We start from the raw sequence: 54,960 nt of genomic DNA on the forward strand, positions 1-54,960 counted from the left end.
GAGACGAGGCGGGGGTGGCCGCGCCTGTCCCCCCGGGGCAGGTCGATCGGCAGATCGCGGCCGACCGAGCCGTCGGCCAGTACCAGTACGCGGTCGGAGAGCACCAGCGCCTCCTCCACGTCATGGGTGACCAGCAGGACGGTGCGCGGCTGGTCCAGCCACATGCGCTCCAGGAGCCGCTGCATCGCGATCCGGGTGATCGCGTCCAGGGCGCCGAACGGCTCGTCCAGGAGGAGCAGTTCGGGGTGGTGCAGCAGGGCGCGGGCCAGGGCGACGCGCTGCCGCTGCCCGCCGGAGAGCGCGGAGGGCCAGGCATCACCCCGGTCGGCCAGTCCCACGGCGTTCAGCAGGGCACGCGCCTCCTCCCTGCGGCCCCGGACACCCAGCAGGACGTTGTCCTCGGCGCTGCGCCAGGGCAGCAGCCGGTCCTCCTGGAACATCATCCGTGCCATGGGCGGCCGCGGTCCGGATCCGTGCAGCCGGGCGGTTCCCGAGCTCGGCCGCTCCAGTCCGGCGACGATCCGCAGCAGGGTGCTCTTGCCCGCGCCGCTGGGCCCGAGGAAGGAGACGAACGAACCGGGTTCCACCTCCAGGTCGAGGTCCTTCAGCACCCAGCGGTCGCCGTACCGCCTCCCCACCCCCTCCAGCGACAGCCGGGCCCCTGCCCGGTCGGGGGTCACCGGGACCCCGGACGGCGGTAGTTGGGGTGCCATCGCAGCACCTTCCTTTCGATGAGCCTGGTGAGGAGATCGGCGAACAGGCCGGCCAGCGCGTACAGCAGGATGGCGAGCACGATCTGGTCGGTGCGCAGAAGCTGGCGGGCGTCCTGGGCGAGGTAGCCGATCCCGTCGTCGGCCGAGATGGTCTCGGCGACGACGAGGGTCATCCAGGCGACCCCCAGGGAGTAGCGGATACCGGCCAGAACGGTGGGCATGGCCCCGGGGATGGCGATGTCGCGCACCAGGCGCCACCGGCCCAGCCCGTAGGAACGCCCGAGTTGCAGCAGCTTGGGGTCCACACCGCGGATGCCGGTGACGGTGTTGAGGTAGACGGGGAAGAACGTGCCCAGCGCCACCAGCAGGACCTTCGGCTCCTCCCCGATGCCGAACCAGGCGATCATCAGCGGCACCAGAGCCAGGTGCGGGATGGTGCGCACCATCTGCAGGGAGCGGTCGAGGAGGATCTCGGCCGCCTTCGACATCCCGACCCCGAACCCCAGCAGCAGGCCGGTGGCCGCGCCCAGGGCGAATCCCTGGGCGATGCGCCGCAGGCTGGTGAGGATGTGGTGCTGGAGTTCGCCGGTGGCGGCCAGGTCGGTGCCCGCCCGCAGGACCGCCTCGGGAGCGGGCAGGATCCGCGGCGGGAGGGCACCGGTTCGTGCGGTGGTCTGCCACACCGCCAAGACCAGCAGTGGCACGACCCAGGGGCCGATCGCGCGGCCGGTGCGCGGCAGTGCCCGGCCGATCCACCCGGCGGCGAATCGTCCGGTGGCACGTCGTCCGGTGGCACGTCGTCCGGTGGCGCGGGTTTTTGTGGGACCGGCCTCGGCCGTGGGATCCGAGCGCGGTTCCCGGTCCTTGGTGAGCAGCGGCTGCTCGGGCATGGGGCTCCCTTTCAGGAGTGGTTGATCGGGCCGCGCGGCGGGCCGTGGCGGGCCGGTGCGCGGCGGAGCGGGAACTCCTCCGTCCGCGCCGGCGAGAGGCGGTCCTGGCGAAGGGCGCCGGGTCAGCGGTGGCGGAACGCCGGGGCGGGCGAGGGAAGGACGTCAGGCGCGGGTCGTACGGCCGCGGCGTGACGGCCGGGAAGCGTGCGGGGTCAGCGACAGCCCGCGCTGAAGACGCGCATCAGATCGACGTGCCGACGGTACGTCAGGCCGGTGTCCGGAAGGGGAGCGGACGCGAGCGCCGGGCGGGCGGAACGCCGCCTCGTCTGCGCATCGCGGTACATACCGGAACTCCCGTGGACGTGTGAAGAGTCGTGCGGCCTGGGCCCGAGCCCGGCCACGTCTGGAAGGAGACCATAACCGGAGATGGATTCAGCTGCAAGCAGGTGTATACAGCTGTACTCAATGGCAGACTTCGGGTATCGAGTCAATGGCGTGCCGGGGAAGCGCGGCAGGAAGCGCGGCAGCAAGCGCGGCGGAAAGGGGAGAACGGACGTGACCACTTCACGGGGAGGTGGGGATGCGGGTGGCCACTACACCCGGATCCGGCAGAGCATCGTCGGCGGGCAGGCACCGCCCGGAACCGTCCTGATCCCCGCGGCCCTCAGCGCGCAGTACAACGTCTCCCGCACCCCGGTGCGGGAGGCCCTGATCAGGCTCGAGCAGGAGGGCCTGGTGCGGCAGGCGACCCGGGGCTATGTGGTCCGCGCCCGCACCCCGGAGGAAATCCTGGAGATCTGCGAGGCGCGCATCGCGCTGGAGTCCTCGGCCGCGCAGGCCGCCGCCACCCGCCGGACCGAACTCGACCTCGCCCGCCTCGTCCACGTCCACGAGAGCACCGCGGCGTCCTCGGACCCCGGCGAACTGCGGGCGCTGAACCACGAGTGGCATCTGGCGCTGCGCGAGGCGGGCCACAACGCCACCATCGCCGAACTGATGGACCGTCTGGACGCCCAGTTGAAGGTCTACGACGCCGACACCTCCGCGGCCACCGACCACCCGGACAACCTCAAGCTGATCCTCGAGGAACACACCGGGATCCTGGACGCGGTGCGCCGCCGCGACGCGGAGGCGGCCCGCGACCGCATGATCGAGCATCAGAGCCGCACCCGTGACCTGCGCATCGGAGCCCTGGCCCGGTCGGGCAGCGGTCTGCGGGGCGCTACTCCTCCGTCCTGAACGGCGGATGCCGGTCCTGAACAGCGCGCGCCCGTCCTGAAGAGCGAGTGCCCGTCCTGAAGCGCAGGGCGCCGCGACCTGCCCCGCCGCCGGAGCGTTCGTTCGTCACATGTCCTGGTACGCCTCGCCGCCCAGCTCCAGGACGGCGGTCCCGGCGGTGGTATCCGCCAGCCAGTCGCGGAAGGCGGCCACATCCGCCTCCGGCAGCCCCAGTTCGATCGTCACGGCCTCGGCGTAGCGCACCTCCCGGACCGCCCGTCCCGTCGCCCGCAGATCGTTCTCCAGCTTTCCGGCCCGCTGGTGGTCGACGGTGACGGTCACCAGCCGGAACCGCTGCCGGGTGACGGTGCCCAGGGCGTCCAGCGCCTCGCCGACCGCGCCGCCGTAGGCCCGGATCAGACCGCCCGCGCCGAGCTTCACGCCCCCGTAGTAGCGGGTGACCACGGCCACCACGTACCGGACCTCGCGGCGCAGCAGCATCTGAAGCATCGGCACGCCGGCCGTACCGCCCGGCTCCCCGTCGTCGCTCGCCTTCTGCACACCGCCGTCCGCACCGATGACATAGGCGAAGCAGTTGTGGGTGGCGGTGGGGTGTTCCTTCCTGATGCGCTGGATGACCTCCTGCGCCTCCCGCTCACTCGCGGCGGGCGCGAGCGTGCAGAGGAAGCGCGATCGGTTGATCTCGATCTCGTGCACGCCTTCGCGCGCGACCGTCCGGTACCGCTCCTGCATCAGGCCACCCTATGTCCCGGCCGCGGTGGCGGTGGTCACGCGTGTGCCGCCGCCGATCGGGTGGACGGCGGCCGTGCGCGGCGAGCGGGCCGACGGCCACGGGTACGGATCCGGTTCCCGCCCCAAGGAGCTCGCATGACGTTCAACCCGCTGGAGCAGCGTGGCATCCCGCTCGACCGCCAGATGCGAACCTGGCGTGAGCTGGACGTGTCACCGATCGACCCGGATCGCTGCGACCCCTATACACGCTGCCGGATCATCACGATGAACGGCATCGAGATCGAGGCGATCCTGTTCAGCCACCAGATGGCCCGCCACTGCCCGGACCAGGACGTGCGGCGGCAGCTGGCGCAGACGCGTGCCGTCGAGGCGCAGCAGCAGAAGGCGGTGAACTGGCTGCTGCCGGGGGTGGCCTCGGTGCTGGAGACCACGATCGCCTATGAGCAGGTGGCGGTGGACCTGACCGCGTGGGTGGCGCGGATGGAGCCCGATCCGTACCTCACCCAGGCGTATCAGTTCGGGGTGCTGGAGGACTTCGACCATCTGTACCGGTACGCCAATCTCTACGAGATGATCGAGCACCGCAAGGCGGAGGAGATCGTCCAGGGGCTGACGGAGATCATGCCGGGCCGGCCGACGAAGTACCACCACCGCAACCCGGTGGACAACGTCCGCGACCCCTACGACCGGAGCCGGGCCGATCCGCTCTCCAAGCTGCACGCGCTGACGATCATGTCGGCGGAGCAGCAGACCATGAACCTGTACCTGAACGTCGGCCCGCAGTACATGGAGCCGATCGCCCGGCAGCTCTACCAGGAGATCGGGCTGGTCGAGGAGGAGCACGTCACCCACTACGAGTCCCTGGTCGACCCGGGCGAGACGTGGTGGGAGCAGCTGGTCAACCACGAGTACAACGAGTGCTACCTCTACTACTCCTTCATGGAGCAGGAGCCGGACCCCAAGGTGAAGTCCATCTGGGAGCTGCACCTGAACATGGAACTGGAGCATCTGCGCATCGCCTGCGATCTGATGCGCCGCAACGACGGCCGGGAACCGGAGGAGGTCGTCGCCCCGGAGCTGCCGAACGTGCTCACCTTCGAGCCCAACAAGAGTTACATCCGCGAACTGCTGGCCACGCAGATGGACCTCACCACGCTCGGTACCGGCTATGTACGCGAGGCCCACGAGCGCTTCCAGGCGATGCAGACCATGCTCAACGACGGCGACCGGCCGCCGAGCGAGCGGGTGATGGAGCAGCACCGGGACATGTTCGGCCGGGAGTACCGGCTGGAGACCGAGGGTGAGCACCCCGAGCCGTCCCTGCGCTCACACTGACCGAATTCCCGGCGCTCACTCTGACCGAATTCCAGGCCCTCATTCCCGGCCCTCATTCCCGGCCCTACGGAGGACAGACATCGTGGCAGACCGATCCGGATCCGGCGCCATCGGCGGCGAGGACGATGTGGTGGCGCTGCTGATGCGCCAGCACGGCGATATCCGCAACCTCTTCGACGAGGTGGAGCGGGCCACCGGCGACCAGCGGCAGGACGCCTTCCGCAGGCTCGTCCGGCTGCTGGCCGTCCATGAGACCGCGGAGGAGGAGGTCGTCCACCCGGTGGCGCGCCGCTCCTTCGACGGTGGTGAGGGGGTGGTGGAAGACCGTCTGCGGGAGGAGCGGCAGGCCAAGGAGAAGCTCAGCCGGCTCGACGAGATGGACACCGGCTCCCCCGAGTTCCTGCCGCTGCTCAGGGAGCTGCGCACCGAGGTCATGGAACACGCGCGGGCCGAGGAGCGCTACGAGTTCATCCAGCTGCGGCGGCGTACCGACCCCGGTCAGCTCGCCACCATGGCCAAGGCGGTCAGGGCGGCCGAGGCGATGGCCCCGACCCGGCCGCACCCGGGCGCGGAGACGGCGGCGAAGAACATCGCCCTGGGGCCGATGGCCGCCACGATCGACCGCGCCCGGGACACGGTCCGCAAGGCCATGGGGAAGGAGGGCTGACCGGACGCCGGGCAGGGGCCCCGAGGTCCGGCGCGGGAACGGCTCAGGTCCGGAGCCGGGAACGGCGGAGCGCGGAGGCGGGAGCGGCGGACCGCCGGGCCCGCCACACCCGTCACCCGTCGTCTTCGCCGTGTGTGTACCGGGTCGGTCGGTGCAATGGCCCCCACGCGCCGCGCTGGCGGGCCACCACCTCCTCGGCTTCGGCGATCACGCTGTCGGCGATCCAGGCGACCGGCCGTACATCGCGTACCAGGGGTTCGTTGTCCGGGCCCCGGCCGATCTCCTCCCCCTTGAGCACCCAGGGGTGGACATCGTCGGGGCCCTGGTCCTGCTCCCGGAGGTGGATGTAGTCGCACAGCCGCCGGGCCACCCACAGCGCGGTGGGCAGGTCCTTCGCCCATTCCTCGAAGACCAGGGGGTTGGCCGACAGGCCCGGCATCTTCGTACCAGTGAGCCCGTCCCGGCTGACCGGGCTCCCTTCCCCCAGGTCCGTCTGGGGCCCTCGGGACCAGCGGACGAAGACCGGGGGACCCTCCTCGATCAGCTCCACGAGCTGGTGCAGAGCGGTGTAGGTGGGAAGCGTCTGGCCTGGCATGATCGCCCTTGAGTACCCGGAACCGGCCTGGTCAATCACCCGGCCCGGCCCGACGCGCGGACGCCGCCCGGCCCCGCTCTCCGGCGAGGTGGGCGGCGCCTTGTGCGTCAGCGGCCAAGTGCCTTGGCCAGCTGGTCCTTGGTCATGTTCGAGCGGCCCTCGATGCCCCGCTGCTTCGCCTCGTTGTACAGCTGATCGCGGGTCGGGCCCTTGGGGCCGGTCCGGTTGCCGGAGCGCTGGCCGCCACGCTGCGGCGCCGACTTCCGGTCCTGCGTCGAGGTCTTGCTGGCGGTCTTGGACTCTCCCGAGCGGGCGCGCTCCTTGTTGACCGTGCGGGCGGCCATCTCCTTCGCCCGGCCGCTGGAGGCTCCGCGCTGCTCGGCGCCTTCCTTGATGTGCTCGTACTGCCGTTCACGCTTACGGCTGGATCCTGCGGGCATGGTTCCTTCTCTCCTTCCGCCCCCTCGGTCGGACACGGTCCGCGGTTCCTGTCCACCGACCGCAGCGGTCGGGTTCCCCCCACTTCCGCCCCTATAACCAGCATGCGTCTCCTGGGCGTCGTCCGGGATGTGTGGCGCGCATCCGGCGGTATGGGACCCTCCGGCCGAGTCCGCCGATCCACCGTTTCCGTGAGGTCATCCCGGCGCGTCGGCTGATCACTCGGGTCGGGACATGAGGACGCATACGGCCGGTTCCGCCGGGTGGACCCGGGCCACGGCAGAAGAGCCGATCGGGGTGGGCGCAGGCGGTGTGCGCGGCACCGGACGGCGACGCGGCGGTGAGTCTCCGCCGGGCACCAGCTGAGAGACTCGGGAGACCGTCTCGCCGCGCCACGGCTCTCGCCTGCGCGATCCGCGCCGGACAGGAGGGTCATCCGGGCGTGGTCGGGTCCGTCCCGACAACCGCGTCACGGAGGGGCACAGCCGAGTCCGCCAGGGCTGAGGCGGATACGGGCACGTCCTCGCTGATGAGCTTGCGCCCCAGCGCGAATTCCCGGGGAGCGTTGACGGCTTCGACCGCGCGGAGTCGGTCGCCCCTCACATGGAAGACCGCGAATCCCGGTCGCCGCGGGTCTCCGCGAACGACCGCGGTGTCCGCTTCTGTCCTGATTCCTGCGATCTGTATCTTCAGATCGAACTGGTCTGACCAGAACCAGGGGGTTTCGGGCTCGCGCGGAGTCGCGCCGCAGATGGCCGCGGCGGCGCGGCGGGCCTGTTCGTTGGCGCTGTGAACGCTCTCCAACCTCGTACGGAGGCCGTATTGGGGGACGGGGCGCACGGTGACATCTCCGATGGCGTAGACGTCGGCGATGGCGGTGGCTCCGGACACATCGACGGGGATGCCGCCGTCGCATACCAGGCCGGCTCGGCCGGCCAGTGCGTCACGCGGGGACGCTCCTACGGCCAGGAGGACGGCGTCGCACTCCAGCTGTGTTCCGTCCGACAGCTGAACCGCTGCCGTCTGCCCTTGTCGCATGCCGCTGATTGCCTGAACCTGAGCGTCGGTCCGCACGACAACACCCCGCGATCGGTGGTACCGCTCCAGGAAGGAGGCGACTTCGGCGCCGGCCACCCGAGCCAAGACCTGGCTCCGAGCCTCGACAACGGTCACCTCGGTCCCGAATCCGCGGGCAGTGGCGGCCACCTCAAGGCCCAGATAGCCTCCCCCGACGACAACGAGACGCCGGCGTGGCCCGAAGGCCGCAGCCAGTCCGGCCGCGTCCTGGACGTCCCGCAACACGTGGACCTGCGGCAGTTCCACTCCCGGCAGGGGAGGGACCAAGGGTGCGGCACCGGTGGCGAGCACCAGGCGACGCCAGCCGACCCGTGTGCCGTCCGCCAGGTCGACGAAACGTGCGTGGACATCAGCCGCTTCGACCCTGCTGCCAAGCAGTAGCTCGATGCGCCCGTCGGCGTAGACGGAGGCGGGATACAGCTCGAGAGGCTTGGGGTCGGCATGCGGCGTGAGCCGTGCTTTCGAAAGCGGCGGACGCTGGTAGGGCAGGACGGGCTCTTCTCCGATCAACAGGATCGTCCCGTCGAACCCGTACCCGCGTAGGTGCGTCGCCACGGCACACCCGGCGTGGCCGGCGCCGACGATGATCACATCATAAAGCTTCACGAATCGAGACGCTACCGTACACGTCTTCCAGATAGCGCTGCTGACTTGTTGCCTATTTGGACTCCATAGCGATACGGTCCCGTACACATTGATCTTCGGAGGACTCCATGACATCCACCCAACCCACCGCGGACGACGCGACGCGGGCCATTGCCGCCTTGCTGCGCGAGGAGGAGATCGGAGCAGTCGCGGTCCTGGACGAGGACGGCTTTCCCTCGGCCGCGATGATGCACTTCGTCGGGGACGGGCTGACGGCCTACCTGCACACCTTCACCTACACGCGCAAGTACGCGAACATCCTGCGCGACGGAAGGGTGAGCTACACCTTGGCCCACATGCCCGCCGACGGCTTCGCCGGCCGTACCGAGGCGCGACACGTACAGGTCACAGGGCGGGCGCGTTTCCTCGAGGACCCCCAGGAGATCGAGCGCGTCCTGCGGCTCAGCTACGAGCAGTTCGCCTGGCTCAAGGACTCCGACATGTACGAGAACTTCCGGAGGACTGGGGTGCGGCTGCGCCAGGTCTTCTTCCGCGTGGACCCCGTCCACGGCGTATGGCAGGACAACCGGGTCCGGATGATGTTCCGCACCAAGGTCCGCTTCAGTGACGACGGTAAGCGGGTGAGCGAACTGACCGCCTATCCCATGACCGGCCCCTCCGTACCTTCCATGCGTGGGGAGTCCTGACGATGGTCGCGGTGACCTTCGTGGGAGCGGACGGCTCCGCCCGTCAGTGCTCCGGAACAGCCGGAGAGAGCCTGATGCGGGCGGCCGTACGTACGGGCATCCGGGAAATCCTGGCCGAGTGCGGCGGCATCGCCGCATGTGCGACCTGCCACTGTTACGTCGAACCACCATGGGATCAGCGGTTGGACCCCCGGTCGGACGTGGAGGAGGCCATGCTGGAAGCAGCACTGGATCCGACCGAGTTCAGTCGGCTGAGCTGTCAGATCACCCTCTCCCCCGCTCTGGACGGACTGGTCGTACGGCTACCCGCCGACCAGATCCGATGACCGAGGGTGCGCGGGGCGGCAGGCAGCCTGCCCTCATCTGGTCTCGGTACCGCTGCGCGGGGCCGGGGATCGGCACCGGCACCGGCACCCGTAGGCGATCCCGACATCCCATGCGCCACAGGGAATGCGCGAGCATGCCCGATTGGGCGCCTGACCTCCCAGCACTCGATACGTGCCCGTACACATCAGGCCCCTGGGAGTTGCTCACCCGCTGTGCACCATGCGTCCAGTGCTTGCCGCAGGTCAAGCCGAAGGATACGGTTACGTGCACTATGCCCGAGGAAACAGCACGTCCCGGCCGCGCCACGGCACGGACGGCGGCGATCATCAAGGCCACGCACGAGCTGCTGCACGAAGTGGGCTATGAGCGATTGTCGATCGACGCGGTGGCGGCTCGGGCCGGCGCCAGCAAGACCACCATTTATCGACGCTGGGACGACAAATGCGCCTTGGTCTGCGCGGCGCTGCTCGACCGCTCCGCATCCGTCACAGAGCTGTCTTCCGCGGCCCGGGACCTGCGCGAGGACCTCATCGCGCTGACGGCTCTGGTGGCCAAGCTGGCTGCCCGGGAGGACGTTCCCGGTTTCGTGAGCCTCCTGGCGGCGGCGCAGAAGGAGCCTGCCATCGCCGACGTTCTGGGAAGGGGAGCCCTCGCCCCGATGCGCCGCAACTGTCGAGATGTCGTGCAGCGCGCCATCGGCCGGGGCGAACTCGACGACGCCGAGCTGTCCGATGTGCTGTTCGACTTGGTCCTGGGGCACGCGCTCGCGCGTGGGGTGGTCCAACGGAAGACACTCTCCGCTGACGACCAGCAGTTCTTCGTGGACAGGGTGCTGCTGCCCGTACTGATGTCGCACGGAAAGCCGGCGCCCCCGATCACAGGGTGAGGGCCGAAGCCGATCCGATCGGCCCACGGTCCGGTCCGGTGGGCTTCGGGGACCGGCCCCGGTTCCGGCTGCCCGCTTTCGGGCCCGTGGACGGGTCTTTGCGCCAGAGGGCTGTCCAACTGGGGGGCCGCCGCCTCCGCCCTCGTTCATCGAACCCGACGATCTCGCCGGGCTCATGACCAACTCGCACGACATCCGACCATCCACCATCAAGGAGTTCGCATGATCCAGCTCAACGATCTCGACCGCTCGACCCCCTTCCTGGCACAGCTGCAGGGGCCGGACGACGGCCGGCCCGTCACCCTCATCAACACCTTCCTCGCTCCCGAAGGGCAGGTCGACGAGGTCATCGACGTCTGGCGCCAGGACTCCCTGATCATGAAGGCGCAGCCCGGGTTCGTCTCAGCGCAGCTGTACCGCGGCACCGCGGACAGCCGCGTCCTGACGAACGTGGCGGTCTGGGAGACGCTGACCTCCCTCAAGGACGCCTTCGCGCGCGAGGAGTTCCAGGACACGCTCACGCTCTACCCGGACGGCTCGTTGTCGCAGCCGGTCGTCACGCGTGCCGTGGCGGTCCCGGGAGTGTGTGTCGCATGACGCGCGGCCTGGCCGGCCCGGAGCGACACCGCTACGTCCGGAGACGGGACGCGGGCTCCGTTCGCCGGCCGGGCCCTTTATCGGCGGTCCGGGGGGGCCGCCCCGACCACCGCGCGTCGCGGGTGCCCCGCCGTGGGGTGCTGACGACCGCCGGCGCGGACGGCGATGGGCGGGTGGGGGCGGCCCGGTCACGCCCCACGGGCCTTGCCGGTGAGCCGGCGGCGGGGCGCTCGCCAGGTTGTCGTCAGTCGCCGACAACGGCCAACTGGCCGCTGATGTCCTCGGCGGCGCGACGGACCGCCGCGACCACCTCGCCGAGCCGACGGTCGGGAACGCGGTGTTCGAGCGCGGCGACGCTCACGGCGGCGATCACGCCTGTGGAAGGTCCGTGCACCGGGGCCGCGATGCCGAGAATGTCCACGTCGAGTTCGCCCCGGCTGACACTGTGCCCGTCCTCGCGGATCTGGGCGAGCCGTTCCATCAGCACGTCGATGTCCGTGATCGTGCGTGCGGTGAACCGCTGCAGGCGCTGGGCGGCCAACAGCTCACGGCACTGCTGTTCGGGCAGCCACGCCAGCAGTGCCAGGGCGGAGGCGCCGGCATTGGCCGGGAGCACACTTCCGCGTTCGTAGGAGATCCGCACCGGGTGGTGCGCCTCGCAGCGTTCCACGCATATCGCGGCTCCTCCAGCGCGGCGGGTCAGCAGCACCGTCTCACCGACCGTGTCACGCAGCCGCTCCATCACCGGCAGGGCGACCTCCGAGAGACCGTACCCGCGCCGCGCCAGGCGAGCCAGCTCCAGGACGCGCATGCCCAGCCGGAAACCACCCCCGGGGTCCTCCTCGAGGAAGTCGGTCCTGACCAGGCTCTGCAGGTAGCGGTACGCGGTCGAGCGAGCAGTGCCCAGGGCGGTGGCCACTTCCTGGCCGGAAACGGAGAGCTTGCTCTCCGAGAACAGCCCGAGGATGTCCAGCGCCCGGTCCGCGGTGGAGTTGCGCTCCCGGTACTGCCCAGTCGGAGCAGCCGTGTCTGACGTGCGTCCTGTCATGCAGGACATCTTAGCCGGACAAGGGAACCGGAGGCATGGCTGTCGGCTCACGAAGGGGCAGGCAGGGGGTCGTGGGCGGTCGCCCGCAGAGCTACTGCACGGGCTGGTAGGCGTTACCGCCGTCACCGAGCAGTCTCTCGGCTTCGGCATGGATCTCCTCGGGCGAGAGGCCGAAGTCGATGGACTTGCGGAAGGGCTGGCGGACGTCGCGCTCGATGCGCAGGTAGACCTCGTTGCGGTTGCCCTCGGGGTCGAAGAAGTAGATGCCGAAGGCGTTGCCGTGGGTCACTTCCTGCTGCACCTTGACGCCCTCCTCCTGGAAGCGCCGGTGGAAGGCCCGCAGGTCTTCCAGGGATTCGACACGCCAGGAGATCTGATGCTGCTGCTTGTCGCCGATGGGCGACGTGCGGCCGGTCTGGAGGACGAACTCGTGGTGTTCCTCATCGGGCCGGGCGCTGAAGAACACGATCTGCAGTTCCTCGTCCTCGTCGGTCACGGTCAGACCCATGACGCGCTCGTAGAAGTCCCGCATCCTCGGCAGGTCGTACACCCACAGTCCGGTGTGTCCGAGTCCGGTGATAGCCATGGTCGCCATCCTCTCCAGTTGTCTCACTTAACAGGACTCCTATCCTGTATTTCGCAACTAGCGTACGATCGGCGATGACAATGGTCAATGAAGAAAGAGGTGTGCAGGCATGCGACTTGCTACTTTGCGAATGGCCGAGGGAACCCGGGCGGCCAGACGCGACGGGGAGTCCTATGTACTGCTCCCCCACTCCGATGTGGGCGGCCTGCTCACCTCAGGGGAGAACTGGCTCGAGGCGGCCGCCGCGGCCGATGGTGAGCGGCTGACCGGTACCGAGGTCGAGTTCGCTCCGGTGGTACCCCACCCGAACAAAATCATCTGCCTCGGGCTGAACTACGCCACGCACATCAAGGAGATGGGGCGGGACACGCCCCGGTATCCCACGCTGTTCGCGAAGTACGACGGTTCCCTCATCGGCGCACACGACCCCATCACCCTGCCGAAGGTCAGCGGCACGGTCGACTGGGAGGCGGAGCTGGCGTTCGTGATCGGCCGGGCCGCCCGCCACGTGCCCAGGAGCGACGCTCTGGGCTTCGTCGCCGGCTACAGCGTCGCCAACGACGTGACGGTGCGCGAATACCAGCGACGCACCCGCGAGTTCCTGGCCGGCAAGACATTCGAGGGGACCACCCCGATCGGTCCCGAGCTGGTGACCGCCGACGAGTTCGGCGGCAAGGAGCCGGACCTGGAGATCCGCTGCGAGGTGGACGGCGAGGTGATGCAGCACTCCCGCACGTCCGACCTGCTGTTCGGCATCGCTGACATCGTCGCGTACGTCAGCGGCATCATCACGTTGCTGCCGGGCGATGTCATCTGCACCGGCACACCGGGTGGGGTCGGCGACGGCCGTGACCCCAAGGTCTACCTCAAGGAAGGCCAGACCCTGCGCACCGTCGTCGAGGGCCTGGGCGAGACGGTGAACGTGTGCGTCAGGGAGGCCCGGGTCTGATGGCGCGTGCGGCCTGAGCCACAGGCCCCAGCACCGTCAGGGCCACGGCTCCGACGGTGCCCGCCCCCTGGTGGCCGAGGACGGCGGCCAAGGGGGTGGGCAGCCGGCCCGGCGCGTGGCCAGGACCGGCGCCGGCCACGCGCGGTTCTCAGGTGCCGGGCTTGAGCAGGATGCGCCCGACGACGTCCGTGCCGTTCTCCATGAGGTCGTGTGCCTGGGCGGCCCTGGACAGCGGGAAGCGCGCCGCGATCGGCGAGCGCAGCCGGCCGTCGGCGAGGAGGGACATCACGCGCAGGGCGTCGTCGTGCCGTGCCCCGCGCACGCCGACGATGTCGGCTTCCAGACGGGTGAGATCGAAGACGGTGAACGGCATCGGACCGGGCGGATTCTGCTCGCCGGCGGCCGGGCAGAGGCGACCTCCGAGCCGGAGCACCTCCAGAGCCAGGCGCAGCAGGTCGCGGTGGCTGGAGTAATCAACGGCGTGGTCGACGCCCGCGCCGCGGGTGAGGTCGCGTATGGCGTGGCGGGCCGCGTCGAGGTCCTCGGTGACGACGATCTCCGCCCCGGTGGCAGCGCGCAGGGCTTCGGCGCGTGCGGCGTACCGGGTGGTGGCGATGGAGCGCAGGCCGAAGATCTGGGCGAGCTGGAGGGTGGCCAGGCCCATCGGGCCGGCCGCTCCGGTGACGAGCAGGGTGTCCCCCGGGGTGACCCGCAGCCGGTCGCGCAGTACGCGGTGGCTGGTGCCGTACGGCCACAGGGTGACCGCGGCCTGCTCGAGGTCGACGTGGGCGGGTACCGGCAGGAAGAGCCGTTCGTCGCGGACCAGGTAGTCGGCGTAGGCGCCGGGGGCTTGATGGCCGGGGACGGCGATGCCGGTGGACAGGTTGCCCAGGCCCCGATGGGTCTCGGGGGCGTGCGGGTTCTCGGGGTGGACGACGGCCACTACCCGGTCTCCGGGCTGCAGCAGTCGGGTATCGGGCCCGGTCGCGATGACGGTTCCGGCGGCCTCACGCCCCAGCTGCTGGGGCATGGGGAAGGGATGGCGACCGGGGAGATCCGTGCCGGGTTGCAGTCCGCGGCGGTATTTCAGGTCCCAGCCGGAGACAGCGGCGGTGTCGACGGCGACGAGCACGTCCGTGGGGCCGAGGGCCGGCAGGGGCTTTCGCTCGTGGACAAGCCGGTCCGGGCCGCCGTGCTCGTAGACCCACACGGCGGCGGTGGTCGTGGGCAGCGTGGTCACCGGGTCTCCTTGCGCAGGACCGCCGCGACGGCGGGGATGTCGTCGGGGCCCATGACGGCTGCGATGTACCGGTCGGGTTTGACCAGGACGAACCGATGACGGGCAGGGGCGAGGGCCCGTTCGAGGCGGCCGTCGGCGTCCGCGACGGCCTCCCGGGGGCCGGCAGCCGGCGGCAGCCGGTCGCCCAGAAGGATGTCGATCCGTTTGATGTCCAGGACGTCGTCCGGCCAGTTCGGGCTGTCGAAGTGCTGCCAGGCGGCGTCGGGGACGTCGACGCCCAGCAGGGCGAACGACTGGCCGAGGACCTCGTCGAGGAGCCGCGGTCGCAGACTCGGTGGTACCAACACCCGCGGCTGGGGCAGTTGGGTGCCCGTCAGGCGGTGGGCGCCAATGACCAGGCCGGACTCGTGCCGGGCGCGGGGCCGGAACCGCATCTCGGTGAGGTAGCGCCGTCCGGGCGGGGTGCGCAGGAGCGTACGGGCGGCCACGTCGCGCAGCAGCGCGCGGCGCCGGTCGGTGGTCATGACGATGTCGCCGAGTCGTTGGGAGTGACGGACCATCGCGGTGGCGTGCTCGCGCCGCTCCGCCTCGTAGGTGTCGAGCAGGCTCTCCCGCGCGCGCCCGTGCCACACGAGGTCGATCTTCCAAGCCAGGTTCGCGGCGTCGCGTATGCCGGAGTTGAGCCCCTGGCCGGCGAAGGGCGGCATCATGTGGGCGGCGTCGCCCAGGAGCAGGACGTGCCCGTCCCGCCAGCGGTCGGCGACGACGGCGTTGAAGGTGTAGGTGGTGCAGCGCTCTACTTGGTCCTCGGCGAGGGGCCGGTAGGGCGCGACGAGCCGTCGGAGGGTTTCGAAGTCGGGGCGGACGCCCTTTTCGCCTTCGCCGGAGTGGAGGAGGAACTCGTAACGGCAGCGGCCGCCGCGGCCGGGGACGATGACGGTGGGCCGGTCGGGAGTGCCGTGGTGCATGCCGTAGCGCTCGTCATGATGGTCGCCGGTGGTGTCGGCGACCATCCAGACCTGTTGGTGGCTGGTGCCGGTCATGCCGATGCCGCGCAGATCCCGCACGGCGGAGCGGCCGCCATCGCACGCCAGGACCCAGCTGGCCCGGATGCTCTGGGTGCGGGTGGTGCCCGGCGTACGGACGGTGGCGGTGGCGCCGGCCGCGCCGGGGTCCTCGTCCACGGTGAGCAGTTCGGTGGAAAAGCGGATGTCCGCCTCGGGACGGGATGTCACCTCGTCCAGCAGGAGCTTTTCCAGTTCGGGCTGGACGAACTGGTTCTTGAAGGGGAAGCCGAGCCGGTAGGGGTGCGGGCCGCGGGCGTGGAACAGGGGGCGGCCCTTGCGGTCGTAGTAGCGGGTACCGGTGCCGGGAACAACGATCTCCAGGACCTTGTCCGCCAGTCCCGCTGCCTGCAGGGTGCGCAGGGATTCGTCGTCCAGGCTGATGGCCTTGGCCTCGTCGCTGGTGGAAGGGTTGCGTTCCACCAGGATGAGCGGCACGCCGCGGGCGGCCAGGAGGTTGGCGACGGTGAGGCCGACGGGGCCTCCGCCGACGACGAGTACGGGGTGTCGCGGGTTCACGGGTTGACCACCACCATCCATAGGGGTTCCGTCCTGCTCCGCAGGGCGGCGACGGCCTCGGCCGCTTCGGTGAGCGGGTATCGGTGGGTGATGAGTTCGTCGGCCCGCAGCGTGTTCCGGGCGAGGAGGGCGAGGACCTGCTGGGCGTCCGTGCGCGTGCAGGCGCGGGTCCCGATGACACGCCAGCAATTGACCATGATGGCGGCCGTGGGCAGCGTCAGCGGGCTGGGGTTGGCGCCCATGTGGACGAGGGCGCCGCCGGTGGTGAGCGCGGCGAGTGCCTGGGAGGTGGCCGGGCCTTCCGGGACGAAGTCGAGAACCGCGTCGGCTCCCCGCGGGGCGAGGCGGCGCAGGGCACGGGTGAGTCCACCGTCCTCGGCCCAGGTGGCGGGCAGTTCCTCGAGCGCCACCAGGTCGGTGGCCACGCCCCCGGCGAGCCTGCCGACGGCTCGCAGCCGTTCGGCGCTGCGCCCGACGAGGATGAGATGGGCGACACCGAAGTGGCGGGCGAGTTTGATGGTGGCCGTGCCCATCGTGCCGGTGGCGGCGGTCACCACGAGGGTGGATCCCAGTGGCAGATCGGCGAGTTTGAGGGCTCGCACGGCATTGGCCAGGTCGTGGACCTTGGCGCCCACGTCGAAGGACACGTTGTCGGGCAGGGGGTCCACCAGCCAGTGCGGTACCCGGATGTACTCGGCGAGGCCGCCGTCGTGGTAGCGCTCGTAGAGCGGCAAGGGGCCGTCGCTGAAGGCGGCGTGTCCGATGAGTGCCTGCTGCGGGCACATCATGTCCCGGTCGGATCGGCAATACGCGCATGCGCGGCAGTTGAGGTTGGGATGCACGCGCACACGCGTGCCGACGGCGAGGGTGTCGGCCTCGTTGCCGGTGGCGACAATGGTGCCGGCCGCCTCATGGCCGAGGGTGGTGGGGAGGTTCTTGAAGGCTCCCTGGGCAAGCAGGGTCATCATGCCGGGAGCGAGTCCGGCGGATGCCACCTTGACCAGGACGTCCTGCGGTCCGGGCTCAGGTATGTCGATCTTGTGCAGGTGCAGAGCGTCAGAGCCCTGTTGGGCGCGGACTGCGAGCATGGTGGTCGTCATGGGATGCGGCTCCTGTGTGTCAGGGCTGGAGGGCGGCCAGGCGTTCGGGGGTGTACGGCTCCGCGGTCCTGGTCGTCTCGGCGATCTGCGGGAGGTCTCGGTCGGAGAAGACAGTGAGGTACTCATTCGGCTCACGGCATACGCTGGTGCAGGCGATGCCGAGCGGGATGCGGACGAAGTCTCCCGGCCCCAGTTCGACGATTCCGCGCTGGCTGACGAGGGTTCGGTGCCCGCTGATCTGGTACTGGACCTCGTCCGCGTCGAGAGTGCGGCGGTAGGTGCGCTCCGCGGCGGGTGCATGGCGCACCATGCCCAGGCGAAAGCCCGGGGAGCGGTACATCCAGCAAACGCCGGGGGCTCCCGTGCCGGTCAGGACCCGGAGGCGTTCCTCCTCGGCGTGCGCCTGTGCCAGCAACCGCGACTCGTCGACGGGCGCCACGACGATGTCGTGTCCGGGGGTCCCCAGGCACTGGGTGACCGCCTCGTTGACCGGGCCCGGTTCCCAGCCGGGGAACGGCGGAGAGACGATATCGGATTGCCTGGCGGGGGAGCGTTCCTCCGTCACCGGCGCGGGTGCGTAGAAGAGCAGGTGACTCTCGCGTCGTCCGTAGTTGTCATGAGCGACACCACGAGGGATCCGGGAGAACTCGCCGGGCCGGTGTTCGACGACGCCCAGCTCCGTCATCAGGGTGCGCTCGCCGTCGATCTGGTAGGAGATTTCGTCGACGTCGCAGTTGCGGTGGTAGAAGGGCTGACGGTTGTCCATCGTCTGCCACTCGACGCGCAGTTGTGCGCTTTCGTAGACCCCGCGCGGTGGCGCGAACGGTACGGCTTTGTACTGCTGCGATATGTGCACCACGCTCAGCGGCTCGTGGTCCCGCCACAGCGTGACCGGGACGGGATTGCTGTGTGGCGGCGACAGCAGGAGGTGCTCGTCGCGTTCGATGAGTCGGGATGGCGCGGGGGAACAGGCGAGGGAGACGACTTCGTTGACGATGCCCATGAAACTTCCTTGGTCCGTCGGGTGGATGCGTCAGGCGCTGCGGGAGATGTGCTTGTCCAGAAAGCGGTGAGTGCGCTCCCAGGCGGTCTCCGCGCTGTCCTGGACGTACATGTGCGGGCGGGCGTCGCAGGCGAAGGCGTGTCCGGCACCCGCGTACACGTGGCTTTCGAAGGTGACTCCGGCGGAGGTCAGGGCCTTGTCAATGGCCGCGACCTGTTCGCTGGGGATGGTGGGGTCGTCCGAGCCGACGTGCAGCAGCATGGGGGCGTCGATGCTCACGGCGCGGTCCACGACCGCATGCGGGCCGGCCGCGATGCCGGGACCGTAGAAGACCACCACGGCTCCCAGGCCGCTGATGCGGGTGGCGGCGGTGAAGGCGGCCCGGCCGCCGAAACAGAAGCCGTTGATCGCGGTGCGGAACGCGGGGACGTGTTCGCGCTGCTGGAGGTGGTCAAGCACTGCCTCGACGTCTGTGGTGATCGCATCCGGACCGATGGCACCGATCAGGGGCATCGCTTCGGCGTGCTGCTCGTACCCCAGAGTGCCCACTCCGGTGCGGTGGAAGAGGTCGGGAGCCAGAGCGAGGAAGCCGCGAGCGGCATAGCGACGTGCGATGTCCTGGATGTGGTCGTTGACGCCGAATGCCTCCTGCAAGACGATCACAGCCCGGTCGGCGGGCCGGTCGGGGCGGGCGAGGTAGACCCGCATCGGACCGTCAGCTGTGGGGACGGTCGTCCAGTCGGTCGTCGCGGCGGCAGTGGTGCGATGGTCGTTCACGGCGGAGAGCCCTTCAGCTGTTACGGGGTGGTCTTGGGCGTGCGCACGCTGCCTCAGCAACCTGGGAGCGCATGGGCGGATCGGCGCACGAGGTAGCGGTAGCCGGCCTCCAGCTGGCTGTCCGGCCAGCATTCGGCGCGTTTGTCCATGGCTTCGGTGCGGCTGGACTGAACGCGGATCTCACCGGCCGCCATGGCCTTGAGCTGGACCGCACAGGCGCGTTCGAGAAGCACGGCGTGCATCACGGCGGCCGGTACGGACTTTCCGGCAGCGACCAGGCCGTGTCCGGGCATGAGTGCGGCCGGCGCGTTGCCCAGTTCCGCGGCGAGCGCCTTGCCCAGTGCGGGTGTGCTCACCAGTCCGCCTGTGCTCCGGAAGCGGGGCACATCCTCCCCGGCGAAGAGCGCGCCTTCATGGGAGATGGGCCGAAGTCGGCGTCCGAGGGACGCGAAGGCGATCGCCGATACCGCGTGGGTGTGCACGGTGCAGATCAGATCCGGGGTGGCTTTCAGCAGTTCGAGGTGGATGTGGCACTCCTTGTGCGGAGCGCCGGTTCCCTGGAGGACCTCGGCTTCATAGGAGACGAGTTGAAGCCGCTGCTCATAGGCCTCTTCCAGCTCTTCCCATCCCCAGCCGGGTGCCTTGATCCAGATGCCGCGGCCCTCGGGGTCGCGTACGGCGACGTGGCCCCAGACCATGTCACCCTGCCCCGCGGCACTGAGCGCGTGGGAAGCCTCGATGACGAGGCGGCGGGCCTCGCCGGCGTTCACGAGGTACGCAGGGCGTTGTAGTAGCGGGCTGCCCCGGGATGAAGGGGGACGGGCGTCTCGCCCATCGTCACCGGGTCGAGCGGGTAGGTGATCGGGCTGCGCTCCGGGGCCAGGTGGCGGTACTGCCCTTCGATGACATGGCGTGTCTCACCCAGCACCCAGGCAATCGCGTAGGCCAGATCATCGGCGAGATCGGCGCGGGTCAGGACGAGGAAGTCGGAGAAGTCAAGGGTCCGGAAAGCCCCGCACCCCGGGAAGTAGCCGTCGTCGACGACAGCGGCCGGCCATGCGAAGTCTTCGTACAGGGCGTCGAGAACGTCCTGCTCGACCTCCAGGAAGTTCATGAAGCGTCCGAGCTCCTGCCATGGCGGCAGCATGACCGCTTCGTGGACGATGGCATTGGCTCGGCCTTCCCTCACGTGATCGAGGGACTCGAAAGGCCGCTCGTCCTCGAGCAGTTCGCCGCCCCAGCCGGTGATGTCGACTCCCGATCGCGTCAGGACCTCATGCGCGGCGAGTCCCACGTGGTTGACACCGTCATGAACGGAGGTGGCGAGACGCAGAGCGGGCTTGCTCTCCCGCAGCTCGGCAAAGGTGTGGATGCCGAGATCCTTGTGGACCGCAACCACCAGGCGGTCACGTTGGGGCACCACTCCCAGAGCGCGAAGATCAGGAAAGGGCTCGTCCGCGTACCCGCCACGGCCTTCGAGCGCCGCGACAGCGAAGGCCGTCGGGGTGGTCATCGCGACGTGGACTTCGCCGCGGCCGACAGCGCGCACGGCGTCGCTGAAGCCCCTGCTGTTCCAGGTCGCGATACGGGTGTGGGGACCGCACCGGTCGGTCAGCTCCTGAGCGATCCAACCGCACACTCGGTGAAGGTTGGCACCGCCCCAGTCACCTCGAAGGTGCAACGTCACAGAGCGATCGATCTTCGGCTCGACGGGCCTGCCGGGCTGGATACGGCACTTTGCGGGCTCCACAGTGGCTCCTGTCCTAAAATAGAGGACGCATGTCCTGCTCTTCGACAGAGCATAGAAGGTACGACGGCGAGACGCGAGAGGAGAGCGAAACTAAGTCTAGAGCTATACCTTTAGACCTAGAGTCAATTGAGCCACCGAGGGCAAGCCCGGCCGAACGCGGTTGCACCGGGACGCGTCACGCCACCTCTAGCAGTAGAGGTATGCTCGTCGGCGTGAGTGCTGGTGAGCCCAACCAACTGCCCGACGAGTTGATCCGCCTTACCTGGACGCTGCATCGCACGCTGCGCCAGCGGCAGACGCCACCAGCGGGCGAAACACGGCGCCCCCTGTCACAGGTGGAAGTGCTGCGTCTCGTCAGCAGCCAACCCGGCATCAGCGTCCGCGAGATCAGCACAGCACTGGGCATGCAACCCAACAACGTGAGCACGCTCGTCACCCGGCTGACCCGCGCAGGCTTCATCGAGCGCCGCCCCAGCACTCACGACCGGCGTTTCATCGAACTGCATCCCACGGGAAAGATGATCACAGCGGGCGCCGAGGTCGACGACAGTCTCACCAAGGTCATTACGGAGGCCCTGAGCCGGCTTCCACCACAATCAGCGGAACGCATCGCCGCCGCCCTTCCCGACCTGTGGGACCTGGCACGCGCCCTCGCCCCCGCCCCATGAGCAGCGCGAACAGGCTTCGGCGGCCTCCTATCTCCGGACCGCCAGAGCGGTTGTCCTATCTATCGAAGCACCCGTCCTGTTATTTTGAACCTGCCGCAGACCGGGAAAGTGCTCGCACGTTGTCCTGGATCCGCTCCTGGGCAGCTCCGCGGCGGCTCGGCAGCAGCTTCGACTTCTCCCACTGAAGGGCAGGGCCATGTGGTACCTGACACTGCATCGTTGGACCGGTGACCGCCAACGCGCCATCGCCGAGGTCCTGCCATCCCATCTGGCATGGATGCGAGAACGGCAACGCGCCGGCCAGGTCTTGATGGCAGGTCCAAGTCCCGACCGGGAGCTGGGAATCATCGTCGTGGGCCACATGTCCCGGGACGCGGTTGACGACCTCTTCCGCGATGAGCCCCTGGTCGCCGGTGGCTTCCGCGGCTACGACGTCATCCCCTGGGAAGTGCATCATGTGCTCGGTGTGGGAGGCTTCGACGTGCCCGCAGTCACCGCCATGCTGGCCGGTGAGCACAGCTGACACTCGGGGCGCCGGGCACAAGCCTCCGACGCCACCCCGGGAATCCCCGGACCGCGGTGCCCGTTGCAGCGAACAGGTTGTGTGTCGTACCCACAGGAGGCATGTATGTACGGCGACCCGGCGACAGTCCGCAAGATTCTCACGGAGCTGGGGGACACCTGGGCGGTGGTCGGGCTCTCCTCCAACCAGGGGCGGGCGGCCTACGGCGTGGCCGGTGTCCTCCAGCGGTTCGGGAAGCGGATCGTGCCGGTGCACCCCAAGGCCGAGACGGTGCACGGCGAGCGGGGGTACGCCTCGCTCGCCGAGATCCCCTTCCCGGTCGACGTGGTCGATGTGTTCGTCAACAGCGATCTGGCGGGTCCCGTCGCCGACGAGGCCGTCGCCATCGGCGCCAAGGCCGTCTGGTTCCAGCTGGGCGTCATCGACCCGGCGGCGTACGAACGCACCCGCGCCGCCGGGCTCGCCATGGTGATGGATCGCTGCCCGGCCATTGAGATCCCCAGGCTGGGCTGAAGCACACAAGGGTCAGGGGCTCGGGGGCGTCGGGTCAGACGCCGAGGCCCTCCAGGACGACCGCGCCCGGCAGCCCGGCGAGCACCTTGCCGGGCACGATGAGCTTGCCGCGCCGGCTGCCGCTGCCGATGAGCGCGTACGGGATGTCGGCCACGGCGGCGTCCACCAGGATCGGCCAGCTCTCGGGCAGTCCGATCGGGGTGATGCCGCCGAACTCCATGCCGCTCTCCCCCGTGGCCGTGTCCATCGGGGCGAACGACGCCTTGCGCGCGCCCAGGTGGCGGCGGACCACGCCGTTGACGTCCGCCCGGGTGTGGGCGAGGACGAGGCAGGCGGCCAGGGTGACCTCGCCACCGCGCTTGCCCGCGACGACCACGCAGTTCGCGGACTGCTCCAGCAGCGAGGCCCCGTAGTGCTCGACGAGTACGGCGGTGTCGGCCTTGTCCGGGTCCGTGTCCACGAACAGCACCCGCTCCACCGGCTCCGAGCCGCGCCAGGTGCGCAGCGCCTCGGCGACGGGGGCGGTCAGCAGGTCCAGGCACTCGACGGCGGGACGGACCTCGTCGAAGGCATCCATCGGCGTACTCATGCCGACAAACTAGCAGTCCGGGCCGGCCCGGCAGGGTGCGGTGGACCGGGCCGGGCCCGGCGGTCTCAGCGCGCGGGCGGCACCGACACCGCCATGGTCATCTCCACCGGAACCTCCCCCTCGTTGCGGTAGGTGTGCGGGGTGTTCGCCTCGAACGCCGCGGAGGTGCCGGCCGGGACGGTGTGCTTCTCACCGCCGATCTCCAGGGTGAGCTCGCCCGCCGTCACATGGATCAGCTCCACCGTGCCGGACGGGTGCGGATCGGAGGCGCTGCCGTCGCCGGGCATCAGCCGCCATCCCCACATCTCCAGCGGGCCGTCCGCCTCGGTGCCGACGAGCAGCGCGGTGTAGCTGCCCGCCTCGGTGGACCACATCCGCACCGCCTGCTCGGGAGGGACAACGGTCACCCGTGGCCCCTGCTCGTAGTCGAGCAGGGTGGTGATGCTCACACCGAGGGCGTCCGCGAGTTTGACCGTGGTGCCCACGCTCGGGTTCGTACGGGCCTGCTCAATCTGGATGATCATGCCCCGGCTGACCCCGGCGCGGGCCGCGAGGGCGTCGAGGGTGAAGCCGCGTTCATTGCGCCACCGCTTGAGGTTGCGGGCGAGCGACTGGGTGAGCTGATCGAGGTCCGTCACGATCCGGTCCGTCCAATATAGTGAATGGCGTAGTCGAGTACATTGAACTACCGTGGGTTGTACTCCCACGTCCATCACACTGTACGGCGAGGTTTCACCATGTCCGCGCTCTTCGCTCTGGCCACCAGCCTGCTCTGGGGGCTGGCCGACTTCGGCGGAGGGCTGCTCACCCGCCGCACCCCCGCACTCACCGTGGTCGTGGTCTCCCAGACCATCGCGGTCGCCGTCCTCGGCACCATCGTGGTGGCCACCGGCGGATGGTCCGAGGCGGGACCGCAGCTGTGGTTCGCCGCGGCGGCCGGTGTGGTGGGCCCGGCCGCGATGCTGTGCTTCTACCGGGCCCTCGCGCTCGGCCCGATGGGCGTCGTCTCCCCGCTCGGCGCGCTCGGCGGGGTCATCGTGCCGCTCTGCGTCGCGCTGGTGCTCGGCGAGCGGCCGGGGGTGCTTCAGGTCTCGGGGATCGTGGTGGCGGTCGCCGGTGTGGTCCTGGCCAGCGGCCCGCAGACCGGCGGTACGCCCGTCCAGCGGCAGACGCTGCTGCTCACCGCGGTCGCCGCGCTGGGCTTCGGCTCGGTGATGGCGCTGATCGCCGAGGCGTCGACCACGCTGACCGGGCTGTTCCTCGCGCTGTTCGTCCAGCGGGTGTGCAATGTGGCGGTCGGCGGCGCCGCGCTCCTGGTCTCCGTGCGGCGTGGTGATCCCGGGCTGCCCGAGGGCGGGCTGGGCGTGGTGTGGGCGTCGCTGCCCACGCTGGCCTTCGTGGGCCTGGCCGATGTGGCCGCGAACGGCACGTACAGCCTCGCCGCCCACCACGGCCCGGTCACCGTCGCCGCGGTGCTCGCCTCCCTCTACCCGGTGGTGACCGCGCTCGCCGCCCGCGGACTGCTCGGCGAGCGGCTGCGCGTGGTCCAGGCGACGGGCGCCGGGCTCGCCCTGGTGGGGACGCTGCTGCTGGCCACCGGCTGAGCGGACCGCGGACGGGCCCCGGCCATGCATAACCGGGCCCGTCTCAGGAACCCGCTACGCCATGGGGCACGTGATCGAGAAGCTGTATCCGATCCGCGTCGAAGTCCGCGGGATCGCGGATGCGGCGGGCCGGGCCTGGCGGGCGCCGGGACGGGAGCGGGACCTGGTCGTACAGTCCCTGAAGGCGGCCGCGGCGGCCACGCTCGCCTGGGCGGTCTCGGGATGGTGGCTGAAGGATCCGGTGGCGCTGATGGCGCCGTGGGTGGCGGTGGTGCTGGTCCAGGCCACCGTCTACCGTTCGCTGTTCAAGGGGCTCCAGCAACTGGTGGCCATCGCCGTCGGCACGCTGCTGGCGGCGGGAGCCGAGGCCCTGACGGGGAACACCCTGATCGCGGTGGCCCTGGTCCTGCCGGTCGTGATGCTGCTCAGCAACTGGCCCCGCCTCGGCGACCAGGGCATCTACGGGCCCACCACCGCGCTGTTCACCCTCACCTCGGCGCCCGTGTCCAGCCTCACCGTCTCCCACCGGCTGCTGCAGGCCGTGCTGGGCGCCGCGATCGGCATCGCGGTCAACGCCCTGGTCCTGCCGCCGGTCCATCTGCGCAACGTCCCGGAGAACCTCAGCGCCCTGGCACGCGGGACCGAGGAGACCCTGGCGAGCATCGCCGAGGGGCTGACCCAGGAGGACTGGTCCGGGGACACGGCCGCCGAATGGCGGCGGCTGACCGGCCGGCTCCGGCAGCGGCTGGACAGCCTGCGGTCCGCACGGCTGTGGAGCCATGAGAGCCTCCGGCTGAACCCGAGTCTCCCGGGAAAGCGGCACAGGAAGCTGCCACCGCTTCCGGACGAGAGCGAGGACCAGCGGTGGGGCTCGATCGTCGCCCAGGTCGACGCGGTCGCCGCCACCATGATCGACATCGCCGACGAGAACCGCACCATCCCCACCCCGGACCGGCAGCCGCTGCACGACTACGGCCGCCTTCTCGCCGATCTGGCGGCCGCCTGCAAGGTCCGGGCCGATCTGATCCGCCGGCCCGCCGCCTCCGAGTCGGCGCGCGGTGAACTGGACGAGGTGCTGGACGCGGTGGAACGGCGCCATGTCGCCCTGCACAAGCAGCTCGCCGACGAGCGCAGCGTCTCCCCCGCCACCGTCGCCGTCCTGGGCACCCTGCTGATCCAGGCCCAGAACATCTGGCATGACATCGCCCCGGACACCTGGCCCCGCGCCACTCAGGCATAGCTCCGGGCGCGCGGGGTACACCGCTGCCGTCCCCGCGCTGGTCGGGGCGGAGAGTGAGGAGTGGTGCCCATGAAGCCGGTCGGCCAGGCACGGCCGGGATTCCCCTGCTGGGTGAGTCTCGCCGCCCGCAGCCTCCAGGCGGCGCAGGAGTTCTACACCGCGGTGCTGGGGTGGACCTGGCGTTCCACCGGGCTGGACGAGGAGTTCCGTACGGCGCTGTTCGGCGGGGCGCCGGTGGCCGGGATCGGTGAGCTGGCGAACAGCCTCCGGGGCGCGGTCGCCTGGACGCCGTTCTTCGCGGTGGCGGACGCGGACGCCACCGCGGCCCGGATCCACGAGCGGGGCGGCACCGTCGGGGTCGGCCCGCTCGCGTTCGGTCCGGACCGCCGCGCCGCGCTGGCCGCCGACCCCGACGGCGCCGTCTTCGGCTTCTGGGAAGGGGAGGCGCTGCCCGGCTGGGCGGCGGAACCGGACAGCGCCCCGGCCTGGCTGGAGCTGCGGACCCGTGACGCGTTCGCGGCCGCCCTCTTCTACGGCGAGGTGTTCGGCTGGGCGGCGCCGGAGGGCCCCTGTTCCGTGGAGTACGAGAACGACGAGGTGATCGTGGGCGAGGCGGAGCGCAAGCTCGCGGTGATCCGCGGCGGCGCCGTCGAGCAGGCCCCCGACCCGCGGGTCCGGCCGCGCTGGTACGTCCACTTCCGCGTCCCCGATGTGACGGCGGCCGTGGCGGCGGCCCGCGCCGCCGGGGGCACCGTCGCCCTCCCGCCGGCCCCTTCGGCCGCGGGCCGTCAGGCGACCCTGCGCGACCCCGACGGAGGGCTGTTCACCGTCACCGCGGCCTGACGGGGAGTCCGGCCGGCCCCGGGCGGAACGCCCCGGCCCGTTCGGCGAGATGGCGGAAAGACGGCGCGGACAGGTGAGGGATCCGGGCCGGCCGGGAAGCCGTGGTGGCGGAGGGTGCGGGAGAAGCGCGGGGGACACGGCGGCGTCAGGACGGAGCGCGGTGATGGCCACCACAGCGGACGAAGCCCGAGCCGGGCCGTCGGCCCCGCGCACCATCCGGCTGCCGGGGATCGTGCTGGGGGTGGGACTCGGCGGCTTCCTCGACGGGATCCTGCTGCACCAGCTGCTCCAGTGGCACCACATGCTCAGCAGCACCGACCACGACCGCATCGGGGTGCGCTACTACAACCCGCACACCGTCCCCGGCCTGCGGATGAACACCGTATGGGACGGCATCTTCCACGCCGTGTGCTGGATCGCGGTCCTGCTGGGCCTGGCCCTCCTCTACGCCCGGGTCACCCACGACCGGCGCCGGGTGTGGGGCTCGCGCGTGCTGTGGGGCTGGATCCTGGTCGGCTGGGGCCTGTTCAACCTCGTCGAGGGCCTGCTGGACCACCAGATCCTCGGCATCCACCATGTCCGCGGCGGCCCGGAGCAGCCCTGGTGGGACGCGGGCTTCCTGGTCCTGGGCGCCCTTCTGGTGGCCGGCGGCTTTTCGCTCCAGCGCGGCGGGGCGTCCTTCGACCCCGGCGCGCCCCGCGCCACCGGGCGCGGGTGATGGGTGGCGGCGCGGCGCATCCGGCCCATGGCCACGGCGGGGGCGGCGGCACCCTGGAGGTATGGCTGCCGGCCCTCGCCCTACTGGCGGGCGCCGTCGGCTACGCCCTGGCGGTCCGCCGTGCCCGGCGCCGTCACCCCGCCCGGGGCTGGCCGCCCGCGCGGTCGATCAGCTTCGCGGCCGGGCTGGTCCTGCTGGCCGTGGCGCTGCTGCCGCCGCTCGCGCCGTTCGGCCATGAGGACTTCCGCGGCCATATGGCCCAGCATCTGCTGATCGGGATGTACGCGCCCCTCGCGCTGGTGCTCGCCGCCCCGGTCACCCTGCTGCTGCGCGCCCTGCCCCCGGGCCACGGCCGCCGGCTGACCGCCGTGCTCCGCTCGCGCCCCGCGCGGCTGCTCGCCCATCCCGTCACCGCCCTGCTGCTGAGCACCGGCGGGCTGGTGCTGCTGTACTTCACCCCGCTCTACGACACCGCCCTGAGCCGACCGGGGTGGCACTGGCCGGTGCATGCCCATTTCCTGCTCTCCGGCTGGCTGTTCGCCCATGTCATCGCCGGCCCCGACCCGGCCCCCGGCCGGCCCGGCGTACCGGCCCGGCTGTGGGTCCTCGGCGTCGCCATCGCGGCCCACGCCGCCATCGCCCAGTTGATGTACGGGGGCTTCTGGGTCCGGGTGCACGCCCCGGTCGCCGAGGTCCAGGGCGGTGCGGAGATCATGTACTACGGCGGTGACCTCGCCGAACTCCTCCTGGCCGCGGCCCTCGTCACCACCTGGCGCCCCGCCCGCACCCCTCGCGACCCGCACCGGGTCCGGCCGCGCTCCGGGCGGGATCTGCGCGAGGTGTGGTGAACCGTACGGCTGGGTACCCGGCCCGCAAGCCATCGGTGTCACCCCCGGGGGAACTCGATGGTCAGGCCCTTCCGGTCCAGACCGCGGGCCGGAAGGAGCCGTCCCACCGTTCGGGGGCGTGAGCCCTCGAACGGCGCGTCAGCCGTCGAGGCCGCCGCTTACGCAGATCTGCCGGGCGATGTCGCGCAGCTTGACGTTGCGTTCCTGGGAGACCCGCCGCATCAGCGCGAAGGCGTCGTCCTCGGTGATCTTGAGGCGTTCCATGAGGATGCCCATGGCCTCCCCGATGGTGTGCCGGGTCTCGAGCGCCTGCTGGAGCTGGTCGGCGGTGCGGGCGCTGGAGAAGGCGACCGCGGCGTGCGAGGCGAGCAGCCAGCCGGCCGTCTCACTGGCCTTGGTGAAGGCGGCGGGGCGGCGGGAGTAGAGGTTCAGGGCACCCAGGTTCTCCTGCCACGTGTAGAGCAGGAACCCCATCATGCTGCCGATGCCGAGCTCACGGGCCCGGCCGACGTAACTCGCCCACCGCTCCTGGGGCCGGGTGAAGTCGTGGATCCGGAACGCCCGCTCGCCGCTCAGACGGACCGCGGCGTCGAAACAGGGCCCCTCGCCGAGCCGCTGCTGGAGCCGGTCGGACCGGACCACCATCGACTCGGTGGGGGCGAGGGTCTCCACCCGCTCGCCGTGGAGCACCAGGATGCCGGCCGCGTCGCAGCCCTCCACGATCTCCACCGCGCACGCGCTGATCCGCTCCAGCGTGGCGTCCAAGGACTCCTGCGCCAGCAGGTCCCGCGCCATGGTGGCCATGCGTTCGGCGAAGGCTTCCCAGTCCATGACCACCGTCCGATCACATCGGGTCACATCGCGGGCCGGCCCCGGAGCGCTTCGCGGTACTGCTTCGCCCGGTCCGCGTACACCTGGGCGTTCAGCTTGATGCCCTCTCGTTCCTCGTCGGTGAGGGTGCGCTTCACCTTCGCGGGCACCCCGGCCACCAGCGAGCCGGGCGGTATCCGCATCCCCTGCGGCACCAGGGACTGCGCGGCGATCAGCGATCCGGCACCGATCCGGGCGCCGTTGAGGACCGTGGCACCCATCCCGATGAGCACATCGTCTCCGACCGTACAGCCGTGCACGACCGCGTTGTGCCCGATGGAGACCCGCTCACCGATCGAGACCGGGAACCCGGGGTCGACATGCACGGTGCAATTGTCCTGGATGTTGGTGTCCGCGCCGACGACGATGGGGCCGCCGTCGGCGCGCAGCACCGCCTGGTACCAGACGCTCGAGCCCGCCGCCAGCTCGACTTCGCCGATCACCACCGACGTGGGGGCCAGGAACGTCTCGGGGGCGACCTGCGGCTCCTTCCCGCCGATCCCATGGATCAACGCCTGCACTGTCTCTCCCACCTGGTCGTCCTCTTCGCCGTGTCAGCAGTTGTGACCGTCCCGGCCGTCCCGGCCCTGAGTCTCGGTCCTGGTCGCCCTAGTCGCCGGCCGGGACCGGCTCCGGCTCGGCCGTCTCGGAACCGGTCGCCGCGGCCGCGACGGGCTTGGTCTTCTTGGAGCGCCACTTCATGACGAGCATCGAGCCGAGGCCGAAGAGCAGGGCCAGCACGAGCCCGAGCCAGGAGAAGCGCTTGAGCCAGTCCTCCGCGACCTTGCCCACGGAGTAGATGACCGCGGTGGTGCCGCCGGCCCAGACGATGCCGCCGGACACATTGGCGATGAGGAACTTCCAGTACGGCATGCGCAGCACGCCCGCCAGGGGCCCCGCGAAGATGCGCAGCAGGGCGATGAAACGGCCGATGAAGACCGCCCACATGCCCCACTTCCGGAAGGAGCGCTCGGCGGTCGCCACATGCTCGGCGCTGAAGTGCTTGGGGAATTTGCGGCCCAGCCAGTCGAGCAGCGGCTGTCCGCCCTTGCGGCCGATGAGATAGCCGATGGAGTCGCCGATCACCGCGCCCGCGATGGCGCTGGCCCCCAGGATGTAGGGGTTGATGTGGTCCTGGGAGGCCGCCAGCAGCGTCGCGCTGACGAGGACGATCTCACCGGGAAGCGGGATTCCCAGACTCTCCAGACCGATCACGAGACCCACGAGCAGATACACGCTGACCGCGGGTACGGTCTCGAGCCATTCCTCGATATGCAACGCCGGTTCCTCCCCGTGTGGCGATCGCTTCCCGGCGTGCGCCGGACGGGAACGCGGCGCACGCCGGGAAGCCTACTCAATCGGCGCGCGGTCGCCATCATCCCCAGGTCGTGCTCCCGTTCGCGTCGACTCCGACGTGGGGAGGACCGGTCAGGACTGGGGGCGCAGGGTCCACACGATGGACATCTCGCCGGTCACCGCGCCGTCCTCGCGCGTGATCGCGACGTTCACCGGGAATTCGGGACGCTCCCCCGCGTCCAGCTCCGCGACCACCTCGGCGGCGGGCCGGCCGAGGGTGGCGGTGGCGGTGACGGGCCCCTTGGCGAGCTTCTTGTAGCCGATCTCGGCGCGCACGGCCAGCGGTACGGCACGGCCGAGCTGATCGCCGAACGCGGACAGCACGATGGCCCCGCTCGCGGACTCCGCCAGGGTGAACATCGCGCCCGCGTGGGGGCCGCCGACGTGGTTGTGGAAGTCGGGCTGGTCCGGCAGGCGCAGCACCGCGCGCTCCGGTGTGGCCTCGACGAACTCCAGGTTCAGGGTGCGCACCATGGGCACCGTGGCGGCGAGCATCTCACCGACGGAGGGCAGGGTCTCTGACATGTCCCCGGAAGCTACCACCGAGTAGCCTACGGGGAAAGGGGCGGCCGACAGGGCGGACGTAGCAGCCGTCCTCGGCCCCCTCTATCGTTACTGGCCATGTGGCCAGGACAGCAGCCGCCCGGGGGCGAGCAGAACAACCCACACGATCAGAACCCCTATCAGCAGCCGGGGTATCAGCAGCCGGGGCACCACACGCCCAACCCGTATCAGCAGCCGGGATACCACACACCGAATCCCTATCAGCAGCCGCAGCAGCCACCGCAACCACCCCAGCCGCCGCAGCAGCAGCCGGGACACCCCGGCCAGTCGGGGCAGCAGCCCGCTTACGGCCCGCCGCAGGGTGCACCGCAGGGGCCGCCCAGCCAGCAGTGGGGCACCCCGTCCGGCCCGCCCGGCGCCCCGCAGCCGCCGCGGAACGACAAGAAGCGCACGACCACCATCGCGGTCGTCGCCGCGATCGCGGTGGTCGCGGCGGCCGCCATCACCGGTGCGGTGGTCCTGGGCAAGGACGACGACAGCGGTGACGAGTCCAAGGGCAAGGACACGCCCGCCACCTCCGCGTCCGCTCCGGCCTCCACCGAGCCGACCGAGGACCCGGCCGGCGGCGACGAGGACAACCCGCGGGCCGGCGGCGACGCCACCGACGTCAAGGCGGTCATACCCGGCTGGAAGCCGGTGGTCAGCGCCAAGCGGCACAACGCCTTCGACGTCCCCCCGGAGTGGACGGTCGAATCGCCGGGGCTGAGCACCGGTTTCGAGGACGACGACGGCAAGCCGCTCGTTGTCATGTCCGCTCCGGCCAGATACAAGAAGGACTACTGCTCGGTCACGGACAAGGACGGCTACACCAACAAGAGCCACGCCGCCGGGGCGGGCTCGAAGGGTGCGCAGGGCGCCAAGAGCGAGGCGTCGGCCGCCAAGATCGAGGCCGAGAACTGGGTCTTCGCCGCCTTCGACCAGGACCAGACCGGGACCCGCAAGGTCACCGAGGCCAAGAAGTTCACCAGCGACCACGGCCTCAAGGGCTACACCGCGTCGGCCACCGTCACCGGGGTGAAGAAGACCGACAAGTGCACCACCGACGGCAAGGCCGTCACGGTGACCTACACCGACACCAATGGCGACTTCGCGACCTGGGTCCTGTACTCGGTCAAGGGCACCAAGGAAGAGGTCCCGGACTCCACCATCAAAAAGATCATGAGCTCGTTGCGGCCGCTGAAGGAAGAGAGTTCCTGAACCGCTGATCCACCGGCTGACGACGGCTGGAATCCGGTTGGACTCCGGGGCCCGCCCCCAGGGATAGTCCCGATGTGACGACTCCCCCGGCCCCGCGCCTCCGACCGGGCCGCCCCGCATGGGCCGGCCGCAACTACACACTGCTGACCACCGCCGCCGTGGTGACGGGTCTCGGAAACGCCGGGGCCCTCATCGCGGCGGCGTTCGCCGTACTTGAGGCCGGCGGGGACGGTGGCGACGTCGGGCTGGTGGCGGCGGCGCGTACGCTTCCGCTGGTCGTCTTCCTGCTGATCGGCGGCGCGTTGGCGGACCGGCTGCCCCGGCACCGGGTGATGGTCGCCGCCAACAGCCTCAACTGTGTCTCGCAGGCCGCCTTCGCCGTGCTCGTCCTGTCCGGTGAGGCACGGCTGTGGCAGATGGCCGTGCTCTCCGCGCTGGGCGGCACCGGGCAGGCGTTCTTCGCCCCCGCCGCCGAGGGCATGCTGCTCTCCAGCGTCGACGGCGAACAGGCCGCCCGCGCCTTCGCGCTGTTCCGGATGGGCATGAACGGTGCGCAGATCGGCGGCGCCGCGCTCGGCGGCGCCCTGATCGCGGTGGTCGGCCCCGGCTGGGTGCTGGCGGTCGACGCCGCCGCGTTCGCGATCGCGGGCTCCTTGCGCGCCCTGCTCGACGTCGGCGCCGTGCCCCGGCGGGAACCCGGCGGCGGAATGCTCCAGGATCTGCGCGAAGGATGGCGCGAATTCACCGGCCGGCCCTGGCTGTGGTCGATCGTCGTCCAGTTCTCCGTCGTCAACGCGGTGGTGGGGGCGGCCGAGGCGGTGTTCGGGCCGCTGGTCGCCGAGGACCATCTGGGCGGGGCACGCCCCTGGGGGTTCGCGCTCGCGGCGTTCGGCGTGGGCACCCTCCTGGGCGGACTGCTGATGATGCGCTGGCGGCCGCGCCGGCTGCTGCTCGCGGGCTCCCTGTGCGTCCTGCCGCTCGCCCTGCCGTCGGCCGCACTCGCCGTCCCGGTGCCGGTTCCGGCGCTGGTCGCGGTGATGTTCCTGGTCGGGGTGTCGATGGAGGTGTTCGGGGTGTCCTGGATGACCGCGCTGCGCCAGGAGATCCCCGAGGACAAGCTGTCGCGGGTCTCGGCGTACGACTGGTTCGGCTCCGTCGCCATGCTGCCGCTCGCCACGGCGCTCGCGGGCCCGGCCGAGCAGGCGTTCGGCCGGTCGGCCTCGCTGTGGGGCTGTGCGGCGCTGGTTCTGGCGCTGACGCTGGCGGTGCTGACCGTCCCGGACGTACGGGGGCTGCGGCGGCGCGAGACCACCACCCCCGTCACCGGGACCACCCCCGTCACCGAGGGCGGGCCCATCGCCGAGACCACTCCCGGCACCGAGGGCGGGCCCGTCGCCGCCACGGACGCCGGTCCGGAGCCGGTCAGCCCACGCTGAACGTCCCGCTCGGGGGCTCGGGCGACGGCGTGGCGTCCTCGTCCCGTACCGGCGCCGCCGCGCCCGTGAAGCGCTCCAGCGCCGCCCCGTACTCGACCCTGGCCGGGAAGGCGTCGGCCGCGGCGCGGCGGGCCAGCGCGGCCACCGGCAGTTCGGACTGGGAGGCCACCAGTACGGCGTTGCCGAACCGGCGGCCGCGCAGCATGGACGGCTCCGCGATCAGGGCGAGGTGCGCGAACGCCGTGCGGTAGGTGGCCAGCTGGGAGCGGAGGAAGGTGAACGGCGCCCCGTCGGCCAGGTTCGCGGTGTACCGCCCGCCCGGCCGCAGCGCGCGGGCCGCGGCGCGGGCGTACTCGACGGAGGTCAGATGCGCGGGCACCCGCGAACCGCCGAAGACATCGGCCACGATGACATCGGCGGACCCCTCGGGCGCGGCCTCCAGGGCGGTCCTGGCGTCCTGTGGCCGCACGGTGACGTCCGTCCCGGCCGGCAGCGGGAGGTGCTCGGCGACCAGCGCCAGCAGCCCCCGGTCGGCCTCGATCACCACCTGGCGGGAGCCGGGGCGGGTGGCGGCCAGGTAGCGGGGCAGCGTCAGCGCCCCGCCGCCCAGATGCAGCGCGTCGAGCGGGGCGCCGGGCTCGGCGGCCGCGTCCAGGACATGGGCCATCCGTCGCGCGTACTCGAATTCGAGATGGGCCGGGTCGTCCAGGTCGACGTACGACTGCGGGGCGCCGTCCACCGTGAGCAGCCACGCCCGCGGACGGTCCAGGTCCGGCATCAGCTTGGCGGTTCCGCCGTCCACGGCCCGGGTCACGGGTATCGGCTCGTTCACCCTCTCATTGTGCCGTCACGGGCTTCGCGGTCCCGCCCGCCGCCACGGGGCCGGCCGTGGTCACGGCTGGTCGGGCAGCACGGTGACCACCGTGCCCGCGCCCACCGTGCGGCCGCCCTCGCGGATCGCGAAGCCGAGGCCCGGCTCCAGCGGTACGGCGCGGCCGAGCTCGACCGTCATGGTGACGGTGTCCCCGGGACGCGCCACCACGGCGTCCGCGGCGTCCCCGATGTCTACCGCGCCGACCACATCGGCCGTACGCAGGTGGAACTGCGGACGGTAGCCGGTGGACACCGGTGTCCGGCGGCCGCCCTCGGCCGCCGACAGGACGTACACCCGCGCGGTGAAGCGCCGCCGTGGTACGACGCTGCCGGGCGCGGCCACCACATGGCCGCGGCGCACCGCGTCCCGTGCCACCCCGCGCAGCAGCAGCGCGACGTTGTCGCCCGCCTCGGCCACCTCCATGGGCTTGCCGAAGGTCTCCACCCCGGTGACCACCGTGGCCACCTCGGTGCCGGGCACCTCGATCCGGTCGCCGGTCCGTACCGTGCCGCGCTCGATGGCGCCGGTGACCACCGTGCCGCGTCCGGTGATGGTCAGCACGTTCTCCACCGGCAGCAGAAACGGCGCGTCGGTGGAGCGCACGGGTGTGGGCACATAGATGTCCACGGCGTCCAGCAGCGCCTCGATCGCCCCGGTCCAGCGCGGGTCGCCGGCCAGCGCCCGCAGTCCGGAGACCCGTACGACGGGCGTGGTGTCGCCGGGGTAGCCGTGCGCCGTGAGCAGCTCGCGCACCTCGAGTTCGACGAGGTCGGTGAGTTCGGGGTCGCCCGCGTCGGCCTTGTTGAGGGCCACCACGATGTGGTCGACACCGACCTGACGGGCCAGCAGCACATGCTCGGCGGTCTGCGGCATCACGCCGTCGAGCGCGGAGACGACGAGGATCGCCCCGTCGAGCTGGGCGGCGCCGGTCATCATGTTCTTGATGAAGTCCGCGTGGCCGGGCATGTCGACATGCGCGTAGTGGCGGGTGTCGGTCTCGTACTCGACGTGCGCGAGGTTGATGGTGATGCCGCGCGCGGCCTCCTCCGGCGCCCGGTCGATGCGCTCGAACGGCACATAGCCGCCGGTGCCGCGCTCACTCAGCACCTTGGTGATGGCGGCGGTCAGCGTGGTCTTGCCGTGGTCGACATGGCCCATGGTGCCGATGTTCAGATGCGGTTTGGTGCGCACATACGTCTGCTTGGACATGCGACGGTCTCTCCTCGTCGGCGCGGGTGGGAGGCGCGGACCCCGAGTGCCTGGCCGACCCTCCCCCCAAGGGGTCCGTCGGAGTCGTCCGAGGAGGGTCAGCTTCGGGCGCCGTCGAGGCAGGCGGCGGGAACGGCGGCGGGCGGGTCCGTGGTGAGGGCGACGGCCGCGGCCGGAGTGGGAGAGGGGACGGCAGCCTTCGGCGCGTCCGCGACCGCGGACGTCGGCGTGAGGAAGGCGAGCCGGAACATGCCGTGATCTTCGCGCACGGTACGGTCCGCGTCGAATGGTTTTCGGTGCGCGCGGGGGACCGAAGTGCTCGTTCCTGACGTTCGGCCAAGGACCCGACGGCGCGTTACCGACGGTCCGGGGACCGTATGTCGACGGTCTGCCGACAATCGGGAGACAAGCCGACGACATCACAGCGTCCGCCGATCCCGGTCGGTTACGCTCCAGCGATGCTCGATGTCGCCGCCCCGCCCGCGAACCCGGCCGTGCGCCGTGCCCGCGCCGTGCTGCTCTCGCCGTGGTCGCGGCTGGCGTTGCTGGCCGCGCTGCTCACCGGCTCCGCGATCGCGGTCTGGCTGTGGCAGCCGCAGCGGCTGCTGGTCCATGGCTGGCCGCCGCAGCTGTCGGGGGTGACGGCCGCGGCGCTGTTCACGGCCGCGTACGGGGTGGGCACCGCCGCGCTGGTGCCCAGGCCGCTGCTGAATCTGGCGGCCGGTGCGCTCTTCGGCGTCCAGACCGGGCTGGTCACGGCCGTCGGCGGCACCGTGATCGGCGCGGGGATCGCCTTCGGTCTGGGGCGGCTGCTGGGGCAGGAGGCGCTGCGCCGGCTGCTGCGGGGCCGCTGGCTGACGGCGGCGGACCGGCAGCTGAGCGACCACGGGTTCCGGTCCATGCTGGCGATCCGGCTGTTCCCCGGCGTACCGTTCGCCGCCGCCAACTACTGCGCGGCCGTGTCACGGATGGGCTGGCTGTCCTTCCTGCTGGCCACGGGGCTGGGCAGCGTGCCGAACACCGCCGCGTACGTGGTCGCGGGCAGCCACGCCACCACCCCCACCTCACCCGCCTTCCTCCTCGCGCTGGCGTTCATCGCGGTGCCCGCCGTGGCCGGTGCGCTGGTGGCCTGGCGCAAACGCGGCCGGATGCGGCCCGCGTGGGGCGGGCAGGACCCGGCCGGGCACGAGACGCCGCCCAAGACGCCGCCGGGGGTCTGACGGGCGGACCTGCCCGCGGTGCCTCCGGCAGGCGGTCTCAGCCGTCGGCCGGTCCGGAGGCGGGGGCCGAGGCGGTCGCGGCGCGGGCGGACAGCGGTTCGGCGATGTCCTCGAGCGAGCGCCGTTCCGCCGGGGTGGCGAGGAAGGCGGCGACGAGTCCGGCGGCGACCATCAGCGACGCCCCGATGGAGAAGGCCAGCACGGTGTCGGCGACGACTCCGCTCTGCGTCAGGTCCGAGAAGATCAGCGGGCCGCTGATGCCTCCGGCCGCCGTGCCGATGGCGTAGAAGAAGGCGATGGCCAGGGCGCGCGTCTCCATCGGGAAGACCTCGCTGACCGTCAGATACGCGGCGCTGGCACCGGCCGAGGCGAAGAAGAGGACCGCGCACCAGCAGGCGGTCATCGTGGTCGCGCCGAGCCGGCCGTCGCCGAACATCCAGGCGGTGAGGAAGAGCAGCACACCGGAGAGGAGGTACGTGCTCGAGATCATCGGGCGGCGGCCGACGGTGTCGAAGAGCCGGCCCAGCAGCAGCGGCCCGAGGAAGTTGCCGAACGCGATGACCGCGAAGTAGTAGCCGGTGTCGCCGCTGGGCACGCCGAAGAACCTCACCAGGATCGAGCCGAACCCGAAGGTGATGGCGTTGTAGAGGAACGCCTGTCCGATGAAGAGGGCCAGCCCCAGGAACGCGCGCCGGGGATAGGTCCGCAAGAGCGTCCGGGCGATCTCGACGAAGCCGGTGCTCTTCCGCGTTCTGACGGTGATGGCCTGGTCCGGCTCGGGGAGGCGCCGCCCGGTCCGGGCCTCGATCCGCCGTTCGGCCTCCGCGACCAGCTGCTCGGCGCCCGCCGCCCGGCCGTGGATGAACATCCAGCGCGGGCTCTCGGGGACGTTCCGGCGGACCAGCAGGATGGCCAGGCCGAGGACGACGCCGAAGGCGAAGGTGAGCCGCCAGCCGACGTTCAGCGGGAAGACGCCGGTGTTCAGCATCAGCACGGAGAGCAGCGAGCCGCCCATCGCGCCGAGCCAGAAGCTGCCGTTGATGATCAGGTCGACGCGGCCCCGGTAGATCCTGGGGATCAGCTCGTCGATCGCGGAGTTGATGGCCGAGTACTCCCCACCGATGCCGAAGCCGGTGAGAAAGCGGAAGAGGAAGAACCACCAGGCGGAGAAGGAGACGGCGGTGAGCGCGGTGGCGGCCAGATAGACCCCGAGCGTGACGAGGAAGAGTTTCTTGCGGCCGTGACGGTCGGTGAGCCAGCCGAAGACCAGCGCCCCGGTGCAGGCCCCGGCCACATAGAGGGCCGCCGCCACACCGGTGACCTGCGCGTCGGTGATGGACAGACCGCTGCCGGGCTCGGAGAGGCGGCTGGCGATGTTGCCGACGACGGTGGCCTCGAGACCGTCCAGGATCCATACGGTGCCGAGACCGATCACGATCATCCAGTGCCAGCGCGACCAGGGCAGCCGGTCCAGCCGTGCCGGGACATCGGTGGTGATCGTCCCGCCGGTCCCGCCGGTCCCGCCCCCTCGGCCTCCCTGACCTCCGTCGGGCCCGAACGCGGTCATACGGCGCGGCTCCTCGGCTGTCCACGACTGTCCATGGCTGTCCACACCTGATCGTCGGCACGGCCCCCACGGCCGGGCGGCCACCGCCGAGTACCCCTGGCCGATGTGATCAACCGATGCTCCGACCGGGCCCTTGCTAAGCCGCGCACCCGGGGACGCTACGCTGCCCCACAACCGGCAGTTGATCCTCGACCGCCGGCCTTCCCAACGACCACCCGCCTGCATCGGTCACGCATGGCCATTCACGGCCATGCACCGATCAGCGCACGATCAGCCTTTGGATAGCGAAGACTCAATGTCGTGGTTTGAATCACTCATCCTCGGGCTGGTCCAGGGGTTGACTGAGTTTCTCCCGATCTCCTCCAGCGCCCACCTGCGGCTCACGGCCGCGTTCGCCGGCTGGAACGACCCTGGGCCCGCCTTCACCGCGATCACCCAGATCGGCACGGAGCTCGCGGTGCTCATCTACTTCCGCAAGGACATCGTCACCATCGTCTCCTCCTGGTTCCGCTCGCTCTTCAGCAAGGAGTGGCGCGGCAACCACGACGCCCAGATGGGCTGGCTGGTGATCGTCGGCTCCATACCCATCGGCGTGCTCGGCCTCACACTTCAGGACGCGATCGAGGGTCCGTTCCGCGATCTGCGCCTCATCGCCACGACCCTCGTGGTCCTGGGCCTCGTTCTCGGCTTCGCGGACCGGCGCGCGGCGCGCGATGAGACGGGCGGCCGGCACCGTGTCGCCAACCAGCGCAAGACGCTGCGGGAACTGAGCATCCGGGACGGCCTGATATTCGGCGTCTGCCAGGCGATGGCGCTGGTGCCGGGCGTCTCCCGGTCAGGCGCGACGATCAGTGGCGGGCTGCTGATGGGCTACACCCGCGAGGCAGCGGCCCGGTACTCCTTCCTGCTCGCGGTGCCGGCGGTGCTGGCCTCGGGCGTTTTCGAGCTGAAGGACGCGTCCGAGGGGCATACGGAGTGGGGTCCGACGCTCTTCGCCACGGTCGTGGCCTTCGTGGTCGGCTATGCGGTCATCGCATGGTTCATGAAATTCATTTCCAGTAAGAGCTTCATGCCGTTCGTGATCTACCGGGTGCTGCTGGGTCTCGCGCTCTTCGCCCTGGTCGGCTTCGGCGTGCTGAGCGCCCACGCGGCCGAGTCGGCGGGCTGAGGCATGGGGATGGGCCGCCGGCCGAGGAGGGAGGAGTCCGGCGGCCCCTTCGCTCAGGTCTGGCGCCCCCTGAGCGGTATGGGACGAGTCAATCGCCATGCGGAGCGCCAGGGAAGGGTGTGCGGTAGATATATGCGAGCATTCGCAGCACACCGGGTGTGAATTTCCCACCCAACGCACACCCCTCCCCTCACCGGCGGTCCGGTGAAGGCGCTCACGCCGGCGGTCCGGCGACGATCTCCACCAGCTGGTCCAACGAGTCGATCCGCCAGTCCGCCATCGCCGCGTCGGCCGTATCGGCCCACAGACACCCCCACGGCCCCCGGCGGATATGCGCGGCCCGCAGCCCGGCGGCCTTCGCCGGCCGGATGTCGAGGGCCGGGTAGTCACCCACGTACACCGTCCGCCCCGGCGCGGCACCGCCGAGCTCCAGCACCCGCCGGAAGAACTCCGGATCGGGCTTGACGACCCCCCATTGGCTGGACGTGGCCACGGCGTCGACGGGCAGCTCCAGCCCGCGCAGCAGCTCACCCGCCCGCAGCGACTGGTTCCCGGCCAGCACGACCCGCACCCCCGACTCCCGCAGCGCGCCGAGCGCGGACCGCACATCCGGGTACAGATCGGTCTCGTCCAGCCACTCCCCCCGCCCGGCCGCCTCCCGCGCCCGCTGCTCGGCCTCGATGTCCACCCCCGGCCGCACCAGGCGGATCGCGTCCCCGTCGTCCCGCCCCGTCGCGACGACGGCCCCCACCAGCGTGGACAGGGTGTGCCGCGGCACACCGAGCCAGTCGGCCCAGGCGCCCCAGTAGCGGTCCTCACGGACCAGGGTCGAGCCGATGTCGAACACCACGGTCTCGATCATCGCGCGCGCCCGCGACCCCGGGCCCTCACGCCTCCGCCGGCCGCTCGCCCTCCCAGTCGGCGTAGCGGATCCGGGCGATTTCTCGCACCTCGCCGACCGTGCCCCATTCGTCCTTCCCCAGCCGGGACAGCGGCCGCAGCCTGCTGATCTCCGCATGCCCGTCGACCATCACCGCGTCGTCGATCGCGGCATGCACCACCCGCCCGAAGACCACCGTGGAGTTCCCGAACCCCGCCGTGCCGTGCACCACGCACTCCAGCGCCACCGGCGACCCCGCCACCCGGGGCGGCTTCACCCGCGCACTCGGCTCCTGCGCCACCCCCACCGCCTCGAACTCGCTCACCCCGTGCGGAAAGTCCGTCCCGGTCGCGTTGACCTGCTCGAAGAGTCCCTCGGGCGCGAGGCTCACCACGAACTCCCCGGTGTCCTCGGCGTTCCGCAGCGAATCCTTCCGCCCCACGGAGGTGAACTGCACGATCGGCGGGGCCACGGACGCGACGGTGAAGAACGAGTGCGGGGCGAGGTTCGCCGTGCCGTCCGCCGACACCGTGGACACCCAGGCGATCGGCCGCGGCACCACCACGGAGGTCAGCAGCTTGTAGAAGGAGTTCCCGGCCATGGTCTCGGGATCGAAGTCGATACGCATGCGACCCAGTATCCGCACACGCGGCGGCGCGCCCCAACGACGGGTCGCGGCGTCACCCGGCCCCCGGATTCCGCGGACGGTGCCCGGCGCCGGAAGACACGGGCGTCCGGGGCCGGACACCACCGTGTCCGCCGCGTCCCTCGGGACGACTCCGGGCCCGGCCCCCTGTGCCTACCCGCTGGACACCCCGGTCACCTGGGGGTTCCCGCCGTCCCTCCACCGCCCCGCAGACGCATGTCCCGGCGGCCGCGTCGAGAGCGCCGGCTCGACGGTACGGTCCGCCATCTCCATGTCCCCACTCCGCGTTGCCGTTGCTCAGTGTGGATCTTAATCCGGTGACGCGGGCGGCGGCTCACGGACCGGAGGCGGAGTGACCACCGTCATCGTGCGCGGCGCCGCCGTGTCCGGGCGGGCGCGCGGACCATGGCGTCCGCCCGGAGGACCTGGCCCGCGCCCCCGACCGCACAGGGCAATAGGGCAATAGGGCAATACAGCTAGGGCAAACGGCCGAACGTCGCCGCCGCCACGTGTTCTCGCGATATCCGGTCGAGCAGCACTATCGAGGCCGTTTCGGCCAGCGGTCGGGGCACGGGGACCACGGCGCCGGCCGGGTGTGCCGCGCCGGGCCCGGGTAACGCGCGCAGCAGGCGGTCGAGTCCCCGCCGGTGCCGGGCGAAGACGCGTGGCGAGGCCCACCGGGCCCGGGCCTCCTGCCCCGCGAGCGCCTCGTCCGCCCCCACGTCCAGGAGCACCACATGCAGCTCGCGGCCCCGCCGTTCGGCATACCGGGCCAGCCACCGGCGCAGCCAGGCCCTGCACCAACACCGGGGAGGTGCGGCGCATCTGACGGCACAGCCACCGGAAGTGCCTCAGCCGCGCCCAGGGCCGGTACACCCCGTACGGCAGCCACGCGGGCATGACCGCCTCACAGGCGAGGTGGGCCGCCCTGGGATCGATGGCGGGCGCGGCCTTCGACCAGCGTTCCATCACCGTGCTCTTCCCGCTTCCGGGCAGACCGGAGACGACCACCACGGCGTCGGCCGGATACGCCAGGACGGCGGGAGGGTCGGCGCGGCCGCGCAGGTCGACCACGCCTCGCGGCCGAAGGCATCGGCTCGGCCGGTGGTGTGGGGAGGCCGGCGCGTCCGGTTCGCCCGCCTTGTCGGTCGTGCTCACGGTTCCCTCTGATACCGCGGTCAGTGGCCGCTGCCTCGTGGCACAGCCGACCGGCTCGTGCGCACTGTCGACCGGCTCGTGCGCACTGTCGACCGAAGTATCCCAAGGCGACCGCGGCCGGGATCCGGCTGGTCCCACCTCATGATGTGCGGACGGCTTGGCGGCCGGGGATTCGTGTGCGCGGCCACGGAGCCCGTCCGCTCAGCGCCGCCTCGCACTGGCTGGCCGGGTGCTCGGAGAGGCATGCGGTCGCGCGCCGGGTGGCGCGGGGAGGTTACCCGGCCGTGTCCGGCGGGAGGATGTGTTACGGGCGTGGGTCATATCCATCCAACGTATTGACATATCAAATGGCTCAGATCACTCTCGATCCATGGCCGAACGTGACCTCCCGCTCTACGAGCAGATCCGCAGGGAGCTGGAGGGAAACATCCGGGACGGCCGGTGGCAGCCCGGAACCCGGGTGCCCACCGAAGCCGAACTCGGAGCCCAGTTCGGTGTTTCGCGGATCACCGTGCAGCGTGCGCTGCGCGAACTCGCGGACGCCGGGCTGGTCGTCCGGTACCGCAGGCATGGCACGTTCGTCGCGCAGACCGCCGACGAGGAGAACCTGCTCCGCTCGGCGGGCGTGCTGACCAGCGGGCCCGAGACCCACGGTGACCACCGGGTGGTCGGCGGCAGGGTGCTGCCCGCGGGCGGCGCGGCCCTGCGGCTGCCCGGCCTGGACGACAACGACGCCGTCGTACAGCTCGAACGCCACAAGCTGAGCGCCGACGGCACCCGCGTGACCAGCACGGAACTCGCCGTGCTGCCCTTCCGGTTCGCCCCCGACCTGCTCGATCAGGATCTGGTCACCATCACGAGCCATATGTACCTCCGGGACCGCGGAGTGCCGCTGCGCCGCTCGCGGCTCTACGTGGAGCCGTACGCCCTGGACGAGGAGCACGCCGAGCTCTTCGGCCTGGAACCGGGTGCCGCGGTCTTCCGCTGGCTGCGCGTCACCTGGGCGGAGAACGACGAGGTGGTCGAACACCTCGAGATGATCCTGCCGACCGGCACATCCCGCTTCTACGTGGAGACTTCGCTCCTCGGTCCGCTCCGCTGATCCGTTCGCCCCCGATCCGTTCGCCCGCTCCTCCGCTCCCGCCGTTCGCTCCCACCCCTCGGCCCCCACATCGTCTCCCCCTCCCTCCCGCCTCCTCCGGTCGCGGGAACGGCACTTCCATCCCTCATCGCAGGAGGTAGCCATGGATTCCCACCGATCAGCCCTGTCCGCCCTGTGTGCCGTGTCAAGTGCCCTCGCACTCACCGTCGCCGTCACCGGCTGCGGCTCCCCCACCGCCTCCGCCGGGGGCGGAAAGGGGGGTGCCCTGGTGGTGGCCGGCTACGGCGGCTCGTTCGAGACGGCGTTCCACGACTCGGTGCTGCCCACGTTCGAGAAGAGCTGCGGCTGCAAGGTCACCTACATCCCCGGCTCCTCCACCGACACCGTCGCCAAGCTCAAGGCGCAGCGCGCCCACCCGCAGATCGACGTGGCACTGGTCGACGACGGCCCCCAGGCGCAGGCGCAGGAGGCCGGACTGCTCGCGTCGATCGACACCAAGGTGGTGCCCGTGGACCACGTGGTGAAGATCGCCCGGATGGAAAACGACTCCGGGGTGGGCTTCGGGCTCACCGCCACCGGCATCGCCTACAACCCCGAGTGGTTCGCGGAACACGGCGTCCCCAAGCCCACCACCTGGGAGGACCTGGCGAACCCCAAGCTGAAGGACAAGGTGGTCCTGCCGTCGATCACCAACACCTACGGGGTGGGGCTGCTGGTCGGCGCGTCCCGGGCGAACGGCGGCTCGGAGCGGGACGTCGGCCCCGGCTTCACGGCGGTCAGGGAGATCGCCGGGAACGCGGTCACGTTCGACACCACCGCCGATGTGTCCAACTACTTCCTCCAGGGCCAGGCCGCCGCCTCGGTGTGGGGGGTGTCGCGGACCTCGACGCTGGCGGACAAGGACTTCCCGATCGCCTTCGTCTACCCGAAGGACGGCGCCATCGCCCTGGTGACCACGGCGAACGTGGTCAAGAAGGCACCGCATCAGGAGCTGGCCCAGAAGTTCGTCGCCCATCTGCTGGAGCCGTCCGTCCAGCGGGCGCTGGCCAAGGCGACCTATGACGGCTCGGTGGTCCGCGGCGTCAAGGAGGACCCCGCGCTGAAGAACAAGGTCGTCAGCGCCGACAAGGTGGACTCCCTGCTGAAGCTCGACTGGAAGACGATCAACAAGAACCGCGCGGCCTGGACCGACACGTGGAACAAGCGGGTGGAGAGCAAGTGAGCGCGGGAACGGGAACCGTGGGCGTGGCGGGCGCGGCCACCGGGCCGGACACCGCCGGACGGACCGGGAGCGCCCGGGGGCGGCTGGTCCTCAAGGGGATCCGCAAGTCCCTCGGTGGCAAGGAGATCGTGCGCGGTATCGACCTGACGATGGAGCCCGGGGAGTTCCTCACCCTGCTCGGGCCCTCGGGATGCGGCAAGAGCACCACACTGAACATGGTGGCGGGCCATCTGCTGCCCGACTCGGGCGCGGTGGAGGTGGACGGCCGCGACATCACCCGGCTTCCGGCGAACCGGCGGACCATGGGCATGGTCTTCCAGTCCTACGCGCTCTTCCCGCACATGACGGTGGCGGAGAACATCGCGTTCGGCCTGCGGATGCGCAAGGTGGGGGCAGCCCGGCGCAGGCACAGGGCTGCCGAGGCCCTGGAGCTGGTGGGACTCGACGGCATGGGCGAGCGGTACCCGCGTCAGCTCTCCGGCGGGCAGCGCCAGCGCACGGCCCTGGCCAGGGCGCTGGTCGTGGAACCCGATCTGCTGCTGCTCGACGAGCCGTTCTCCAACCTCGACGCCCAGCTCAGGGTGCGCCTGCGCGAGGAGGTCGCCGCCCTCCAGCGCCGGGTGGGCACCACCACGATCCTGGTCACCCACGACCAGGACGAGGCACTGGCGGTGTCGGACCGGATCGCGGTGATGGCCGAGGGGACGATCCACCAGCTGGACGACCCCGAGACCGTGTATCTGCGTCCGGCCACGGACTTCGTGGCGCGGTTCGTCGGTGAGGTGAACGTGCTCGACGGCATCGCGGCGGGGACGGCCACCAACGGCCACCGCTGCCGGATCGGCACCCACCTGGTCACGGCGACGCCGGTCGGCCCCGCGCCGGACGATGGCGAGGAGGTACGGCTCTATGTGCGGCCGGAGGCCGTGCGGGTGCTGCCCGTACCCGGCCCCGGGGAGGGCCGCGCGGACGGCACATCCGCCGGCCGGACCGCGGAGCCGGGGCTTCCCGGCACCGTCGAGGCCACCCGCTTCCTCGGCACCCGCGTGCGCTGTGCGGTGGCCACGGCCGCGGGACGCGTGGAGGCCACGATGCCGTTCGGTTCCGACGTGCCCGGTCTGGGCGAGGAGGTGATCTGCGCATGGCAGCCACAGCACGCGTCGCTCGCGGCCCGGCCCTGACGCCCGGCGGCTCCGCGCCGGCGCCGCCGGCTACCGGGCCGGTCAAGCGGCGCGGCCCCTGGCGCACCGGTCTGCTGCTGGCCTCCCCGGCCATCGCCGTACTCGCCCTGCTCTTCGTCGCACCGCTGTTCATGCTGGTGTACAACAGCTTCCGCACCCAGGCGGGCGACCCCACCCTGGACAACTACACGCGGTTCCTCGGGGACTCCTTCTACCGGGGCGTGCTGTGGCACACCCTGTGGATCGGCGCGCTGACCACGCTCGGCTGCCTCGTCGTGGGCTACCCGTTCGCCGTCTATCTGCGCGGGCGCTCTCCCAGGGCGCGCAACTACCTCTCCCTCGTGCTGCTGTCCCCGCTGCTCATCTCCATGGTGACCAGGGCGTACGGGTGGCTGGTGCTGCTCGGGCCGAAGGGGCCGGTCGCGGACGCGTTCCACGCCGTGGGCCTGGACGCGCCGAAGATGCTGTACAACGACACCGCGGTCGTCGTCGGCATGGTGCACGTGATGCTCGCCTACATGGTGCTGCCGCTGATGGGCAGCCTGGACCGGATCGACCCGGCCCTCACCCCCGCGGCCAAGGGCCTGGGGGCCGGCGGCTGGACGTGCTTCTGGCGGATCACCGTCCCGCTGTCCTTGCCGGGCATGCTCGCCGGTTCGCTGATCGTGTTCAGCCTGACCGTCTCCAGCTTCGTCACCCCGGCGATTCTGGGCGGGCCCACGGTGAAGCTGATGCCGTACTTCGTCTACACCGAGGCCACATCCAATCTGAACTGGCCGTACGCGGCGGCGATCGGCTTCGTCCTGATCGTGGTGACGACCGTCCTGACGGCGGGGTACGCCCGGCTGCTGCGCGGGCGCGGGGGCAAGGAGGTGTTCGCATGAGGGCGGCGACCACGGGGAGCGGGGCGGCGGGCAAGGCCGCGGACACGCCGGTGGGCAAACCGGCCGCCACGGGCGTGGGCGGGCGCGCGGGACGGCTGCTCGGAGCCGTGTTCGCCGCGCTGGTCGGCCTGTTCCTGATGGCTCCCGTGCTCGTGACCATCGCTTCGTCGCTCACTACCACCAGCTATGTCACCTTCCCGCCGAAGGGGCTGACCCTGCACTGGTACGCGGAGCTGCTGAACCGGCCCGAGTTCCTGGACTCGTTCCTGATCAGCATCGGCGTGGCGGCGGGCGCCGCGGTGGTGTCCACGGCGCTCGGGCTCGCCGCGGGGCTGGCCATCCACCGCTATCCGTTCCCGGGGAAGTCGGTGCTGGACAGGCTGTTCTCCAGCGCGTTCGCCGTGCCGACGATCGTGCTCGGCATCGGACTGCTCCAGTGGTACGCCCAGCTCGGCATGGCCTCCAGCCCGCTCACCCTGCTGCTGGCACACCTGGTGCTGACCGTCCCGTACACCGTCCGCCTGGTCCTGGCCGGGCTCGCCGGGCTGGACCGGTCGGCGGAGCTGGCCGCCGCCGGTCTGGGCGCGACGGCGCCGCGGGTGTTCTGGCACGTGACGCTGCCCGCCGTGCGCGGACCGATGGTCGCGGGGGCGTTCTTCGCCCTGATCACCTCCTTCGACGACCTGACCATCGCGCTGTTCGTGGTGACCACGGACATGCAGACCCTGCCGGTGCGGATCTTCAACTACCTCCAGTACAACTACGACCCGACCGTGACCGCCGTGGGCACCGTGATGGTGTTCTTCGCCGCGGTGGTCGTCGTCGTCATCGAGCGCGTCGTCGGTGTCGCCCATCTCTTCGGGGCCGACCCCGAGCGCTGACCCCGTGCTCCGCGCACGCACGTTGCGCACACACCGTGCGTGCACAGCGAGCGCACACACCGTTCCCGCACGGCGTTCCCGGGCCAGGCCCTGTTCCGGCGTGCCCGAAGACGCGTGCACCGGAGACTGAGGAGGATTGCCTTGCGAGTTGTGGTCATCGGAGCCGGAGTGGTGGGCGCGGCCGTGGCGGCCGAACTGGCCGCCCGCGGCGCCCGCGTCACCGTGCTGGAGGCGGAACACCCCGGCGCGGGCACCACCGCGACCTCGTTCGCCTGGGTCAACAGCGCGAACAAGGAGCCGGAGCCGTACTTCGCGCTCAACCACGCGGGGATGCGGGCCCACCACGAGTTCGCCGGGGGCGGCGCGCCGTGGTTCTTCCCCACCGGGAACCTGGAGTGGGCGGTGACGGACCGGCACAAGGAGGTGCTCGCCGCGCGGGTGGCCCGGCTCCGGGAGAGGGACTACCCGGTGGAGTGGATCACCGCGGAACGGGCCCGGAAGCTGGAGCCGGACCTCGCGGCGGCACCGTCGCACGCCCGGTTCGCCTTCTTCCCCCAGGAGGCGTACACCCTGCCCGTGCTGCTGCTGTCCCGGCTGCTGGGCGGTGCCAGAGACCTGGGCGTGACGGTGGTGGGCGGCGCCCGGGTGACCGCCATCGAGCACGGCCCGGCGGGCACCACCGTGGTCTGCTCCGACGGCGGCCGCCATGCCGCGGACACGGTGGTGAGCTGCGTGGGCCGGTGGACGCAAGGAGTGGCCGAACTGGCCGGTGCGCACATCCCCATGGTGGACCCGGATCTGGCCGGCTCGGCGACGGTCGGCTTCCTCGCCACCACCGCACCGGTGGCCGCGCGCCTGTCCCGCGTCCTGACCGGCCCACGGCTCAACGTCCGCCCCGACGGCGGCGGCCGCCTGCTGCTCCAGGCCCTGGACCTGGACGCCGCCGCCGACCCCGCCGAGTCGTACCCGCCCGACGGTGGGATCGCCACCGAACTCCTGGCCCGTCTGCCCGAGGTGCTGACCGGCACCGAGGGAGCCGCGATGGAGAAGGTCCGGGTCGGCCGGCGGGCCATGCCGGGCGACGGCTTCACGGTGGCGGGCTTCGCCGCCACCGACGTCCCGTTCTACGTGGTGGCGACCCACAGCGGCATCACCCTGGCCCCCCTGCTCGGCCGCCTGGTCGCGGACGAGCTGTACGGCGACGAGTCCCCCCTGCTGTCGGACTTCCGGCCCGGGCGCTTCACCTCGGGCGAGGCCCTGCCCCCGCCGCCTCCGGCACGCCGCCCCGGAGAACAGTGAGACGGAACGGGCCCGCCGGTGCCTGGGGGCGGTGACCTGACCGGTGCCGGGTGACGAACCGGCGTGTGGGCCCGTGAGCGTCTGCGGTGGGCGGGTGGTGGCCACGTCCGCCGCGGGCGGGGGGTGGGGGGAGGAGGTCCGCCGCGAGCGGGGGTGGCCGCGTCTGCGGCAGGCGGGAAGGCGGCCACATCTACCGCGGGCGGGGCGAGCGAACGTCTGCCACGGGCAAAGGGTGGCCACATCTGCGGCAGGCGGGAAGGCGACCCCATTCACGAGTGGTGGCCACGTCCACCACAGGCGGGAAGGCGGCCATATCTACCGCGGGCAGGGCGGGCGAACGTCCACCACAGGCGAGGAGCGACCCACATCCACCACAGGCGGAGGCGAACGTCCATCGCGGTCAAGGGGCGACCACGTACGGCCACCACCCGCCCCGGCTGATCGCCGTGTCACCCGGCTCCGGGCCGCGTCTCGCACCTGAGCGGCACCGTCACGCGGGATGGCTCAGGCCCGCCGTGACCAGGGCGGCCAGCTCGGCGTAGGCCTCGCTGTCCGACAGGCCCGTGCTCGCGGCCACCGCGCGGCGCTGGATGCGGACCATCTGCGCCGCCACGAGGTCGGCGACGAATCCGGCGTGCGCGTCACGGAACGCGCCCTTGGTCACGCCGTCGTCGATCAGCTCGCCGATCCTGCGCGCCGCGGCCTGGGTGTTGCGCTCGTAGACCTCGGCGGCCGGCGCGAACGAGGCCAGATCGTCGAAGAACCGGGGCGAGGCGACGGCGAGTTCGGCCGCGACCGCGTTCAGGTATGCGGTGATCCGGGCGGCCGGGGACAGGCCCTCGGCCGCGACGGCCCGTTCGACCCGCTCGGTCGCGAAGCGGAAGAACCGCACCACGGCCGCGCGGACCAGTTGTTCCTTGCTGCCCGCCAGCGTGTAGAGCGTCCGCTTCGAGCAGTGCAGGCGTGCGGCGATGTCGTCCAGGGTCAGCTGGGCGAAGCCTTCGGACAGGATCAGCCGCACGACGCCGTTCTCAAGCTCGACGCGGCGGGCTTCTCCACGGCGTACAGGGGCGCTGCTGGTCACCTTCCGATCGTCTCATGGACGCCGAGCGAGAATTAACGGTACTCTTGTGAATACCTCAGTACCGATGGTGGTACCGATAAGGAGGCTTCCATGAGCGTGGACCGACTCCTCCCCACCCAAGAGGCCGAGGACCTCATCGCGCTGACCCGCGATATCGCCGACAAGGAGCTCGCGCCCCGGGCCGACCGGTACGAGCGCCGGGAGACCTACCCGGAAGGGCTGTTCACGACCTTGGGCAAGGCCGGTCTGCTCGGCCTCCCCTACCCCGAGGAGTTCGGCGGCGGCGGTCAGCCGTACGAGGTCTATCTCCAGGTCCTCGAGGAGCTGGCGGCCCGGTGGGCCGCGGTCGCCGTGGCCACCAGCGTGCACGGCCTCGCCTGCTTCCCGCTGGCCACCTTCGGCACCGAGGAGCAGCGGCAGCGGTGGCTGCCCGGCATGCTCACGGGAGAGGCCGTGGGCGGCTACAGCCTCTCCGAGCCGCAGGCCGGCTCCGACGCCGCCGCCCTGACCTGCCGCGCCGACAAGGAGGGCGACGGCTACCGGATCACCGGCACCAAGGCCTGGATCACCCACGGCGGGCGCGCCGACTTCTACGCACTGTTCGCGCGCACCGGCGAGGGCAGCCACGGCGTCTCCTGCCTGCTCGCCCCCGGCCGGGCCGACGGCCTGTCGTTCGGCAAGCCGGAGGAGAAGATGGGCCTGCACGCCATCCCCACCACCACCGCCCACTGGGACGGCGCGCTGCTCGACCACGACCGCCTCATCGGCGCCGAGGGCCAGGGTCTCCAGATCGCCTTCAGCGCGCTCGACTCCGGCCGGCTCGGCATCGCCGCCTGTGCCACCGGGCTCGCCCAGGCCGCCCTCGACGTCGCCGTCGACTACGCCAACGAGCGCACCACCTTCGGAAAGAAGATCATCGACCATCAGGGCCTCGGGTTCCTGCTCGCCGACATGGCCGCCGCCGTCGACTCCGCCCGCGCGACCTACCTCGACGCCGCTCGCCGCCGCGACCTCGGCCGTCCCTACAGCCGGCAGGCCAGCGTCGCCAAGCTCATCGCCACCGACGCCGCCATGAAGGTCACCACCGACGCCGTCCAGGTCCTCGGCGGCTATGGCTACACCCGTGACTTCCCGGTCGAGCGCTATATGCGCGAGGCCAAGATCATGCAGATATTCGAGGGCACGAACCAGATCCAGCGCCTGGTCATCAGCCGCGGCTTCGCCCGCTGACCCCGCCCCGTCCCGGCGAGGACGTGGTGCGGGGAGTCTGGGTGCGGGGAGTCTGGGTGCGGTAGCTGTGGCCGAGTTCCGGGCCGAGTCCGAAGTAGTGCCGGAAGTTGTAGATGAGCGGGCTCCAGGCGGCCGGGTCGATGTAGTCGGTGCCGGGCACGACGATCCGCGGGTCGGCGTGGACCTTCGCCACCCCGGCCTCGACGATGACGAATTCCCCGGCGACGTCCGGCCGCACCCGCTCGGCGCGGGCCTCCAGCTGGACGGGGCATTCGGCGACGCGAGGCGGCCGGACCACATGGGACGGCTCCTCGGTCAGGCCGGCCGCACCGAACTTGTCCGGTACGAATCGGCACCCCTCCGCCTTGGTCGGGGGCACCGGGTTCCGGCCGGTCAGCGGCGCCAGCCGCTCCACCGCCCGCCACTGGCCCGGGGCGGGCAGATTGATCACCAGCTCGGGCCGGCTGCGCAGGTTCCGGGCCGTCTGTCCGTCACGGCCCAGCCCGAGCACCACCGTGTGCCCCAGCGCCCACGCGGAGGAGATCGGGGCGAGATTGGCCGAGCCGTCCCCGTTCTCCGTCGACAGGAGCACCACGGGTGTCCCGAAGTACAGGACACTGGGCTCGATCGCCATGTGGCGGGCGGCCTCCCGTGCGGTGTGCCGGGGTGCGGTGTGCTGGGCTGCCGTGCGCTGGGGTGCGGTGTGCTGGGGTGCGGTGTTCATGGCGTGGAGCCTAGGAGCCGGACGTTTCGGCGGCCGCCGAAGACCGGATGACCGGTTCCGGGGCGGTGTCGACGACCGGCCGCCGGGCTTTGTGTACCGGCCCTCGAGCGGGACACGGGAGGCTGTGAGGACCGCCGGGGCAGCGGCCCCGCCGTCCTCGAACGGAGTCGACCATGGCCTATACGCTCGACCCCGAGCTCGCCGCGGTGCTGCGAGTCCTCGCCGAGCAGAGCGGTCCCACTCCCCCTCCCCCGCCCGAGCGCGACGACTGGCGGGCGCTGCGCGCCCGGGGCACCGCCTCGATGGCGTGGCTGGCCTCCCTGCTCCCCGCCTATCCCTCCGGCTATCCCCTGGTGAAGGCGGTCTCGCACACCGTGCGCTCCCGGGACGGGGCGGAGATCCTCGTCCGCTGGTACGAGAAGGCCGACTCCACGCCCGGATCCGCGGTCGTCTACGCCCACGGCGGAGGGATGATCGCCGGCAGCGTCGACCTCTACGACTCCGTCATCGCCGGATACGTCGAGGCGACCGGGGTGCCGTTCCTGTCCGTGGACTACCGCCTGGCCCCCGACGGGGCCACCGGCACCGGCCCGGTCGAGGACGTGTTCGCCGCGCTGGCCTGGCTGTCCGAGCGGTCGGCCGGGTTCGGGGTCGACCCCGGTCGCATCGCCGTCATGGGGGACAGCGCCGGGGGCGGGCTCGCCGCGGGCACGGCGGTCCTCGCCCGGGACCGAGGGATTCCGCCCGCTCGTCAAATCCTGCTCTATCCCATGCTCGACGACCGCAACCTCACCCCGGACCCCCTGCTGTCGCCCTATGTCGCCTGGACCTGGGACGACAACTGGACCGGCTGGCACGCCCTGCTCGGCGAGGCGTTCGGCACCGACGACGTGCCGCCGGCGGCGGCGCCGGCCCGGGTCGCCTCCGTCGAGGGGCTGGCGCCCGCCTATGTCGAGGTCGGAGAGCTCGACATCTTCCGCGCCGAGGCCGTCGGCTACGCCCAGCGGCTCGCCGACGCCGACGTCCCCGCCGAACTGCATGTCCACAGCGGGGCCATCCATGAGTACGACCGTCTCGCCCCCGACTCTCTCCTGGCGCGCCGGGCCATGGCCGACCGCCGGCGGGTGATCTCCGCGCTGTGAGCCCGTTCCGGGGCGGAGCCGGGACCTGGTCAGGCTCCCCGCTCCGGGTCGTTCCGCCGGTCCGCCGCGCTCTCACGCAGGGAGCCGATAAAGGCCCCGGCGGCGGGGGGGGAGGGCGTGGTCGGCCATGCGGACGCTGGATGCGGCGGGCGGCCGCGGCGGGGGCACGCTGACGCCGGGCCGGATGCCTTCCAGGGCCAGGGCCGGGGCCCTGCGCCACGGCCAGACCGGCGGCCACCATGGCCCACGCCTCCTGGTCGTCATGTGTCTCATAGGCGATCTGCGGTGCGCAGTCGACCGCCCGGCAGCCGCGGACCAGGGCCTCGGCCGCCGGATGGCGGTCGGCACGGTCCCCCACGGGCGCTGCGCACGGTCACCGCGCCTCCGGGTGGGTGTCGCGGAAGGCGATGACGGCGGGCGGCAGCAGCCAGGCGCCCGCTCCCCGCGGTCGGCCAGGGCGCGTGCGGTGGCGGTCGCCGAACCGCGCCGGGCCACCTGGGCGAAGGGCGGAATGCCCGTCCCCGCCATCGGCTGCGCCGGGCAGGCATGGTGTCCGCCCTCTCGGGCATCCGATGATCAAGCCGGTCCGGCCCAATGGCACGACAAAGGGGACGTCAACGTGAGCATCGTCAGCTGGATCATCCTCGGCCTGCTCGCCGGGGTGATCGCCAAGATCCTTCTCCCCGGACGTGACCCCGGCGGGCTGGTCGGTACCACGGTCATCGGCATCGCGGGGGCGTTCGTGGGCGGGTGGATTTCCGCGCGGTTCTTCGACCGTCCGGTCCAGAGGGAGTTCTACGACCCCACCACCTGGGGCGCGGCGATCGGCGGCGCCTTCGTCCTGCTGGTCGTCTACCGCCTTCTGTTCGGCCATTCACGGAACTGACGGCTGACGCTGACGGCTGACGGCGCCACCCGGCACAGGGGCGGGCGCGGGGCGTCAGGACGCCGTCGCGCCCGCGAGCCGGCGGATCGTACGGGCGGAGGGGGATCCGGGGTCGGCCGTGATCAGGACCACCTCCTGGTCGTCCTCGGGCACGAGCAGCACATCGCAGTTCAGCCGGAGCGGGCCGGCCGTGGGGTGGGCGACGGTCTTGGACCGGTGTCCGGGTGCGTGGACCGGACGCTCCTCCCAGATCTGCCGGAACTCCTCGCTGCCGGCGCGCAGTTCGCCCAGCAGTCCGGTGAGCGCCGCGTCATGGGGGTAGCGGTCGGCGGCCCGGCGCAGCCGTGCGACCACGATGTGTCCGAACTCCTCGGCGCTGGAGCTCTCGTACGCGTGGCCCTGGCCCAGGAAGCGGCGGCGGGCGAGGTTGGGGTGGCGGCCGAGGTCGTCGCCGAACAGGGCCTGCGCCAGCGGGTTCCAGGCGATCACGTCGTAGGCGGCGTCGGTGACGATCGCCCCGGTGTCGGGCAGCCGCCGCAGCAGCTGGGCGACGTGCGGACGCACCCGCCGCACCGCCCGGACGCCCGGCGGCGCGCTCGTCCCCGCGAGCCGGAACAGGTGGCTGCGCTCGGCGGGCGCGAGCCGCAGCGCCTGCGCGAGCCCGTCCAGGATGCGTGGTGACGGCCGGGGGCCCCGGGCCTGTTCGAGGCGGGTGTAGTAGTCGACCGACATATGGGCCAGCTCCGCCACCTCCTCCCGCCGCAGCCCCGGAGTGCGGCGGTGCGGGTCGGCGGGCAGACCGATGTCCTG

At 71.3% G+C, this 54,960-nt stretch carries 60 protein-coding genes (2 of these 60 cut by a window edge); 29 read left to right on the forward strand and 31 right to left on the reverse strand.

Going from position 1 to position 54,960, the window contains the following annotated elements:
• Positions 1 to 713: the 5' portion of an ABC transporter ATP-binding protein gene (locus PS467_RS05665; RefSeq protein ID WP_311034274.1), read on the reverse strand. The gene continues 64 nt to the left of window position 1, outside the view; 713 of the gene's 777 nt are visible here — the first part of the coding sequence; its start codon is at positions 711 to 713; its stop codon lies off the left edge, out of view.
• Positions 677 to 1,603, reverse strand: coding sequence for an ABC transporter permease (locus PS467_RS05670; protein WP_311034275.1), 927 nt, complete (start codon positions 1,601 to 1,603; stop codon positions 677 to 679). The genes PS467_RS05665 and PS467_RS05670 overlap by 37 nt, the downstream gene beginning before the upstream one ends.
• A gap of 555 nt (positions 1,604 to 2,158) precedes the next feature.
• Here PS467_RS05670 and PS467_RS05675 point away from each other — a divergent pair.
• Positions 2,159 to 2,842, forward strand: a complete 684-nt coding sequence (locus PS467_RS05675; protein WP_311034276.1) for a GntR family transcriptional regulator — start codon at positions 2,159 to 2,161, stop codon at positions 2,840 to 2,842.
• Positions 2,843 to 2,947: 105 nt separating this feature from the next.
• On the opposite strand, the gene PS467_RS05680 is transcribed toward PS467_RS05675, so the two are convergent.
• Positions 2,948 to 3,574, reverse strand: coding sequence for a YigZ family protein (locus tag PS467_RS05680; protein ID WP_311034277.1), 627 nt, complete (start codon positions 3,572 to 3,574; stop codon positions 2,948 to 2,950).
• Positions 3,575 to 3,709: 135 nt separating this feature from the next.
• On the opposite strand from PS467_RS05680, the gene PS467_RS05685 reads away from it, so the two are divergent.
• On the forward strand, positions 3,710 to 4,909 hold the full coding sequence (locus tag PS467_RS05685) for a hypothetical protein (protein ID WP_311034278.1): 1,200 nt from the start codon (positions 3,710 to 3,712) through the stop codon (positions 4,907 to 4,909).
• Between the two features lie 82 nt (positions 4,910 to 4,991).
• On the forward strand, positions 4,992 to 5,576 hold the full coding sequence (locus PS467_RS05690; protein WP_311034279.1) for a hemerythrin domain-containing protein: 585 nt from the start codon (positions 4,992 to 4,994) through the stop codon (positions 5,574 to 5,576).
• Between the two features lie 112 nt (positions 5,577 to 5,688).
• Here the strand turns inward: PS467_RS05690 and PS467_RS05695 are convergent, their stop codons facing one another.
• From PS467_RS05695 to PS467_RS05705, 3 genes are all read right to left on the reverse strand, one after another.
• Positions 5,689 to 6,171 (reverse strand): DUF6098 family protein, encoded by a 483-nt coding sequence (locus tag PS467_RS05695; RefSeq protein ID WP_311034280.1) that lies wholly within the window; start codon positions 6,169 to 6,171, stop codon positions 5,689 to 5,691.
• A 107-nt stretch (positions 6,172 to 6,278) separates the two neighbouring features.
• Positions 6,279 to 6,611 carry a plasmid stabilization protein gene (locus tag PS467_RS05700; protein ID WP_268970365.1) on the reverse strand — a complete coding sequence of 111 codons (333 nt, stop codon included), beginning with the start codon at positions 6,609 to 6,611 and terminating at the stop codon, positions 6,279 to 6,281.
• 430 nt (positions 6,612 to 7,041) lie between these two features.
• Positions 7,042 to 8,292, reverse strand: a complete 1,251-nt coding sequence (locus PS467_RS05705; RefSeq protein ID WP_311034281.1) for an NAD(P)/FAD-dependent oxidoreductase — start codon at positions 8,290 to 8,292, stop codon at positions 7,042 to 7,044.
• A gap of 107 nt (positions 8,293 to 8,399) precedes the next feature.
• Here PS467_RS05705 and PS467_RS05710 point away from each other — a divergent pair, with 107 nt between their 5' ends.
• The 4 genes from PS467_RS05710 (at position 8,400) to PS467_RS05725 (ending at position 10,788) form a co-directional block, all read left to right on the forward strand.
• Positions 8,400 to 8,978: a pyridoxamine 5'-phosphate oxidase family protein gene (locus PS467_RS05710; protein ID WP_311034282.1), complete on the forward strand. Its 579-nt coding sequence runs from the start codon at positions 8,400 to 8,402 to the stop codon at positions 8,976 to 8,978.
• Between the two features lie 11 nt (positions 8,979 to 8,989).
• Positions 8,990 to 9,304 (forward strand): 2Fe-2S iron-sulfur cluster-binding protein, encoded by a 315-nt coding sequence (locus tag PS467_RS05715; RefSeq protein WP_311034283.1) that lies wholly within the window; start codon positions 8,990 to 8,992, stop codon positions 9,302 to 9,304.
• A gap of 272 nt (positions 9,305 to 9,576) precedes the next feature.
• Positions 9,577 to 10,191 (forward strand): TetR/AcrR family transcriptional regulator, encoded by a 615-nt coding sequence (locus PS467_RS05720; RefSeq protein WP_311034284.1) that lies wholly within the window; start codon positions 9,577 to 9,579, stop codon positions 10,189 to 10,191.
• Positions 10,192 to 10,413: 222 nt separating this feature from the next.
• Positions 10,414 to 10,788 (forward strand): antibiotic biosynthesis monooxygenase family protein, encoded by a 375-nt coding sequence (locus PS467_RS05725; protein ID WP_311034285.1) that lies wholly within the window; start codon positions 10,414 to 10,416, stop codon positions 10,786 to 10,788.
• Positions 10,789 to 11,032: 244 nt separating this feature from the next.
• Here the strand turns inward: PS467_RS05725 and PS467_RS05730 are convergent, their stop codons facing one another.
• A complete protein-coding gene (locus PS467_RS05730; protein ID WP_311034286.1) occupies positions 11,033 to 11,836 on the reverse strand; it encodes an IclR family transcriptional regulator in 804 nt (267 codons plus the stop codon).
• Between the two features lie 91 nt (positions 11,837 to 11,927).
• Positions 11,928 to 12,422: a VOC family protein gene (locus tag PS467_RS05735; protein ID WP_268970368.1), complete on the reverse strand. Its 495-nt coding sequence runs from the start codon at positions 12,420 to 12,422 to the stop codon at positions 11,928 to 11,930.
• Between the two features lie 130 nt (positions 12,423 to 12,552).
• On the opposite strand from PS467_RS05735, the gene PS467_RS05740 reads away from it, so the two are divergent.
• Positions 12,553 to 13,371, forward strand: coding sequence for a fumarylacetoacetate hydrolase family protein (locus PS467_RS05740; protein WP_311034287.1), 819 nt, complete (start codon positions 12,553 to 12,555; stop codon positions 13,369 to 13,371).
• A 148-nt stretch (positions 13,372 to 13,519) separates the two neighbouring features.
• Here PS467_RS05740 and PS467_RS05745 read toward each other — a convergent pair whose 3' ends face one another.
• The 7 genes from PS467_RS05745 to PS467_RS05775 are packed head-to-tail and all read right to left on the reverse strand — an operon-like array spanning position 13,520 to position 20,824.
• The gene (locus PS467_RS05745; protein ID WP_311034288.1) at positions 13,520 to 14,611 is read right to left on the reverse strand and encodes a quinone oxidoreductase family protein; all 1,092 of its coding nucleotides are present in this window, start codon (positions 14,609 to 14,611) and stop codon (positions 13,520 to 13,522) included.
• Entirely contained in the window at positions 14,608 to 16,194 is a 1,587-nt protein-coding gene (locus PS467_RS05750) for a bifunctional 3-(3-hydroxy-phenyl)propionate/3-hydroxycinnamic acid hydroxylase (protein ID WP_311034289.1), read from the reverse strand. Before PS467_RS05750 ends, PS467_RS05745 begins: the two co-directional genes overlap by 4 nt.
• A complete protein-coding gene (locus tag PS467_RS05755; RefSeq protein WP_311034290.1) occupies positions 16,191 to 17,294 on the reverse strand; it encodes an alcohol dehydrogenase catalytic domain-containing protein in 1,104 nt (367 codons plus the stop codon). Before PS467_RS05755 ends, PS467_RS05750 begins: the two co-directional genes overlap by 4 nt.
• Positions 17,295 to 17,313: 19 nt before the next feature.
• On the reverse strand, positions 17,314 to 18,297 hold the full coding sequence (locus PS467_RS05760; protein ID WP_311034291.1) for a cupin domain-containing protein: 984 nt from the start codon (positions 18,295 to 18,297) through the stop codon (positions 17,314 to 17,316).
• A gap of 30 nt (positions 18,298 to 18,327) precedes the next feature.
• Positions 18,328 to 19,074 carry a dienelactone hydrolase family protein gene (locus tag PS467_RS05765; protein ID WP_311034292.1) on the reverse strand — a complete coding sequence of 249 codons (747 nt, stop codon included), beginning with the start codon at positions 19,072 to 19,074 and terminating at the stop codon, positions 18,328 to 18,330.
• 53 nt (positions 19,075 to 19,127) lie between these two features.
• Positions 19,128 to 19,844, reverse strand: a complete 717-nt coding sequence (locus PS467_RS05770; protein ID WP_311034293.1) for a class II aldolase/adducin family protein — start codon at positions 19,842 to 19,844, stop codon at positions 19,128 to 19,130.
• Positions 19,841 to 20,824 carry a TAXI family TRAP transporter solute-binding subunit gene (locus tag PS467_RS05775; RefSeq protein ID WP_311034294.1) on the reverse strand — a complete coding sequence of 328 codons (984 nt, stop codon included), beginning with the start codon at positions 20,822 to 20,824 and terminating at the stop codon, positions 19,841 to 19,843. The genes PS467_RS05770 and PS467_RS05775 overlap by 4 nt, the downstream gene beginning before the upstream one ends.
• Positions 20,825 to 21,036: 212 nt before the next feature.
• Here PS467_RS05775 and PS467_RS05780 point away from each other — a divergent pair, with 212 nt between their 5' ends.
• From PS467_RS05780 to PS467_RS05790, 3 genes are all read left to right on the forward strand, one after another.
• Positions 21,037 to 21,492: a MarR family winged helix-turn-helix transcriptional regulator gene (locus PS467_RS05780; protein WP_311034295.1), complete on the forward strand. Its 456-nt coding sequence runs from the start codon at positions 21,037 to 21,039 to the stop codon at positions 21,490 to 21,492.
• A 196-nt stretch (positions 21,493 to 21,688) separates the two neighbouring features.
• A complete protein-coding gene (locus tag PS467_RS05785; protein WP_268970378.1) occupies positions 21,689 to 22,015 on the forward strand; it encodes a YciI family protein in 327 nt (108 codons plus the stop codon).
• A 105-nt stretch (positions 22,016 to 22,120) separates the two neighbouring features.
• Positions 22,121 to 22,528 carry a CoA-binding protein gene (locus tag PS467_RS05790; protein WP_311034296.1) on the forward strand — a complete coding sequence of 136 codons (408 nt, stop codon included), beginning with the start codon at positions 22,121 to 22,123 and terminating at the stop codon, positions 22,526 to 22,528.
• A 34-nt stretch (positions 22,529 to 22,562) separates the two neighbouring features.
• On the opposite strand, the gene PS467_RS05795 is transcribed toward PS467_RS05790, so the two are convergent.
• Together PS467_RS05795 and PS467_RS05800 are read right to left on the reverse strand one after the other, a co-directional pair.
• Positions 22,563 to 23,117: a YbaK/EbsC family protein gene (locus PS467_RS05795; RefSeq protein WP_311034297.1), complete on the reverse strand. Its 555-nt coding sequence runs from the start codon at positions 23,115 to 23,117 to the stop codon at positions 22,563 to 22,565.
• A gap of 65 nt (positions 23,118 to 23,182) precedes the next feature.
• The gene (locus PS467_RS05800) at positions 23,183 to 23,755 is read right to left on the reverse strand and encodes a helix-turn-helix domain-containing protein (RefSeq protein ID WP_311034298.1); all 573 of its coding nucleotides are present in this window, start codon (positions 23,753 to 23,755) and stop codon (positions 23,183 to 23,185) included.
• Positions 23,756 to 23,854: 99 nt separating this feature from the next.
• Here PS467_RS05800 and PS467_RS05805 point away from each other — a divergent pair, with 99 nt between their 5' ends.
• The 5 genes from PS467_RS05805 to PS467_RS05825 all read left to right on the forward strand — a co-directional run bounded on the left by PS467_RS05805 (position 23,855) and on the right by PS467_RS05825 (position 28,370).
• Positions 23,855 to 24,721 (forward strand): EamA family transporter, encoded by an 867-nt coding sequence (locus PS467_RS05805; RefSeq protein WP_311034299.1) that lies wholly within the window; start codon positions 23,855 to 23,857, stop codon positions 24,719 to 24,721.
• Positions 24,722 to 24,782: 61 nt separating this feature from the next.
• A complete protein-coding gene (locus PS467_RS05810; RefSeq protein WP_311034300.1) occupies positions 24,783 to 25,961 on the forward strand; it encodes an FUSC family protein in 1,179 nt (392 codons plus the stop codon).
• 69 nt (positions 25,962 to 26,030) lie between these two features.
• Positions 26,031 to 26,804, forward strand: coding sequence for a VOC family protein (locus PS467_RS05815; RefSeq protein WP_311034301.1), 774 nt, complete (start codon positions 26,031 to 26,033; stop codon positions 26,802 to 26,804).
• Positions 26,805 to 26,967: 163 nt separating this feature from the next.
• Positions 26,968 to 27,522, forward strand: coding sequence for a DUF2243 domain-containing protein (locus PS467_RS05820; RefSeq protein WP_268970385.1), 555 nt, complete (start codon positions 26,968 to 26,970; stop codon positions 27,520 to 27,522).
• The gene (locus PS467_RS05825; RefSeq protein ID WP_311034302.1) at positions 27,522 to 28,370 is read left to right on the forward strand and encodes a cytochrome c oxidase assembly protein; all 849 of its coding nucleotides are present in this window, start codon (positions 27,522 to 27,524) and stop codon (positions 28,368 to 28,370) included. The genes PS467_RS05820 and PS467_RS05825 overlap by 1 nt, the downstream gene beginning before the upstream one ends.
• Positions 28,371 to 28,508: 138 nt before the next feature.
• On the opposite strand, the gene PS467_RS05830 is transcribed toward PS467_RS05825, so the two are convergent.
• From PS467_RS05830 to PS467_RS05845, 4 genes are all read right to left on the reverse strand, one after another.
• Entirely contained in the window at positions 28,509 to 29,201 is a 693-nt protein-coding gene (locus PS467_RS05830) for a GAF and ANTAR domain-containing protein (RefSeq protein ID WP_311034303.1), read from the reverse strand.
• 23 nt (positions 29,202 to 29,224) lie between these two features.
• Entirely contained in the window at positions 29,225 to 29,773 is a 549-nt protein-coding gene (locus tag PS467_RS05835) for a gamma carbonic anhydrase family protein (RefSeq protein WP_311034304.1), read from the reverse strand.
• 76 nt (positions 29,774 to 29,849) lie between these two features.
• Complete coding sequence (locus PS467_RS05840; protein ID WP_311034305.1) at positions 29,850 to 30,518, reverse strand: DedA family protein; 669 nt, start codon at positions 30,516 to 30,518, stop codon at positions 29,850 to 29,852.
• 150 nt (positions 30,519 to 30,668) lie between these two features.
• Complete coding sequence (locus PS467_RS05845; protein ID WP_311034306.1) at positions 30,669 to 31,121, reverse strand: DUF4442 domain-containing protein; 453 nt, start codon at positions 31,119 to 31,121, stop codon at positions 30,669 to 30,671.
• A gap of 96 nt (positions 31,122 to 31,217) precedes the next feature.
• Here PS467_RS05845 and PS467_RS05850 point away from each other — a divergent pair, with 96 nt between their 5' ends.
• Both PS467_RS05850 and PS467_RS05855 read left to right on the forward strand, forming a co-directional pair.
• Complete coding sequence (locus PS467_RS05850; RefSeq protein WP_311034307.1) at positions 31,218 to 32,357, forward strand: DUF8017 domain-containing protein; 1,140 nt, start codon at positions 31,218 to 31,220, stop codon at positions 32,355 to 32,357.
• A 74-nt stretch (positions 32,358 to 32,431) separates the two neighbouring features.
• On the forward strand, positions 32,432 to 33,793 hold the full coding sequence (locus PS467_RS05855) for an MFS transporter (protein WP_311034308.1): 1,362 nt from the start codon (positions 32,432 to 32,434) through the stop codon (positions 33,791 to 33,793).
• Here PS467_RS05855 and PS467_RS05860 read toward each other — a convergent pair.
• The 3 genes from PS467_RS05860 to PS467_RS05870 all read right to left on the reverse strand — a co-directional run bounded on the left by PS467_RS05860 (position 33,780) and on the right by PS467_RS05870 (position 36,145).
• Positions 33,780 to 34,625: a spermidine synthase gene (locus tag PS467_RS05860; protein ID WP_311034309.1), complete on the reverse strand. Its 846-nt coding sequence runs from the start codon at positions 34,623 to 34,625 to the stop codon at positions 33,780 to 33,782. The genes PS467_RS05855 and PS467_RS05860 overlap by 14 nt on opposite strands.
• Positions 34,626 to 34,685: 60 nt before the next feature.
• Positions 34,686 to 35,876 carry an elongation factor Tu gene (gene tuf, locus PS467_RS05865; protein ID WP_311034310.1) on the reverse strand — a complete coding sequence of 397 codons (1,191 nt, stop codon included), beginning with the start codon at positions 35,874 to 35,876 and terminating at the stop codon, positions 34,686 to 34,688.
• 98 nt (positions 35,877 to 35,974) lie between these two features.
• Positions 35,975 to 36,145: a hypothetical protein gene (locus PS467_RS05870; protein WP_311034311.1), complete on the reverse strand. Its 171-nt coding sequence runs from the start codon at positions 36,143 to 36,145 to the stop codon at positions 35,975 to 35,977.
• Between the two features lie 189 nt (positions 36,146 to 36,334).
• On the opposite strand from PS467_RS05870, the gene PS467_RS05875 reads away from it, so the two are divergent.
• Positions 36,335 to 37,096, forward strand: a complete 762-nt coding sequence (locus PS467_RS05875) for a TVP38/TMEM64 family protein (protein WP_268970397.1) — start codon at positions 36,335 to 36,337, stop codon at positions 37,094 to 37,096.
• A 37-nt stretch (positions 37,097 to 37,133) separates the two neighbouring features.
• Here PS467_RS05875 and PS467_RS05880 read toward each other — a convergent pair whose 3' ends face one another.
• Complete coding sequence (locus PS467_RS05880; protein ID WP_311034312.1) at positions 37,134 to 38,663, reverse strand: MFS transporter; 1,530 nt, start codon at positions 38,661 to 38,663, stop codon at positions 37,134 to 37,136.
• A gap of 295 nt (positions 38,664 to 38,958) precedes the next feature.
• Between PS467_RS05880 and PS467_RS05885 the strand changes: the two genes are divergently transcribed.
• On the forward strand, positions 38,959 to 39,831 hold the full coding sequence (locus PS467_RS05885) for an undecaprenyl-diphosphate phosphatase (RefSeq protein WP_268970399.1): 873 nt from the start codon (positions 38,959 to 38,961) through the stop codon (positions 39,829 to 39,831).
• A 214-nt stretch (positions 39,832 to 40,045) separates the two neighbouring features.
• On the opposite strand, the gene PS467_RS05890 is transcribed toward PS467_RS05885, so the two are convergent.
• From PS467_RS05890 to PS467_RS05900, 3 genes are all read right to left on the reverse strand, one after another.
• Entirely contained in the window at positions 40,046 to 40,693 is a 648-nt protein-coding gene (locus tag PS467_RS05890; RefSeq protein WP_311034313.1) for an HAD family hydrolase, read from the reverse strand.
• Positions 40,694 to 40,718: 25 nt separating this feature from the next.
• Entirely contained in the window at positions 40,719 to 41,339 is a 621-nt protein-coding gene (locus PS467_RS05895) for a flavin reductase family protein (protein ID WP_311034314.1), read from the reverse strand.
• Between the two features lie 494 nt (positions 41,340 to 41,833).
• Complete coding sequence (locus PS467_RS05900; protein WP_311034315.1) at positions 41,834 to 42,091, reverse strand: hypothetical protein; 258 nt, start codon at positions 42,089 to 42,091, stop codon at positions 41,834 to 41,836.
• A gap of 794 nt (positions 42,092 to 42,885) precedes the next feature.
• Here PS467_RS05900 and PS467_RS05905 point away from each other — a divergent pair.
• The 6 genes from PS467_RS05905 (at position 42,886) to PS467_RS05930 (ending at position 49,084) form a co-directional block, all read left to right on the forward strand.
• The gene (locus PS467_RS05905; protein WP_311034316.1) at positions 42,886 to 43,617 is read left to right on the forward strand and encodes a GntR family transcriptional regulator; all 732 of its coding nucleotides are present in this window, start codon (positions 42,886 to 42,888) and stop codon (positions 43,615 to 43,617) included.
• Positions 43,618 to 43,798: 181 nt separating this feature from the next.
• Entirely contained in the window at positions 43,799 to 44,839 is a 1,041-nt protein-coding gene (locus tag PS467_RS05910; protein WP_311034317.1) for an ABC transporter substrate-binding protein, read from the forward strand.
• Positions 44,836 to 46,020 carry an ABC transporter ATP-binding protein gene (locus tag PS467_RS05915; RefSeq protein WP_311034318.1) on the forward strand — a complete coding sequence of 395 codons (1,185 nt, stop codon included), beginning with the start codon at positions 44,836 to 44,838 and terminating at the stop codon, positions 46,018 to 46,020. The genes PS467_RS05910 and PS467_RS05915 overlap by 4 nt, the downstream gene beginning before the upstream one ends.
• Positions 45,981 to 46,904 (forward strand): ABC transporter permease, encoded by a 924-nt coding sequence (locus PS467_RS05920; protein WP_311034319.1) that lies wholly within the window; start codon positions 45,981 to 45,983, stop codon positions 46,902 to 46,904. The genes PS467_RS05915 and PS467_RS05920 overlap by 40 nt, the downstream gene beginning before the upstream one ends.
• Positions 46,901 to 47,785, forward strand: coding sequence for an ABC transporter permease (locus tag PS467_RS05925; protein WP_311034320.1), 885 nt, complete (start codon positions 46,901 to 46,903; stop codon positions 47,783 to 47,785). The genes PS467_RS05920 and PS467_RS05925 overlap by 4 nt, the downstream gene beginning before the upstream one ends.
• Positions 47,786 to 47,935: 150 nt before the next feature.
• A complete protein-coding gene (locus tag PS467_RS05930; RefSeq protein WP_311039768.1) occupies positions 47,936 to 49,084 on the forward strand; it encodes an NAD(P)/FAD-dependent oxidoreductase in 1,149 nt (382 codons plus the stop codon).
• Positions 49,085 to 49,574: 490 nt separating this feature from the next.
• Here the strand turns inward: PS467_RS05930 and PS467_RS05935 are convergent, their stop codons facing one another.
• Positions 49,575 to 50,168, reverse strand: a complete 594-nt coding sequence (locus PS467_RS05935) for a TetR/AcrR family transcriptional regulator (RefSeq protein WP_311034321.1) — start codon at positions 50,166 to 50,168, stop codon at positions 49,575 to 49,577.
• A gap of 90 nt (positions 50,169 to 50,258) precedes the next feature.
• Between PS467_RS05935 and PS467_RS05940 the strand changes: the two genes are divergently transcribed.
• The gene (locus tag PS467_RS05940; protein WP_311034322.1) at positions 50,259 to 51,398 is read left to right on the forward strand and encodes an acyl-CoA dehydrogenase family protein; all 1,140 of its coding nucleotides are present in this window, start codon (positions 50,259 to 50,261) and stop codon (positions 51,396 to 51,398) included.
• Here PS467_RS05940 and PS467_RS05945 read toward each other — a convergent pair.
• Complete coding sequence (locus PS467_RS05945) at positions 51,376 to 52,032, reverse strand: flavin reductase family protein (protein WP_311039769.1); 657 nt, start codon at positions 52,030 to 52,032, stop codon at positions 51,376 to 51,378. The two genes, PS467_RS05940 and PS467_RS05945, sit on opposite strands and share 23 nt — an antisense overlap.
• A gap of 263 nt (positions 52,033 to 52,295) precedes the next feature.
• On the opposite strand from PS467_RS05945, the gene PS467_RS05950 reads away from it, so the two are divergent.
• The gene (locus PS467_RS05950; protein ID WP_311034323.1) at positions 52,296 to 53,264 is read left to right on the forward strand and encodes an alpha/beta hydrolase fold domain-containing protein; all 969 of its coding nucleotides are present in this window, start codon (positions 52,296 to 52,298) and stop codon (positions 53,262 to 53,264) included.
• A 619-nt stretch (positions 53,265 to 53,883) separates the two neighbouring features.
• Positions 53,884 to 54,150: a GlsB/YeaQ/YmgE family stress response membrane protein gene (locus PS467_RS05955; protein ID WP_311034324.1), complete on the forward strand. Its 267-nt coding sequence runs from the start codon at positions 53,884 to 53,886 to the stop codon at positions 54,148 to 54,150.
• Between the two features lie 54 nt (positions 54,151 to 54,204).
• Here the strand turns inward: PS467_RS05955 and PS467_RS05960 are convergent, their stop codons facing one another.
• Positions 54,205 to 54,960 carry the 3' portion of a helix-turn-helix transcriptional regulator gene (locus PS467_RS05960; protein ID WP_311034325.1) on the reverse strand. It continues 57 nt past the right edge of the window, so only the last 756 of its 813 coding nucleotides appear in the window; its start codon lies beyond the right edge, outside the window; it ends in the stop codon at positions 54,205 to 54,207.

It is taken from the genome of Streptomyces luomodiensis (genome assembly GCF_031679605.1).
Lineage (GTDB): Bacteria > Actinomycetota > Actinomycetes > Streptomycetales > Streptomycetaceae > Streptomyces > Streptomyces luomodiensis.

Excerpts from the sequence above, each read along its gene's own strand:
- PS467_RS05670 (WP_311034275.1), bottom strand. The coding sequence starts at position 1,603 with ATGCCCGAGCAGCCGCTGCTCACCAAGGACCGGGAACCGCGCTCGGAT.
- PS467_RS05680 (WP_311034277.1), bottom strand. The coding sequence starts at position 3,574 with ATGCAGGAGCGGTACCGGACGGTCGCGCGCGAAGGCGTGCACGAGATC.
- PS467_RS05685 (WP_311034278.1), top strand. The coding sequence starts at position 3,710 with ATGACGTTCAACCCGCTGGAGCAGCGTGGCATCCCGCTCGACCGCCAG.
- PS467_RS05695 (WP_311034280.1), bottom strand. The coding sequence starts at position 6,171 with ATGCCAGGCCAGACGCTTCCCACCTACACCGCTCTGCACCAGCTCGTG.
- PS467_RS05700 (WP_268970365.1), bottom strand. The coding sequence starts at position 6,611 with ATGCCCGCAGGATCCAGCCGTAAGCGTGAACGGCAGTACGAGCACATC.
- PS467_RS05710 (WP_311034282.1), top strand. The coding sequence starts at position 8,400 with ATGACATCCACCCAACCCACCGCGGACGACGCGACGCGGGCCATTGCC.
- PS467_RS05720 (WP_311034284.1), top strand. The coding sequence starts at position 9,577 with ATGCCCGAGGAAACAGCACGTCCCGGCCGCGCCACGGCACGGACGGCG.
- PS467_RS05725 (WP_311034285.1), top strand. The coding sequence starts at position 10,414 with ATGATCCAGCTCAACGATCTCGACCGCTCGACCCCCTTCCTGGCACAG.
- PS467_RS05730 (WP_311034286.1), bottom strand. The coding sequence starts at position 11,836 with ATGACAGGACGCACGTCAGACACGGCTGCTCCGACTGGGCAGTACCGG.
- PS467_RS05735 (WP_268970368.1), bottom strand. The coding sequence starts at position 12,422 with ATGGCTATCACCGGACTCGGACACACCGGACTGTGGGTGTACGACCTG.
- PS467_RS05740 (WP_311034287.1), top strand. The coding sequence starts at position 12,553 with ATGGCCGAGGGAACCCGGGCGGCCAGACGCGACGGGGAGTCCTATGTA.
- PS467_RS05755 (WP_311034290.1), bottom strand. The coding sequence starts at position 17,294 with ATGACGACCACCATGCTCGCAGTCCGCGCCCAACAGGGCTCTGACGCT.
- PS467_RS05760 (WP_311034291.1), bottom strand. The coding sequence starts at position 18,297 with ATGGGCATCGTCAACGAAGTCGTCTCCCTCGCCTGTTCCCCCGCGCCA.
- PS467_RS05785 (WP_268970378.1), top strand. The coding sequence starts at position 21,689 with ATGTGGTACCTGACACTGCATCGTTGGACCGGTGACCGCCAACGCGCC.
- PS467_RS05790 (WP_311034296.1), top strand. The coding sequence starts at position 22,121 with ATGTACGGCGACCCGGCGACAGTCCGCAAGATTCTCACGGAGCTGGGG.
- PS467_RS05795 (WP_311034297.1), bottom strand. The coding sequence starts at position 23,117 with ATGAGTACGCCGATGGATGCCTTCGACGAGGTCCGTCCCGCCGTCGAG.
- PS467_RS05805 (WP_311034299.1), top strand. The coding sequence starts at position 23,855 with ATGTCCGCGCTCTTCGCTCTGGCCACCAGCCTGCTCTGGGGGCTGGCC.
- PS467_RS05810 (WP_311034300.1), top strand. The coding sequence starts at position 24,783 with ATGGGGCACGTGATCGAGAAGCTGTATCCGATCCGCGTCGAAGTCCGC.
- PS467_RS05815 (WP_311034301.1), top strand. The coding sequence starts at position 26,031 with ATGAAGCCGGTCGGCCAGGCACGGCCGGGATTCCCCTGCTGGGTGAGT.
- PS467_RS05820 (WP_268970385.1), top strand. The coding sequence starts at position 26,968 with ATGGCCACCACAGCGGACGAAGCCCGAGCCGGGCCGTCGGCCCCGCGC.
- PS467_RS05825 (WP_311034302.1), top strand. The coding sequence starts at position 27,522 with ATGGGTGGCGGCGCGGCGCATCCGGCCCATGGCCACGGCGGGGGCGGC.
- PS467_RS05830 (WP_311034303.1), bottom strand. The coding sequence starts at position 29,201 with ATGGACTGGGAAGCCTTCGCCGAACGCATGGCCACCATGGCGCGGGAC.
- PS467_RS05845 (WP_311034306.1), bottom strand. The coding sequence starts at position 31,121 with ATGTCAGAGACCCTGCCCTCCGTCGGTGAGATGCTCGCCGCCACGGTG.
- PS467_RS05850 (WP_311034307.1), top strand. The coding sequence starts at position 31,218 with ATGTGGCCAGGACAGCAGCCGCCCGGGGGCGAGCAGAACAACCCACAC.
- tuf (WP_311034310.1), bottom strand. The coding sequence starts at position 35,876 with ATGTCCAAGCAGACGTATGTGCGCACCAAACCGCATCTGAACATCGGC.
- PS467_RS05875 (WP_268970397.1), top strand. The coding sequence starts at position 36,335 with ATGCTCGATGTCGCCGCCCCGCCCGCGAACCCGGCCGTGCGCCGTGCC.
- PS467_RS05880 (WP_311034312.1), bottom strand. The coding sequence starts at position 38,663 with ATGACCGCGTTCGGGCCCGACGGAGGTCAGGGAGGCCGAGGGGGCGGG.
- PS467_RS05885 (WP_268970399.1), top strand. The coding sequence starts at position 38,959 with ATGTCGTGGTTTGAATCACTCATCCTCGGGCTGGTCCAGGGGTTGACT.
- PS467_RS05890 (WP_311034313.1), bottom strand. The coding sequence starts at position 40,693 with ATGATCGAGACCGTGGTGTTCGACATCGGCTCGACCCTGGTCCGTGAG.
- PS467_RS05895 (WP_311034314.1), bottom strand. The coding sequence starts at position 41,339 with ATGCGTATCGACTTCGATCCCGAGACCATGGCCGGGAACTCCTTCTAC.
- PS467_RS05905 (WP_311034316.1), top strand. The coding sequence starts at position 42,886 with ATGGCCGAACGTGACCTCCCGCTCTACGAGCAGATCCGCAGGGAGCTG.
- PS467_RS05920 (WP_311034319.1), top strand. The coding sequence starts at position 45,981 with ATGGCAGCCACAGCACGCGTCGCTCGCGGCCCGGCCCTGACGCCCGGC.
- PS467_RS05925 (WP_311034320.1), top strand. The coding sequence starts at position 46,901 with ATGAGGGCGGCGACCACGGGGAGCGGGGCGGCGGGCAAGGCCGCGGAC.
- PS467_RS05940 (WP_311034322.1), top strand. The coding sequence starts at position 50,259 with ATGAGCGTGGACCGACTCCTCCCCACCCAAGAGGCCGAGGACCTCATC.
- PS467_RS05945 (WP_311039769.1), bottom strand. The coding sequence starts at position 52,032 with ATGGCGATCGAGCCCAGTGTCCTGTACTTCGGGACACCCGTGGTGCTC.
- PS467_RS05950 (WP_311034323.1), top strand. The coding sequence starts at position 52,296 with ATGGCCTATACGCTCGACCCCGAGCTCGCCGCGGTGCTGCGAGTCCTC.